At 43.9% G+C, this 57,671-nt stretch carries 38 protein-coding genes (1 of these 38 running past the window's edge); 12 read left to right on the top strand and 26 right to left on the bottom strand.

From position 1 onward, the window contains the following. Window positions 1-24 precede the first annotated feature (24 nt). The 18 genes from AAEY79_RS03885 to AAEY79_RS03800 form a co-directional block, all read right to left on the bottom strand. Complete coding sequence (locus AAEY79_RS03885) at window positions 25-822, bottom strand: metallophosphoesterase (protein ID WP_037026311.1); 798 nt, start codon at window positions 820-822, stop codon at window positions 25-27. A gap of 231 nt (window positions 823-1,053) precedes the next feature. Continuing rightward, window positions 1,054-1,752, bottom strand: a complete 699-nt coding sequence (pyrF, locus tag AAEY79_RS03880; protein ID WP_025653003.1) for an orotidine-5'-phosphate decarboxylase — start codon at window positions 1,750-1,752, stop codon at window positions 1,054-1,056. A 73-nt stretch (window positions 1,753-1,825) separates the two neighbouring features. Continuing rightward, complete coding sequence (locus AAEY79_RS03875) at window positions 1,826-2,230, bottom strand: lipopolysaccharide assembly protein LapA domain-containing protein (protein ID WP_025653004.1); 405 nt, start codon at window positions 2,228-2,230, stop codon at window positions 1,826-1,828. A gap of 98 nt (window positions 2,231-2,328) precedes the next feature. Next, complete coding sequence (locus AAEY79_RS03870) at window positions 2,329-2,634, bottom strand: integration host factor subunit beta (RefSeq protein WP_025653005.1); 306 nt, start codon at window positions 2,632-2,634, stop codon at window positions 2,329-2,331. A 334-nt stretch (window positions 2,635-2,968) separates the two neighbouring features. Further along, complete coding sequence (rpsA, locus tag AAEY79_RS03865; protein WP_025653006.1) at window positions 2,969-4,657, bottom strand: 30S ribosomal protein S1; 1,689 nt, start codon at window positions 4,655-4,657, stop codon at window positions 2,969-2,971. A 289-nt stretch (window positions 4,658-4,946) separates the two neighbouring features. Beyond that, the gene (gene cmk, locus AAEY79_RS03860) at window positions 4,947-5,699 is read right to left on the bottom strand and encodes a (d)CMP kinase (protein WP_025653007.1); all 753 of its coding nucleotides are present in this window, start codon (window positions 5,697-5,699) and stop codon (window positions 4,947-4,949) included. A 226-nt stretch (window positions 5,700-5,925) separates the two neighbouring features. Further along, the gene (tadA, locus tag AAEY79_RS03855) at window positions 5,926-6,516 is read right to left on the bottom strand and encodes a tRNA adenosine(34) deaminase TadA (protein ID WP_227502405.1); all 591 of its coding nucleotides are present in this window, start codon (window positions 6,514-6,516) and stop codon (window positions 5,926-5,928) included. Between the two features lie 15 nt (window positions 6,517-6,531). Then, entirely contained in the window at window positions 6,532-7,269 is a 738-nt protein-coding gene (locus AAEY79_RS03850; protein WP_025653009.1) for a uracil-DNA glycosylase, read from the bottom strand. A gap of 303 nt (window positions 7,270-7,572) precedes the next feature. Beyond that, on the bottom strand, window positions 7,573-10,140 hold the full coding sequence (clpA, locus tag AAEY79_RS03845; RefSeq protein ID WP_025653010.1) for an ATP-dependent Clp protease ATP-binding subunit ClpA: 2,568 nt from the start codon (window positions 10,138-10,140) through the stop codon (window positions 7,573-7,575). Window positions 10,141-10,876: 736 nt separating this feature from the next. Then, on the bottom strand, window positions 10,877-11,272 hold the full coding sequence (locus tag AAEY79_RS03840) for an ATP-dependent Clp protease adaptor ClpS (protein WP_201565698.1): 396 nt from the start codon (window positions 11,270-11,272) through the stop codon (window positions 10,877-10,879). 201 nt (window positions 11,273-11,473) lie between these two features. Continuing rightward, the gene (locus tag AAEY79_RS03835; protein ID WP_025650497.1) at window positions 11,474-12,349 is read right to left on the bottom strand and encodes a hypothetical protein; all 876 of its coding nucleotides are present in this window, start codon (window positions 12,347-12,349) and stop codon (window positions 11,474-11,476) included. Window positions 12,350-12,464: 115 nt separating this feature from the next. After that, complete coding sequence (argC, locus tag AAEY79_RS03830; RefSeq protein WP_025650498.1) at window positions 12,465-13,532, bottom strand: N-acetyl-gamma-glutamyl-phosphate reductase; 1,068 nt, start codon at window positions 13,530-13,532, stop codon at window positions 12,465-12,467. Between the two features lie 182 nt (window positions 13,533-13,714). Then, window positions 13,715-14,851 (bottom strand): uroporphyrinogen decarboxylase, encoded by a 1,137-nt coding sequence (gene hemE / locus AAEY79_RS03825; protein WP_025650499.1) that lies wholly within the window; start codon window positions 14,849-14,851, stop codon window positions 13,715-13,717. A gap of 403 nt (window positions 14,852-15,254) precedes the next feature. Beyond that, window positions 15,255-16,427, bottom strand: a complete 1,173-nt coding sequence (proB, locus tag AAEY79_RS03820; RefSeq protein WP_025650500.1) for a glutamate 5-kinase — start codon at window positions 16,425-16,427, stop codon at window positions 15,255-15,257. A gap of 79 nt (window positions 16,428-16,506) precedes the next feature. Continuing rightward, a complete protein-coding gene (gene cgtA / locus AAEY79_RS03815) occupies window positions 16,507-17,721 on the bottom strand; it encodes an Obg family GTPase CgtA (RefSeq protein WP_201576850.1) in 1,215 nt (404 codons plus the stop codon). A gap of 335 nt (window positions 17,722-18,056) precedes the next feature. Beyond that, the gene (locus AAEY79_RS03810) at window positions 18,057-19,502 is read right to left on the bottom strand and encodes a glyceraldehyde-3-phosphate dehydrogenase (RefSeq protein ID WP_350587941.1); all 1,446 of its coding nucleotides are present in this window, start codon (window positions 19,500-19,502) and stop codon (window positions 18,057-18,059) included. A 355-nt stretch (window positions 19,503-19,857) separates the two neighbouring features. After that, window positions 19,858-21,090: a lipocalin family protein gene (locus AAEY79_RS03805; RefSeq protein WP_352287302.1), complete on the bottom strand. Its 1,233-nt coding sequence runs from the start codon at window positions 21,088-21,090 to the stop codon at window positions 19,858-19,860. Between the two features lie 530 nt (window positions 21,091-21,620). Next, complete coding sequence (locus AAEY79_RS03800; protein WP_352287299.1) at window positions 21,621-22,700, bottom strand: NUDIX domain-containing protein; 1,080 nt, start codon at window positions 22,698-22,700, stop codon at window positions 21,621-21,623. A 273-nt stretch (window positions 22,701-22,973) separates the two neighbouring features. Here AAEY79_RS03800 and hemP point away from each other — a divergent pair, with 273 nt between their 5' ends. Then, window positions 22,974-23,132: a hemin uptake protein HemP gene (gene hemP / locus AAEY79_RS03795; RefSeq protein WP_227672156.1), complete on the top strand. Its 159-nt coding sequence runs from the start codon at window positions 22,974-22,976 to the stop codon at window positions 23,130-23,132. A gap of 149 nt (window positions 23,133-23,281) precedes the next feature. On the opposite strand, the gene AAEY79_RS03790 is transcribed toward hemP, so the two are convergent. Further along, window positions 23,282-28,276, bottom strand: coding sequence for a translocation/assembly module TamB domain-containing protein (locus AAEY79_RS03790; RefSeq protein ID WP_352287313.1), 4,995 nt, complete (start codon window positions 28,274-28,276; stop codon window positions 23,282-23,284). Between the two features lie 61 nt (window positions 28,277-28,337). After that, window positions 28,338-32,024 (bottom strand): autotransporter assembly complex family protein, encoded by a 3,687-nt coding sequence (locus AAEY79_RS03785; protein WP_201631971.1) that lies wholly within the window; start codon window positions 32,022-32,024, stop codon window positions 28,338-28,340. Window positions 32,025-32,486: 462 nt separating this feature from the next. On the opposite strand from AAEY79_RS03785, the gene AAEY79_RS03780 reads away from it, so the two are divergent. The 7 genes from AAEY79_RS03780 (at window position 32,487) to AAEY79_RS16705 (ending at window position 42,642) form a co-directional block, all read left to right on the top strand. After that, window positions 32,487-33,827 (top strand): MFS transporter, encoded by a 1,341-nt coding sequence (locus AAEY79_RS03780; RefSeq protein ID WP_025650508.1) that lies wholly within the window; start codon window positions 32,487-32,489, stop codon window positions 33,825-33,827. Between the two features lie 202 nt (window positions 33,828-34,029). Further along, a complete protein-coding gene (gene coq7 / locus AAEY79_RS03775) occupies window positions 34,030-34,668 on the top strand; it encodes a 2-polyprenyl-3-methyl-6-methoxy-1,4-benzoquinone monooxygenase (RefSeq protein WP_025650509.1) in 639 nt (212 codons plus the stop codon). Between the two features lie 220 nt (window positions 34,669-34,888). After that, window positions 34,889-36,136, top strand: coding sequence for a hypothetical protein (locus tag AAEY79_RS03770; protein ID WP_201578178.1), 1,248 nt, complete (start codon window positions 34,889-34,891; stop codon window positions 36,134-36,136). An 881-nt stretch (window positions 36,137-37,017) separates the two neighbouring features. After that, window positions 37,018-39,495, top strand: a complete 2,478-nt coding sequence (locus tag AAEY79_RS03765; protein WP_101211700.1) for a triacylglycerol lipase — start codon at window positions 37,018-37,020, stop codon at window positions 39,493-39,495. Window positions 39,496-39,915: 420 nt separating this feature from the next. Beyond that, window positions 39,916-41,409, top strand: a complete 1,494-nt coding sequence (locus tag AAEY79_RS03760) for a cytochrome ubiquinol oxidase subunit I (protein WP_025650512.1) — start codon at window positions 39,916-39,918, stop codon at window positions 41,407-41,409. Beyond that, window positions 41,409-42,425, top strand: coding sequence for a cytochrome d ubiquinol oxidase subunit II (gene cydB / locus AAEY79_RS03755; protein WP_025650513.1), 1,017 nt, complete (start codon window positions 41,409-41,411; stop codon window positions 42,423-42,425). Before AAEY79_RS03760 ends, cydB begins: the two co-directional genes overlap by 1 nt. 100 nt (window positions 42,426-42,525) lie before the next feature. Beyond that, a complete protein-coding gene (locus AAEY79_RS16705; RefSeq protein WP_373299586.1) occupies window positions 42,526-42,642 on the top strand; it encodes a DUF2474 domain-containing protein in 117 nt (38 codons plus the stop codon). Between the two features lie 139 nt (window positions 42,643-42,781). On the opposite strand, the gene murU is transcribed toward AAEY79_RS16705, so the two are convergent. Together murU and AAEY79_RS03745 are read right to left on the bottom strand one after the other, a co-directional pair. Continuing rightward, the gene (gene murU / locus AAEY79_RS03750; RefSeq protein ID WP_025650514.1) at window positions 42,782-43,510 is read right to left on the bottom strand and encodes an N-acetylmuramate alpha-1-phosphate uridylyltransferase MurU; all 729 of its coding nucleotides are present in this window, start codon (window positions 43,508-43,510) and stop codon (window positions 42,782-42,784) included. A gap of 74 nt (window positions 43,511-43,584) precedes the next feature. Next, window positions 43,585-44,682 (bottom strand): aminoglycoside phosphotransferase family protein, encoded by a 1,098-nt coding sequence (locus AAEY79_RS03745; RefSeq protein ID WP_227502406.1) that lies wholly within the window; start codon window positions 44,680-44,682, stop codon window positions 43,585-43,587. A 386-nt stretch (window positions 44,683-45,068) separates the two neighbouring features. Here AAEY79_RS03745 and AAEY79_RS03740 point away from each other — a divergent pair, with 386 nt between their 5' ends. Together AAEY79_RS03740 and AAEY79_RS03735 are read left to right on the top strand one after the other, a co-directional pair. Then, the gene (locus AAEY79_RS03740; protein ID WP_352287294.1) at window positions 45,069-48,116 is read left to right on the top strand and encodes an LPS assembly protein LptD; all 3,048 of its coding nucleotides are present in this window, start codon (window positions 45,069-45,071) and stop codon (window positions 48,114-48,116) included. A 163-nt stretch (window positions 48,117-48,279) separates the two neighbouring features. After that, on the top strand, window positions 48,280-49,689 hold the full coding sequence (locus AAEY79_RS03735) for a peptidylprolyl isomerase (RefSeq protein WP_101211698.1): 1,410 nt from the start codon (window positions 48,280-48,282) through the stop codon (window positions 49,687-49,689). A gap of 586 nt (window positions 49,690-50,275) precedes the next feature. Here the strand turns inward: AAEY79_RS03735 and AAEY79_RS03730 are convergent. Continuing rightward, window positions 50,276-51,397, bottom strand: a complete 1,122-nt coding sequence (locus AAEY79_RS03730) for an endonuclease/exonuclease/phosphatase family protein (RefSeq protein WP_198015400.1) — start codon at window positions 51,395-51,397, stop codon at window positions 50,276-50,278. Between the two features lie 426 nt (window positions 51,398-51,823). Between AAEY79_RS03730 and asd the strand changes: the two genes are divergently transcribed. After that, entirely contained in the window at window positions 51,824-52,957 is a 1,134-nt protein-coding gene (gene asd, locus AAEY79_RS03725; RefSeq protein ID WP_025650519.1) for an aspartate-semialdehyde dehydrogenase, read from the top strand. A 79-nt stretch (window positions 52,958-53,036) separates the two neighbouring features. Here the strand turns inward: asd and AAEY79_RS03720 are convergent, their stop codons facing one another. Beyond that, on the bottom strand, window positions 53,037-53,630 hold the full coding sequence (locus AAEY79_RS03720; protein ID WP_025650520.1) for a heme-binding protein: 594 nt from the start codon (window positions 53,628-53,630) through the stop codon (window positions 53,037-53,039). A 440-nt stretch (window positions 53,631-54,070) separates the two neighbouring features. On the opposite strand from AAEY79_RS03720, the gene tgt reads away from it, so the two are divergent. Further along, a complete protein-coding gene (gene tgt / locus AAEY79_RS03715) occupies window positions 54,071-55,222 on the top strand; it encodes a tRNA guanosine(34) transglycosylase Tgt (RefSeq protein ID WP_025650521.1) in 1,152 nt (383 codons plus the stop codon). Window positions 55,223-55,453: 231 nt separating this feature from the next. Here tgt and AAEY79_RS03710 read toward each other — a convergent pair whose 3' ends face one another. Both AAEY79_RS03710 and lpxA read right to left on the bottom strand, forming a co-directional pair. Continuing rightward, a complete protein-coding gene (locus AAEY79_RS03710) occupies window positions 55,454-56,806 on the bottom strand; it encodes a sodium-dependent transporter (protein ID WP_025650522.1) in 1,353 nt (450 codons plus the stop codon). A gap of 317 nt (window positions 56,807-57,123) precedes the next feature. Beyond that, window positions 57,124-57,671: the 3' portion of an acyl-ACP--UDP-N-acetylglucosamine O-acyltransferase gene (gene lpxA, locus AAEY79_RS03705; protein WP_352287291.1), read on the bottom strand. The gene runs 232 nt beyond the window's last position; the window shows 548 of its 780 coding nt (coding positions 233-780); its start codon lies beyond the right edge, outside the window; the stop codon is at window positions 57,124-57,126.

Here is a 57,671-nt window from a genome sequence, read left to right as displayed (position 1 = left end):
TAAGGTTGTTATGAGACACGCTACTCACCCAATATCAATGACCTTATTCCATGCGAATGCTATCTCAGTACTACTGACTTCATTAGGATAAGCACGCGGATTGACGATCACGCGAGTATTACCAATACGATAATCAAATGCCTCATGCGTATGCCCATGCACCCACAGCGTCGGCGCCCAGTCTTCATGCATCCAGCCAGAAAAATCACTAACGAATGCCGCATTACTCGGTAGGCTAGCGTACTTTTCAGACACCGATAAGGCGCTGACACTATGATGACTCATGACAACAGTTGTTTTGCCCAACCCTTTAGAGGTTATTAAGGCTTTTTTTAGCCATTGCCGCTGCTCAGCATGGATTTGCATCGATACCTCAGGAGAGAAAAGATCGTTGCCAGCATAGATTTGCTTATAGTCACGCATAAAACGTCTGGCAGCGGCCATCGTGTCTTCATTGGCCTGATATTGATAATCCGTCCACAATGTACAGCCTAAGATTCGTACCTCGCCGATATCAAAATGTTGGCATTGTAAAACCCGAACGCCTTGCTGCAAGTGGGCATTATAATTGTCCCAAGTGGCAAGCTTCTTATCAAAATGCAACACATCTTCATCAAAGTACTCGTGGTTGCCTGCAATAGTAAGTAGCGGTATTTGTAGACGCGCTGCTTGCTCCTGCAACCATGGCATGCCGTTATCGCTGTTAGCGGTGTCTCCCGCTACTAACAACACATCTGCGTCGGTTTTGGGAATATGTCCCATGGGATGCGATTGACGCGCATAGCTGTCAATATGTAAGTCGCTTAAAATCTGTAATTTCATACTATCCAATATTATTTGATAATACCATTTCTCAAAATTGAGCAGCAAGCAAAACTAGAGGCCGCGTGCTGTCTGTTAATAGACGATGCGAATTTGTAATTGCCTATCATATGTTTAAGGTAGGTATCAGTATAAATTTAACTAGTGTAGCACCTTTTCATCGACCAGCAAAAAGTAAAAAAGACAGCCATTTAGGCCGCCTTTTTTTATTATTCTGTTACCATAAAAAGATCAAATACTTTGAAGTATCGTCTGTAGCTTAGTAGCAGGATCTTTAGCTTGAGTAATCGAGCGCCCTATGACCAGATAATCAGAGCCCTCATTCAATGCTTGTTTCGGGGTACAGATGCGTTTTTGATCATCCGCATTATCATCTAACAAGCGAATACCAGGGGTTACTAGCTTAAAGTCTTGACCGCATAATGCTTTAAGTACTTTTGCCTCCTGTGCTGAACAAACGACACCATCAAGCCCCGCTTGTTTGGTCAACTGTGCTAATCGACTCACTTGCACATCCAGGCCATCAGTAATACCCGTTTGCGTCAATGCTTGATTATCCATAGAGGTCAGTACGGTGACGGCGATTAGCAGGGTATTAAGGTTATTATCCAATAAGCGCTGTTTTGCTAATGACATCGCCTCGAGGCCAGCACTGGCATGGACGTTGACCATCCATACACCAAGCTCAGCGGCAGCCAGTACGGCTTGCGCTGTGGTATTAGGAATATCATGGAATTTTAAGTCTAGAAACACATCAAACTGGCGCTGCTGCAAGTTCTTGACGATATCAGGCCCGCAGCGGGTAAATAACTCTTTGCCTACCTTTAAGCGACATAACGCTGGATCTAATTGATCAGCCAGCGCTAAAGATGCCACCATGGTCATATTATCTAAGGCGACGATGACGGGAGACTTAATTACATTATTCATGGTTTTGCCATATTTATATCAGAGTATTCAAAGCACTATAGGTGCAGCTTAATCATTCATCTCATTCAGCGATTTAATCTCGCCTATGCTTAGCCAAAGTAGAGGCTTCATCTATATTAACCGCTGTGTCTTGTACATGGGTCTCAGTTGTCCCGTAAACTGCAGCTTCTACCGTAGGCGCATTCGCTTGACGATCGATAGCGATATTGGCTTGCGTCAATTGCTCTTGTAGATGTATATTGGCCTTTTGCAAGCGTGAGATTTCCCACTTATTTTGCAGCACACGGAAGATAAGCAACGCTAACAAAATACCAATGATAATACCGAGTATCAAACAAAGTATCAGTAGCAGTCCTAAATTCATCGTCGGTGCTTGTGAGAACAATAAATTGACACCGACCTCAGTATTATTGGCTAATACTAAACCTAGCGAATAAGCAAAGCTTAAGAACAGTAATATCAGCAGTAAGATGCGCATGAGACGTATACCTCGGTTTTGAATAGAGTTCATAGTTTAATGATAGCAGTCTAAAGTGTGTCATTAATAAACACATCTATAGCATAGCTGCTACTGTACTATTTATTGGCTACTTTATCATTGACGGCTTCACGTAGTGCTTTACCAGGCTTAAAATGCGGTATCGCTTTGGCGGGTACCGGTACGCTCTCACCTGTTTTTGGGTTGCGCCCCATACGGGCGCGGCGATGATGGAGACAAAAACTACCAAACCCACGAACCTCTACCCGACCGTCATTGGCTAAAGTATGGGTCATCAAATTTAATATTTCACGTACTGCATCATCTACAACTGTATCAGTTATATTTTCACAATTCGCACTCAAATTACTAATAAATTCGGATTTGTTAATCGCTTGCTGCATTATGACGCTTGCCCTGTTGATTAATGGATAAAATGACTGTCTGTCAAAATCTGTTTTTACGATGGCTTATTTTTTGGCTAACTAATGAGTTAACTCATAAACACTTAAACTTATCGCTGTTACCATAAAGCCGTAATATCGCTTGAATCTTGATTTGACTGGTGTCTTGTTACTCAATGTTGCAAATGATAGCGGATATTGGGATAAATGGAAATAAGAGTTTGCCTGTTTTAGCAAAAACCTCAATCATTCATACTACTTAGGTAAATTTGATCATAAAAAAAAGCGACCGGAGTCGCTTTTTTTTGTTACTACTATATTAATAGCTTGTCGCTTACTGCATTTGTTCTTTAATCAAGTCACCAATGGTTTTTGGCTGTGCATCAGAACCTGGAGCAGCAGTCGTGCTAGTGCTACCAAGATCTTTAATCGCTTGACGCTCTTCAGCTTCGTCTTTCGCTTTGATAGACAAGTTGATGTTGCGTGTTTTACGATCTACACTAATGATTTTCGCTTCAACGTCATCACCAACCGTTAGATGCTTAGTCGCATCTTCAACGCGGTCACGTTGGATCTCAGAGGCACGTAGGTACGCTTCAACTTCGTCAGCAAGCTCGATAGTAGCACCTTTAGCGTCTACTTCTTTTACTTTACCATTAACGATAGCACCGCGGTCATTGTTGACTAGGTATTCGTTGAATGGATCAGAGCTTAACTGCTTCACGCCTAGGCTGATACGATTGGCTTCTGCATCTACAGACAATACCATTGCTTCAACGGTGTCGCCTTTGTTGTAGTTACGGATAGCATCTTCACCAGTTTCGTTCCAAGAGATATCAGATAGATGAACTAAACCATCAATACCACCATCTAGACCGATAAAGATACCGAAGTCAGTGATTGATTTGATCGTACCAGTGATTTTATCACCGCGCTCGTGTTTCTTATCAAACTCATCCCATGGATTGGCTAGAGTCTGTTTGATACCTAGGCTGATACGGCGACGCTCTTCATCGATATCAAGAATCATTACTTCAACTTCATCGCCCACTTGAACTACTTTTGATGGGTGGATGTTTTTGTTGGTATGATCCATCTCTGATACGTGTACTAGACCTTCAATACCTTCAGAAATCTCAGCAAAACAACCATAATCAGTCAAGTTGGTTACACGTGCTTTTACTACACTACCCACTGGGTAAGTGCCGCCAACGTTATCCCAAGGATCAGTACCAAGTTGTTTTAGACCTAGGCTAACGCGATTGCGCTCACGGTCAAACTTCAATACTTTAACTTTTAGGTCTTGACCAACTTCAACGACTTCAGATGGATGCTTGATACGGCGCCACGCCATGTCAGTGATGTGCAATAGACCATCGATACCACCTAGGTCAACGAATGCACCGTAATCAGTAAGGTTCTTAACGATACCTTCGATCTCGATACCTTCTTCAAGCTTGTTCAATAGCTCTTCGCGCTCAGCTGAGTTTTCAGCTTCCATAACTGCACGACGGCTAACCACAACGTTGTTGCGTTTTTGATCAAGTTTGATGACTTTGAATTCTAGCTCTTTGCCTTCAAGATGCGTGGTATCACGGATAGGGCGAACGTCAACCAATGAACCTGGCAAAAACGCGCGTACTGAACCGATATCTACGGTAAAGCCGCCTTTAACTTTGCTAGAAATAATACCTTTAACGATCTCATCGTTGTCAGAGATTTTCTCAAGGAAATTCCAAGTCTCAACGCGTTTGGCTTTTTCACGTGACAGTAAGGTTTGACCCATACCATTATCAACCGCTTCAACCACAACATCGACACTATCGCCAACTTCAACTTCAAGTTCGCCTTCTTCGCTTAAAAACTCTTCACGAGCGACGATACCTTCAGACTTAAGACCAGTATCTACTGTAATCCAATCATTATCGATGGCTACAACAGTACCTGTGATAACCGAGCCACGCTCGATATCCAGACCTGTTTCTTCGATGCTCGCTTCAAATAGTTCAGCAAATGATTCCATTATGTCTACCTTTGTATAGCCGTATCCTGTCCAGCACAGTACGGATCAAATTTATGACTATATAAAACGGAATACTGGTTTTATATCCTATATAGTCATATAAAAAAAACGGTTGTTGTTAATAAGCGTACTATTAATAAACTCAATGTTTACTAAACTCATTAACAACAATTGTCTTATCATAATAAAGCTTCAATGTCGTTCTAGTCATTCCTTACCTGACATACTATAATTTTATACTAAAATCAAAGATATAGGAAACTTTTTAGTGCTTAATATGTTGTTTCTATTAACTATTAAAGCAAATACCCTGATTCTGGCAATGTTTTTTTATCTGTTCATAAACCGCATCAGCATCAAGCGTTGAGCTGTCTAATACTAAAGCGTCTTCTGCGGGCTTTGACGGTGCTGTCGTACGATTTTCATCACGATCATCACGGGCTTTAATCGTCGTTAATATTGCCTCAAAATCTGCCGCTTGACCTGCTTCTGTTAGCTGTGTAACACGGCGCTTGGCACGGGCTGCCGCGCTAGCAGTCAAAAACACTTTAACGTCAGCATTTGGAAATACAACTGTACCCATATCACGACCATCAGCTACCAGTCCTGAGCGGGTTGCCATATCTTGTTGTAGCTTTAGTAAAGCGTGACGAACTGTCGGATAGACAGCCACTTGTGAGGCATAACCACCAATCGTTTCGTTACGCACCTGCTCACCCACTGCCTCACCATTCACGATGATATCGACACGCCCTGACTCATTGTTAGGTACAAAGGCAATCTCTAAACTTTGCGTTAACTGTAATACAGCCGTCTCATCAATCGACTGACTGGCATCGGCAGTAATCAATCCTGCTTCAAATGCCTTTAAACCAACGATACGATATAAAGCGCCTGAATCTAACAGCTGATAATTCAATGCTTGTGCCAGACGCCAAGTTACCGTGCCCTTGCCTGCGCCACTTGGCCCATCAATACAGATAACAGGATAACGCATTGGCTGCGCTTGGCTATTATCATTAGCAGGTGTAGAGACGGTCATAGGATTCACTTATCACTTTATAGTAGGCACTGCGTATATGGCGGCTTTTATACTAAAAACCTCATCAAACAAAAGCGACTTGATGCAACAGTAACTACGCAATATTTACTTAATTATCAACTGCTTGTTAGACTACTAACTTATTAGCAACCAAATAGGGCGATATTATAGCAAAAAAACCACGCTATCACTAGCCACAAGACTGATATCTTGTTGAATGTCTATTTTATTTGTTACTGATGATGGTATGGTCGCTGAGCTTGTTCTTTTTCGCAGCTTGGCGACGCTCACGAAAAAAATGCTTTAACATTTGACTGCTATGCTCGCAGCATAAGCCTTTATGTACTTCGATAATATGATTATAAAAAGATTGTGCAGCTAAGTTCATTTGACTGCCTACCATCCCCGCTCTAGGCTCACTCGCCGCATAGATCAGTCTTTCCACACGCCCATGAATGAGTGCGCCAATACACATCGTACAGGGCTCTAAAGTCACGTATAGCGTTGTCTGTAATGGCAGACGGTAGTTCTCTAAACGCGCGCACGCATCCCTTAGTGCAACAATTTCAGCATGAGCAGTTGCGTCATGGCGCCCAATTGGCTGATTGAACCCTTGGCCAATAATCTGCTGATTGTGAACCAATATAGCGCCTACTGGCACCTCTCCAAGCGCAGCCCCTTGTTTAGCCAGCAGCAGTGCTTCTTGCATCCATTTCACGTCTTCTAGCGACCAAAACGTACTGCTTGCGAATGAAGCGTCTACTTCAATAGTGGCGAGTTGGTTATCTGTTAACGGATGAAGTTGTAAATTTATCATCGAATTATTTGGCATTTATTGTGGTAATTGCCAGTCAATGGGCGTCTGTCCATACTGTACCAAGTAATCATTGGTTTTAGAAAATGGCTTGGAACCAAAAAACCCACCACGATTGGCAGCAAGTGGTGATGGATGCACCGCCGTTAAAATCAGATGTTTTTCTGTATCGATATACTTGCCTTTCTTTTGTGCCTTACTGCCCCACAATATAAACACGGTGTGCTCCGTTTGTTCATTGACCACATCAATCACTGCATCGGTAAACTGCTCCCAGCCTTTGTTTTGATGACTGTTCGGCTCACCTTCTCGCACGGTTAATGAGCTATTTAATAATAAAACCCCTTGCTGCGCCCAATAGGTCAAATCCCCATGTGCAGAATAGCTGGTACCAATGTCATCGGCCATCTCTTTGAGTAAATTATTGAGTGATGGTGGCTTGGGAATCGCTTTGGGCACCGAAAACGATAAGCCCATTGCCTGCCCTGGACGATGATAAGGGTCTTGTCCTAAGATAACGACTTTAACCTTTGATAAAGGGGTTAGGTTAAACGCATTAAACATCAAAGGAGCCGGTGGATAAATGCTCTCATCTGATTGATACGCTTCCTTTAAAAACGCTCGTAGATTGTCCATATTGTCAGAGGTTAATTCCTCTGCTAGGGCCGCTTTCCAATCTGCTGGTAGACGGACATTATCTAAAATTGCCTGCCTTTGCTCTGGGGTTTTCGTCGCTTGCTCGTCGAACAATTCCATGATACATCCTTATTATATTTGTTATGAATAATTACTTCGCAACTACAGTCACAATATCCTAGAAACGCGATGGTATTGCTAATATCAATTTTTTTAATCTCTGTCTGCGCAGGTACAGCAAGCAAGAAAAATGGATATCAGCAGGGCGTGATGGTTCGATATTACTTTTCACTGACTATAGCGTGGTTTAAAGATTGATGGTAACAAAAAATGCTGTGAGGTTTGTTAATAAATTATAGCAATAAAAAAAACGGCTACCACAGAAATATGGTAGCCGTTTTTATAAAGCTAATGTAAAACCGCTTAGCTGGCTAGTGACTCAGAGTCAGGATGCGGCTCATGGGTCTCAACGACCGTCAATATAATACGACTATCGGCTGAGCCCTTATCAGAAGACTTGTTACTATTTTTGTCTAGTTTCACAGTAGCGTCATCTTTCTCATCACCTGCTTCAGGCTCTAGGGTTAGATGGACAACCCCACCGTTAACCAAGTCTCCAAACAAGATCATACTGGCCAATGGCTTTTTGATCTCGTCCTGAATCAAACGCTGCATCGGACGTGCACCCATCAAACGATCATAGCCTTTATTGGCCAAGTAATCACGTACTTCATCATCGATCTCTAGCGTGACTTGCTTATCATCAAGCTGCACTTGTAGCTCAACCAAGAACTTATCGACCACTGAAACCACCACTGAGGTATCTAATGGGTTGAACTGGATGATAGCATCCAAGCGGTTGCGGAACTCTGGGGTAAAGACGCGCTTGAGCGATTCTGTATTATCACGGCTATGATCTTGCTGAGTAAAGCCCATCGAAGAGCGGCTAATACTATCAGCACCGACGTTGGTCGTCATAATAACAATCACCTGCTTAAAGATAGCAACACGACCATTATTATCTGTCAAAGTACCATGATCCATGACTTGCAACAGCAAGTTAAAGACATCAGGATGCGCTTTTTCAATCTCATCAAGCAATAAGACGCAGTGCGGATGCTGATTGATCTTTTCAGTCAATAATCCACCCTGATCAAAACCGACGTAGCCTGGAGGCGCACCTATCAGACGTGAGGCCGTATGGGCTTCCATATACTCTGACATATCGAAGCGCACCAACTCTACGCCTAATAATTTTGCCAACTGACGCGATACTTCTGTTTTACCAACCCCTGTAGGACCGGCGAACATAAACGAACCAATTGGCTTATCTGGTGCTTTTAAACCCGCACGAGACAGTTTAATCGCATCTGCTAACGTCTCGATCGCTTCGTCTTGCCCAAATACTAAATGCTTAAGATCACGATCTAAATGCTCAAGAATACTCTTATCATCACTGGATACCGACTTGGGCGGAATGCGCGCAAGCTTGGCCACGATAGCTTCAATGTCTGCCACATCGATTTTCATCGGTGGTTTTTTCTTGGCTTTCACCGCTTTTGAATCGTCAGATGATTTAGCACGATCATTGGCTTTTGCCGTATTGGCTTCATCCTGCATCTCGTTGTCATCGTCACTGCTCAGGTCGCCATCTAAACCCTCAGTATCGGCATCGATCTGAGCATCAAAGTCCTGCTCTAAATCCGCAATGAAGCTCTCTTCTGCTTCAATGTCGTCGGCATCTGGAATCACACCTAGGCGCTTATACGCACCGGCTTCATCAATGACGTCGATTGCCTTATCAGGTAAAAAGCGCTCGTGAATGTGCTTGGCAGATAACTGTACAGCGGTAACCAACGCTTCATCAGTATATTCAACGTTATGAAACTCTTCATAGCGCGGCTTTAGACCGCGTAAGATATCGATACTGTCATCGACACTTGGCTCTTTAACATCGATCTTTTGGAAACGACGTGACAGCGCATGGTCTTTTTCAAAGACCTGACGATACTCAGTAAAGGTCGTTGAACCAATGCAACGCAGCTCACCGTTAGCAAGTGCTGGCTTGATTAAATTCGACACGTCCATATTGCTACTCATTGAAGAGCCTGCACCAATAATCATGTGAATCTCATCGATAAACAAGATCGCGTTGGGCTTATTCTTTAGGGCATCAAGCAGTGACTTCATACGTTTTTCAAAGTCACCACGATACTTAGTGCCTGCGATGAGCGAGCCGATATCTAAGCTATAAATCACACAGCCATTGAGTGGCTTAGGTGCTTTATCATTGATAATTAACCATGCTAGCCCTTCGGCAATAGAGGTTTTACCAACCCCTGGCTCACCAACCAACAATGGGTTGTTTTTGCGGCGACGGCAAAGTACTTGTGCCGCTCGTTCAATCTCAGAAGCACGGCCAATTAATGGATCCGTTTTGCCTTCTGCGGCACGCTGATTGAGGTTAGTAGCGAACTCAACCAAGGGATCTTTACTGGTCTTTTCAGAAGCACTACGGCGCTCACCAGTCATCGAAGCACGTGGCTCAGATGGCTCGTCTTTGTCCTGACCGTGTGATAGATACTGGGTCAGCTCAAGGCGACTGATGCCTTGTTTTTTAAGCAAATAAACCGCGTAAGTATCGTGCTCAGAAAACATAGATACCAAAATATCTGAGCCTTCGACCAAACGACCGCCACCGATAGACTGCACATGAAAAATGGCGCGTTGTAGAATGCGATCAAAGCTTTGAGTCGGCTGTGGTGATTGCTCCGTTTCTGCGTCTACCGTTGGCGTATGCTTATTGATATAAGCCTCGAGCTCGGTACGCAGCGTAGAAACATTCGCATTACACGCCGTTAATGTATTGGCAGCATGAGTGTTTTCTAACAGTGCCAACAATAAATGTTCAACAGTGAGATACTCATGCGATTTTTGACGCGCAAGTGTCATTGCTAAACGCAAAGAAACTTCAAGATGACGACTTAACATAAGGACTTCCTACGGTTGTACCTATCTTATAAATTGATAGCTTTATGAATGAGTTAGGTAGTAAATCAGGGCGATAGATGGATTGTTCAAGGGCAATGTTAGTATTATTAAGAAACCTGCCTAAATGATGATTGATGCGTATCGCGTATCATTTAGCCGATGTTTCGACCTATCTAGCAATGATTGTGATAATTCATATTCGCTTTTCTTTATCTCAACATGATACTCAATCATAGTCAATCTATTAACGCATACTAAAATGTATCTAAGTACGCTCTATGAGGTGATATTAGAGATAAGAAAGTCAGAAAAAAACCAAAATAACGAATTATATGAATGACAAGTTGGGAATAAAAAAGATTATATAAAAGTGAGGGCGTAAATAATCAGGATATTGAGTAATAGTTGTCTACGCAATAGTCTCAGAAACATAGCGAAATACTAAAAAACTGAGCGTAAAACGTCAATTTACTATACAACGCTATATTTGTTATATAAGGCTATTTAAGATAAAAATCAAGATCAAAACAGAAAGAAGACTGACTACTTAGGAGCGTTCTTAAGATGAGGAGAGATGTTAGAACGAATTTACTGTGAGAGTAATAGTAGAGCTGCCTGATAAAAGGCTTTTAAAAGTGTTACTAATATATAAGCTCAAAAGTGGCAGTATTATATTGCCGATTAAAAAGCATCCAACAAAGTGAAAAGTCACAAGAAAATGAAGCAGTTATGACATCTACTCACCTTGATGCGGTTCTATTTGAGTCAATAGAGGATAGCCTTCGCGATGAGCCAGACTATTTACCTTTTTGGCTTTGGTTTCAGCGATATCTTTAGGATAAATACCCGCAATACCTTTACTACTGTTGTGAATCGTCAACATAACTTCAACAGCAGAATCAACACTGTGGCGAAACTCCGACTGCAAAACGTAAACGACAAACTCCATCGGCGTATAATTATCATTATACATCACGACCGCATACATCGGTGGCTTCGCCACTTCTGGCTCGGCTACGAGCACGTCTGCTTGTGGTGACGTCTCACCCTCTGGCTCATTATCTTGAGCACGGTGTGCAGGTGTATTAGGAAAATGCCAATCGAAAACAGTTGGCCTAGCTTGTAGAGTCATAGGTTTTATCATAATCAAAATATAAGGGTAAGTTTAGAATAAAAAGAGATTATACAGAGAGGCTGTCAGAAATAGCATAAAGTACCATGGTTATAACAAAGTATCGTTGCTATAAGCTAGTGGTTATAAATAGCCATTGTGCTTAACTAACTTTGGTTCATACCACTAAATTTCAAGTACTTATTAGATTTTAAATGCTAATTAAGGCTCAATAGGACTTTCATCTACTTCTGGCAAATCTAAAAGCGATAGCGGCATATTGTCGACCCTATCGCCAAGCTTCCAGTCATAAAGCTGTTCTTTTTGCTGACCACCGGCTCTCAAAGTCAGTTTTGCCTGCAATGGCTTAAAGCCTGATGGCATCATAAAGCGGCCACGAATACGCACAATACCCTTAATCGAATAACTGGCAGGATCTAGCGGCACTTCCACGAAGTCATCATCATCAAGCAATGTCAACGTTGGTGTTAAACGCTTGGCATTACCATCTTCACTGAGCATACCGATGTCAAAACCATACTCAAAAGCATTCTCAGGTAGCGGCTTAATATTAGCACCAATTATCTGTAGTGGCATGCCACCATTATCAGCAATCACCTCAGTATAGAGCTCATTAAGCTGGGCAACTTGTTTGTTTTCAACAGTTAGTGATTTTTGCGTTTCGCGTAACTCTTTCAAGTTTGCCAAACTAATCGCCAGCTCTTGCTTGGCAGTCGCAGCCTCACTGGTGGCTATTTTGTTGCTAATCCGCAAGTCTTTTAGCTCTTTGGTTGCCTCATTGCTATTGATAATTGCTTGCTTGGTCTCGGTTTGCATCGAATGAAAGCCGCGCTGATAGCCAAGCTTATGACCAAATAACAATCCAACAGTAGCGGTCACTAATATGGCCACAACAAAGAGTGCCAGCACCAGTGTCGATGCCCCTTTTTGACCAGCAATGAGATTGTGATGGTTGTCGATAAAGCGGTCACTGCTTTGTAAAGAATGCGGTCTACGCTCCACTTGATATGGAACAGAGTCTTGGCACGATAAACGTGCTGGCTGTGAGCAAAAGCGTAGTACAATCTTAACACGCATTTAGACAGTATCTCTTAACAGTAAGGGCAGGTTATTATAGCGGAATTTATAATCAATACCTAGCACCATCAATATGAATGATTTAACAGTAAAAATACAATGTTGGATAGTAAGATTAAGGGACAATCGGCGCAAAATTCAACCCCTGTGACTCATCAAACCCAAACATCACATTCATATTCTGTACCGCCTGCCCAGCCGCGCCTTTTACTAAATTGTCTTGTACCACAATAACCGTCAATTCAGAACGCTCATTGTCCTGATGTACCGAAATCCGCAGACGGTTGCTGGCTCGCACACTGCGCGTATCAGGATAAATACCTTTTGGCATGACATCAATAAACAACTCTGACGCATAGCATTGTTCAAATGCTTGTTGCCAATCGATGGCAGCGCCTTCTTCGGTCAACTCCATATGGATAGAGCTTAACATGCCACGAATCATTGGCACTAGATGCGGTAAAAAGCGAACACGATGGCTAAACTGACTGTCTAATAACTGCGCCACCCCCTGCTCAATCTCTGGCAGATGACGATGACCTGTAACGCTATAAGCTTTAAAATTGTCCGTTGTTTCCGCATAATTAAGCGCCAGACTCGCCTGACGTCCCGCCCCTGAAACGCCAGACTTCGCATCAATAACAATACGAGCATCGATCAATCGGGTGGCTTGCTGATTTTGCGCGTCAATAATGGGTTTTAAACCCAAAATAGCGGTGGTTGGATAACAGCCAGGATTTCCTACGACCAAAGCGTTTGCAAGTTTATCGCGATTGACTTCAGGTAAGCCATAAACAGCCGTTTTCAGCAGCTCAGGACAGGCATGCGACTGTTTATACCAATGCTCAAACTCCGTCAATGACTGGAGACGAAAATCAGCCGCCAAATCGATGACTCGTACACCTGCTTGAGTCAACGCTTGTGCTTGTTTCATCGCGACACCATGTGGCGTGGCAAAAAACACCACATCACATTTTTGTAAGGTGGCAAGCGTATCATCACCCAAGTCACTAAAGACAATATCCGAGATACCGCGTAAGCTTGGGAATATCTCATCAGCACGTGTACCCGCTTCACTACGTGACGTTAGCAAATCAATAGAAACCTCAGGATGAGCGGATAGTAAGCGAATCAGCTCAATACCTGTATATCCTGTGCCACCGACGATTGCTGCTGAAATCATAAGATATCCCCTTTTACTCAGTAATGTAATTGCTAGCTATCGCTACCACTGGATTTTAAATTTATAAGTCCAATTTATCATAGCATTTAAATATCTCAGTGGCTAAATACCACAATGATTAAATAGCACAGTGATTAAATAGCACAGTGATTAAATAGCACAGTGATTAAATAAAGCAATGGCTAGATTTTGTAATCATGCACGGCATCGATAAACACTTTGGCATTGTCAGGGTTGACCCACTGCGTAATACCATGACCCAAATTCGCCACGTAGCCAGTTTTTTCGCCATTAGCATAAGCGCTATCTAGCATTAACTTTACTTCTGAGCGGATGGTTTCAGGAGAACCGTAAAGGGTTGCTGGATCCAAATTACCTTGAAGCGCTTTGCTACTCTGTAACTTCTTATGCTGTTTGGTCAACTGACGCTGACTCTCAGTCAATGCTTGACGCGCCCGATCAAGCGGCATCGTCCAATCTAGACCTAAGGCATCCGCCTCACTATCCGCTTGGACATCTAGCCATAGTCCGCCGCCCTTGGTAAACAGTACCACTGGTATATCAGGGTGACGCACTTTTAGCTCAGCGACGATGCGCTTATTATAAACATGTGAAAAATCGATAAACTGACGATGACCCAGCGCGCCGCCCCAGCTGTCAAATATCTGCAATACTTGAGCACCAGCAACGACTTGCGCATCTAAATAGTCAATAACAGACGTGGCAAGCTTATCTAATAATTGATGTAAAAAAGCTGGGTTACTATATAAAAAGCCTTTGGTATAACGATAATCTTTTGAGCTGCCGCCTTCAATCATATAGGTCGCTAGTGTCCACGGACTACCAGAAAAACCGAATAAGGGCACTTGCCCATTTAATGCTTTACGAATGCTGGTCACCGCACGCATGACGTAATCCAGAGAATCATTGACATCAAGCACAGGCAGTCTATCTAAATCAGCTTGCGTACGAATAGGGTGTTTAAACTTCGGCCCTTCTCCCGCTTCAAAATACAAACCCAAGCCCATGGCATCAGGAATGGTCAAAATATCACTAAATAGGATAGCTGCGTCCAAATCATAACGACGTAGTGGCTGTAAAGTGACTTCTGTCGCGCGAGCGGTATCGCGGCACAAGCTCATAAAGTCACCTGCTTCAGCACGGGTGGCTTTATATTCTGGTAAATAACGACCAGCTTGGCGCATCATCCACACGGGCGTGGTGTCGATCGTTTCAAAACGAAGGGCACGTAGCAATCTGTCGTTTTTTAAAGGGGCAAACTCATGCTGAAGCGAGTTATTATTGTCTGAAGCACTCATGTACAAATCTCCAAAACAGCACGGTATTCATTGATAAGAATGACAATGAATACCGTGCTGGATAAAATAAGTTGAATATAAAGAATATAGAACGCGTCACACATTAAATAATCAGGTTTTTGTGCAAAGACGCGTTTTAATCAAAATCGCGTTTTAAGCCAAAAACGTCTAGTATCACAAAATAATACTGGTTTTCGAGTTTTTGAGTGCTAATTACTTTTAAATATTAGGGCGTGTTGATAAGCTTTTAGTCGCGGATAAATTTCCAACCTTGATGAGTATAAGTAATGGCATGACCAAAATAGTCTACTGACAAAAGTCATTTGATGCCTTATTTATACTTATAAATAAGGCATCTTTATACCTGTACATAGAGAATCAAGCGCATAGGAAATCGATACTACTACATCGTCAATGCTAGGTTGTCACGATGTACCATGACCACGCGCTCTTCATTATTACCAAGAATTCTATCGAATTGCTCAGTACGCTCACGAGCCACACGGCGCGCGTCACGAGAGGAGAAGTTGACTTGGCCAACGGCGAGACGCTCGCCTGTATCTTGGTGCACAATTTCGACCACATCACCTTCATCAAAATCACCGCGTACTTCTGCTACGCCGACTGGTAGCAAGCTCTTATGATGTTCAACGACGGCTTTTGCGGCACCAGCATCAACAATCAAAGAGCCTGACATACGTAGATGCGCTGCTAGCCATTGTTTACGAGCAATGATTTTATCTTCGTCATTAGTCGTTAGCAACGTACCAACCGCTTCACCAGATACCACACGGGTAATAACGTCATCGATAGCGCCGCTCACAATTACGGTAGGACAACCACCCATGGCGGCAAGGCGACCAGCACGAATCTTGGTTAGCATTCCACCACGTCCGAGTTTGCCACCATCACCTGCAATATCAAACAAGTAATCAGCCATGGCACGCTCTTGACGAATCATTTTGGCATCAGGGTTATCACGCGGATTATCAGTGAACACGCCGTCTTGATCCGTTAAGATAATGTACAAATCAGCATTGACCATCGCTGCTGCCATCGCACCTAACGTATCGTTGTCGCCAAATTTGATCTCATCAATGGTGATGGTGTCGTTTTCATTAATGACCGGTAGCACGTTCCATTCTAATAACTGTGTCAGTGCGCCTGTGGTATTCAGATAACGACTACGGTTGGACAAGTCATCATGGGTTAGTAGTAGCTGAGAGCTTTGAATACCGTGCTGAATCAACGCTGACCACCAGGTTTCAATCAAGCCCATTTGACCAATAGAAGCACAAGCTTGCAGCGCCGCTAATTTTTTGGGACGCTCCTCTAGGTTCATGCGTACCACGCCTTCAGCAACTGCCCCTGACGACACGAGCAGTACTTCCACGCCTTGCTTGTGCAGCTTAGCAATTTGCTTTGCCCATTCGTAAATGGCAGTTCGATCTAGCCCTCGACCGTTATTGGTTAATAACGATGAGCCAATCTTGACAATAACGCGCTGAATATCAAAGTTGCGAGTTTGCTTAATAAACCTTGCTTCTTCGGTCGTGTTTTCTATGTCACCTGCCATATAAACTCCTGTGTCTTATGTCAATTAATTACGGGGATTGATCTAAAAAATTCAAGTATATCAGTTTAAGCACCATCATTTAAGGAACATAAACGACTTCAACGCCATCTTCATCGTCATCATCTAAATCATCATCGTCGTTTAAGTCCAACCCTTCACGTGCCGCTTTTCGAGCCGCACGATAAGCCTCACGTTGGGCTTCAGTATTCAGACGCACTTCTACTTCTAAGCGCTCAAAACGTGTTCTTTGTGCTTCAGCGAAGATGGGATCCTCTATTTCGCGTTCGCGCTCTAGTTCAATCTCATTCATCAAATGATATTTAACAGCATCAGTCCCTTCACCCATTAGGGTTGATGTGCGAAATACATCTCCTGTCCAACCAAGCTCGGCAACAATATGGGTACAGAGCTCATTTAACTCTTCTTCAGGCACCTGATCAATTTTGTTTAATACCAAAATTTGGGGCAAGTTGGATAACTCAGGCGAAAAACGTTCAAGTTCATTCAAGATAACACGAGCATTTTTTACCGGATCGCTGCCATCAATTGGCTTTACATCAACCACATGTAATAGACGGCGCGTACGAGCAACATGCTTTAAAAATCGAATACCAAGTCCTGCACCTTCTGAGGCACCTTCGATCAAACCCGGAATATCCGCCATGACGAACGAGCGATGACGACCAATATCGACCACACCCAGATTTGGAACCAACGTGGTAAACGGGTAATCAGCAACTTTTGGTCTAGCAGCAGAAACCTGACGGATAAAGGTCGATTTACCGGCATTAGGCAAACCAATCAAGCCAACATCAGCCACTACTTTTAGCTCAAACTTAAGAACTTTTAGCTCACCTTCAAAGCCTGAAGTAGCCTTGCGCGGTGCTTGATTGGTCGAGCTTTTGAAGTGAGTATTGCCCAAACCACCATCACCGCCTTTGGCAATTAGCAAGGTCTGACCAATTTCAATCAAATCACCCAATACTTCATCGGTTTCGGTATCGACTATCGTAGTACCAATAGGCACTGGCAAAAATAGATCGTCAGAGCCCTTACCCGAACAGTTTCTACTGTGACCATTCTCAGCTCTCATGGCGTCATAGCGACGCGTATAACGATAGTCAACTAGAGTGTTGGTATTATCTTCTGCAATGGCATAAACATCTCCGCCCTTGCCACCATCGCCACCATCAGGTCCACCACGTGGGACATACTTTTCTCGGCGAAAACTGGCGATTCCGTTACCACCGTCACCTGCTTTTACCGTTACGACGGCTTCATCAATAAATCGCATCTTACGTTCCTTAATTTACCATCCAGTTTATAAACTGGTTACAGCCAACGACTGTATTTTAGGGTATAGCTATGTGTTTGTGTAGTTGTAAAAACTTAGTGCTTGTGAAAGCTTAAATTTTATAAAAAATAGTGCTTGTAAAAAACTGGTTTAAAAATAATTATAACCCTAGTGTGCCAAAATACTTAGCAACAAACATGATACTTAGCAACAAGTATGACAACAACACCCGATAACCAATCGGACTATCGGGTGCTTGAGTATCACATCTAAAAAACATGGCTTCTATACGAAACTTAATGCATTAGCGTATCACTGCTATAGACTTAGAATTTTTACGCTGGAATCTGAGTATAGCTGATGCCGGCCATTTGCGTCGCCAAACGTAATACTTGCGTACTATAGCCCACTTCGTTGTCATACCAGATATAAACGATGGCATGATTGTCTGTGAGAATTGTCGCTTGTGCATCAACGATACCGACGTGCGTATCGCCGACGAAATCAGTCGAGACCGCTTCGGTAGAGTCCGTATAAGCAATCTGTGTTTGCCACTGGCTGCTATTAGAAACTTTACGCATAAACTCATTTAACGCATCAGCACTGGCAGGTGCAGTTTTGAGGTTTAAGTTTAAAATTGCTAAGCTGACATTTGGCGTGGGAACACGAATAGCATTACCGGTTAATTTGCCGCTAAGCTCTGGTAGTGCCTTACCAACTGCTTTTGCCGCACCAGTACTAGTGATAACCATGTTCAACACTGCACTACGGCCACGGCGATCGGCCTTGTGGTAGTTATCGATTAGGTTTTGGTCGTTGGTGAACGAATGAATTGTTTCCACGTGACCATTTTCGATACCATACTCGTCATTCAATACTTTTAGCGTTGGTGTAATCGCGTTGGTCGTACAGCTCGCCGCGCTGACAATCGTATCATCACCGACCGTATCATTATTCACACCATAAACGACGTTTTTAATCTCGCCGCCAGCAGGAGCCGTTAGCAATACTTTTTTAACGCCTTGAGACTGTAGATGCTTACCAAGACCGGCTTCGTCTTTCCAAATGCCCGTGTTATCAATAACCAATGCATCGTTGATACCATAAGCCGTATAATCAATTTCGCTTGGGTCTTTAGCATAAATAACTTGCACAAAGCGACCATTGATAATCAGACCGTTATTTTCATCATCAACCACCACGCCACCAGCGAAGCTACCATGAATCGAATCACGCTCTAGTAATGATGCACGCTTGGCCAAATCACCAGCAGCAGCCGGACGTACGACGATGGCTTTGAGTTGTACGCCTTTCGCGCTTGACGCTTGCGATAACAATAGACGCGTTAAGATACGACCAATACGACCAAAACCGTATAGCACGACATCAGTCGCACCATTGATAGCATTGTTGTCACTGCTAATAGATTGCAGAGCCGCTTGTACATCACTGTCATTAGCAATCAATTGACCGACATCGATACGCGCAGCTTGGATAGCCTTATTGTCTGCTAGCACTTTAACCATCGCTAGCGTATCAGCGATAGCGATGGCTTTTGCATCTTGATCACGCATCGCTACTTTTTGATGTAGTGCCAATATGCGACCGACTGAGGTCGTATCTAGCGTTTCACCGAACAAGGTCACTTGGACATCTTGCTCGTTATAGAGCTTATTCAATAGCCCCATGAGCTCAATCGCTTGTTGCTCTTGGTTGTTATAATTGCTCAAGTGCTCTTGATGTAGGTGGCGTAAGGTATCAGCGTTGCTCACGAGAAACATCCTTATGGTCAGTAATGTATGATCAGTAAAGTATGAAGAAGTATCAAACAGATAGATTGTATTTAGTCTAAGTGACTATTCAAATACGGTGAGGTCAAATACGATGAGGGCAAAACATCCATGCCAATCATTTTTCATTTTCATCAGTGTATTTAGATCGCCTAGATTTTAGCCTAAAACGGCCAATTTTGCCAGTGATAACATATCAGCGCGCACTTATAACCTATTTTGGGGCTATATTGACTTGATTATAAAAATAAAGGCAGCCTATTACGCTGCCTTTGTTAAATTCGAACGCCTTAAACAACGATGCTGTTAAACAACTAAATCGATAAACAACTAGCACACTAAACAATTAGGGTACTAAAGTAACTGTTTGATTGCTTTGTGCGGTCAGTTTAAATTCTTTCAAGTCGTAGCCTTGTTGCTGGGCAATTTGGCGATATTTCGCATAGGTTTCTTGACTGACATTGGGCGAACGTGCTAGTAACCATAAATAGTCTTTGTCTGGCGTACCAACTAGCGCTGTCTGATAATCAGCATCGCGCGCCAATACCCAATAATCGGCACGACCGACTGGTAACCAGCGAATCCATGAAGGCAAGAACGTCACTTTTAACTTGCTACCCGTATCGTCATCAGGTTTTGCCAATCCTTCAGCGATAATCTCTGAACCATCTTCAGCTTTACATTTATTAGTGACTATAATTCCTGAGCCATCTGTTTTTTGGGTATAGTTAGCAGTGACATCACTGACACAGTTGCGCTGGAAATACATTGGCAACCGTCCTATCTCATACCATGTGCCTGCATACTTTTTGAGATCCACACTGTCAACGGTCGTCGGTGTATTCGCAGACTTATGGATGATACTGCTGGGCTTCACGGAAAGTGTTTCCATTGCTGTCTTATCAGGCTTTGCTGTAGCAGCGGCTTTATTAGTAGTCATAGTAGAAGCTGGTAGGGGTGCGGCATATGCCGAAAATGCCGCTAACGGTATAATAATCGCTAAGGCAATCCCAGTATGCTTGATAAGCCCATTCATAAATATGCGCTCCGGTATCTCTTGATATGATTTAGTCGTCAATGATAAATCGTCATTTTTCTGAGGTTTTTCTATTGAAATAGAAGCTTGCTCCTCTGACGTAAACGCATCTAACTCGCTAATCTTTTGTACTGGTTTCTTTTGTATTTTTTTATAGCCGCTGGCTTTCTTATAACCATTAGCCATACTAAAATCTTCTGCAGCGCTACTTTTTGGATCGTGGTCGTTGATACTACCGTTTTCAATCATAGCAAACTCTTTTGCCTGTGTAAGGCCTTTGTCAATACTTTTGTAGCCCAAATAGCTGTCTTGCAAAAACGACTCTTCTGCCAAATGGTTCGAATGTGTGTCGTTATAGTTTTCGCTATCGTTACTAGCGCTATCATTACTAGCATTGTCATAGCTGGCATCATTACTGGCAGTATTGACATATTGCTCGTTATCATTCTGATAATGAGTCTTTGACTGATTAATTTGTTGTGATTGAGAACCGGCTGCCTGTGAATCAGACCATGCTGACTGAGGTAACTTATTGGTTTTCATAGGGGTACCATTAATTGATAGTGATGGTTAAAAATACTTTAATTATCAAATAAATTACCTTTAATTTTCTATGCAAAATCCTTGCTAATATAAAAGACAGTGTCTGTATATAAAAGAAAGTGCCCATAAAATTAAGCGTAACTAAAAATAGTGAAAGCCGCTTAGCCAAATTATTAATTCATAGAAAACTGAAATTTTAATCTATGAAAAAATGGCTTGAACGCTTGTTAATTTGATAGTTTATATTAATAGTAGTTATCCTATTAAAACAGTGTCGCAATGTAGGGAAACGCAACAGTTTGTAAGTAATTCTATATTTATATTAGAGAATAGATAGGCAGTTACTAACTGGATAAATATGAAAGAAATATGTCACTTGCATAAACTTTCTTTCATAAAAACTTCTCTCATATGCGCCACTATTCATACGTACTTCTATTAGACTTATATGGAGGGATGCTAGTTTGACTTGGTCTTGATTAGGGCGCGCCTTAAATCTGAACGAGAGCGATTAAATAGACTAAAAATAGCTAAATGAATTGGCGGATACCCGCCACACTTATACCGCCATACTGGTAAGCTTGCTCACTCATTGCTGGTGACAAACCGCCCAAACCGATGACTGGCATATCAGCTAACTGTGCCAAAGCTGACCAAGACTTCCAACCTAACGGCACAGTATCAGGATGCGTTTGGGTAACCAATACTGGTGATAGAAAAATACCAATAATCGGCGGTAGTTGCTGTTGTAAACGAGTACGGGCAAGCTCGTTGGCAGCATAAATGCTGGCTGCATCATGACAACTAACTATCAATGGTCGATCTGTAGATAACGTTTGTTTACCTACAAAACCATCTTGCCTATTATCAAACCACTCCATTAATGCGGTATGAGTGAGCTGGTGCGCAACAATCTGATAGCCATCTCGCAAAGACTGAGCATGAGTATGGGCATGAGTATCAAAAGGCAAAATCACTTGAATGTCTGGACGCAAAGACATCAATTGCTTTACGCTATTATCTAAATCTGAGTCCTTAACTCGAATGTATAGCCAAGCATGGGATGCGACCTTTTCCATATGATATGTCAGCCACTCTGCTACTGGATTTGGCTGGTCGCTAAAGTGTGTCAAAGGATAGCTAATCGCTATCTGCGCTGGTAGGTGCAACCATTCAAGGATGGTTTTATTAGCATCGGGTAAGTGATACTTTCCTGCTAATAATTCAGATTTATTTACCCATGCTAATGCCTGCCCTTCTAAGCCATGGCTAAGATATCGATGCTGCTCATACTGTGGCGCGGTTAGCTCAATATTATAGACCTGTAAGCTTACTTGCTTATCCCCATAATCATGATGCAATCGCCCAAGTTTGACGATCGTATTATCATGAATATCAATGCCGGTCTCTTCAGCAACTTCTCGTATTAACGCCTGTTTTGCGGTTTCATCCGCATCTATCTTGCCACCTATAAACTCATAGCGATTGCCCTGATGTTGGGTTGCATCTCGAAACCCAAGCAAATACTGTGCCTGATAATGAATCACAGCAACAGCGACGTTTATGATTTTTTGGTGGCTGGTTTTTTTGATTGTTGCGACGTTGAGCATCATATTATCCTTTAAAGCTTGTTTTATTTATGGCGGACACTAACTTGAAATAATAAGCAAAAATAAAACTAAGAGTTTGATAACACTAGTAAAAATTTACTTAAGGTGAACTTTATCACCGCTGATTCATATAAGTTTACATAATGACTGCATTTTATTTTATCAATTACCTTGCAAAACCTTTCAATCTAAATGATAATTATTATCGTTAATAGCTATTACTCTCTTATCTCTACTATTCAACTGTTTTATCAAAAGGAATTTACTATGAGCATGGTTATCTCTCGTTACTTAAACTGCCGCGAAAACCGTCTACCGACTTTGCAATCACAGCATCTGTTTGCCTTGACCAAAGAGGTACGTATTGAGCACGAAGGTGAGGAATATCGCTTACGCTTAACTCGCAATAACCGCTTAATTTTGACCAAATAGTTCATATAGCCTCAGAAATATTACAATGAAAAAAACGCCTTTATCGAAAGGCGTTTTTTATTGGCTAAAATACAGTAAATACTATTTGGGCAATATTAGAGTTAATAAATCAACCATTAGCTGATAACAGTATTATCCAAAATTGCCTTCTAAAATTGCCAACTATAAACCACGTCAACTGCATTTTCTGCCGCTGACGTCGCCTCGACGTAGATGCGACGGGTCAACTGGTAACGGGTAGATAGGCTGTTCTGTGCATTAAAGACACCTACTCCATAGCGAATATATAAATCAGGCGTCACGTAACCGGTAACATTAACATTAGTATCTTCACTACTGCCAGAGGCATCAACAGTCAGACTTTGTAGACCAAAGGCTTGACCAATCTGGTTGGTTAAGTTGCGTGTCCCACTCAGCCCAAAGCTCAGTCCAGCAGCAGCTAAGTTATTCGTCACTTGTGACTTAAAGCCTTGCTCACTGATTTGCGTGGCGCTCTTATTATCGATACGACCCGTTACCAAAGCGTTCATTGCTTGCTGTTGGGTCAGACCAGCATTGTTAAAGACGATGATGTTTGGACTTTCAGTACTGCCTTTGACACGCACACCAACGGTTTTTCCGCTAATGACTTTGACAGCTTCAATACTCAGGTTAGGCTTCATCACATCCCCATTGAAGCGCACCTGCCCATAGTTAAGCTCTAGACTCTGACCGAAAGCATTGATATTGGTACGACGTGATACTTGCACCACCCCTGTGGCACGCATAATGCCCGTGCCGTTTTGAGTGATATTAATCGCACCTGCCAACGGAATAACCGCTCCAAAGCCACGGAAGTTAATGTCATCACCCAAATCAACACCGATATCAGCATTGATCGACCACGGTTTTGAGATAGCTAAGACTTCGTCGATATTACCAATGAGACGACGATCTAGGACGACCGCATCTTCTGTTTGCGTAATGATATCTTCACTAGCCTCTGGCGGACGAATGGTCGCTGATGGCACGCTGATGGCTCCTGTAATGTTGACGTAACGGTCGCCAGGACGCACGATAATATCGATATCAGGATTAATCTCAGCCAATAGCAAGGGTGGCTGGGTCAATACTAAGCGCTCACCAACGACACTCAATTTGGCTTGTAGTTTTTGCTGCCAGTTTACTGTTCCCGTTAGCGTGCCGCTACCCGTACCACTATTAAAGGTGCCGTCGATAGTTGCTTGCGTTCCACGAATCTTGGCATCGACATTAACTTTTCTTAAATTGACTGGCAAGTCAAGCATCGCGATACGACCGTTGGCCAATTTCACATCACCATAGAACTGTGGTTTTTCTAGCGTGCCACCAAGTCCGCCCGCCATAGTGATATTGCCTTCAAGCACACGCATACCGGGGAAGAAAGGTTTAAAAATCGCTAAATTAAGCTCATTGAGCACTAATGCGCCCGAAATGGGTTTGGGGTTTTTATAAGGATCGACGATGACTTCCGCGTAACCGCGCGCGCCGCGACCAGTATTGATATCTGTCCGTAATTTAAGACCTTCAGGTACTGACAAGGCAATCAGTGACACACGCTTGTATGACAAGCTTACAGGAGCGCTGTCACCATCTTGAAGCAAGCCGATTTTGCCATTATCAGAATATAAAGTGGTATTGATAGTCGGTGGACGACCACGTTGCCAGCCGACAATCGCCTTACCATTAATCTGCCCTTGCCAATCAATATCTTTGGGTAAAAACACTGAAAATAGCGAGGCGTCTAGCTTTTGCAATGCTAAATCGACCTGACCACCAGACGGTGAAGCGATTAGGTTTTCACGTAAACACAGCTTGCCGGTTTGATCGGCCGCCTGCCAGCAATGCGCGGCAAGTTGCACCTTAAGCTCGCGGTCACTGCCGTTTTGCTTGTTAGGCAAATTGACAATCAACTGCGCTGGCTGCAACTGGTTCAAGGTGGCATATCTGGACTTAACACGACCTTTACCAATCACCCCAGACCAACTGAGTGTATTACGATTAAAACCACCTTTGAGTCTTGCTGCAATATCGAGCTGCTCGTTAGCGACATTGAGATCGACCACATGTGCCTGCTCAGTACCATTAAAAGACGCATTAACGCTTTTGAAGCTTTGCCCGCCAGCATCTAAGCCTTCAGCACTGATAATAAGCTGACTTGGGCTGTTTGCTAAATTCACGATTTTGCCGCGAATACGACCTTGACGCAAGATAAAGCCCGGCAGCGCAAGTCGCTCACCGACCAAATCAATATAGATAGTGGGTAACGCTTGTCCCGCAGGCTGCGATAAGGTCGCACCGCCAGTCACTTTGCCGGTCAGCTTACTAGAGAGCTGATCGAGACTGGTGATATTAATCTTGGTTTGTAATTGCTTGGCATTGCCATTGGCAGTGATGTAGTTATCGCCCCAGCGTAAGACGAGGTTATTGGCATTTAAACTCTCGATTAAGGCGTTCACTTGCTTATATTGCGCCTGTGCATCTTGCTTTTGTAAACGTTTAAAATAGCTCGCCAAGTCTTTTGGCAATCGCATTTTTGCAGCTAAGCTGCCTTTTGCACTAAGCGGTTGACCTTTTAACGTCCCCGTCAAGTTGATTTGTTTGATATTAATGGTTTGCTGAGTATCGCTCCAGCGACCGTCGGTATCTATAGTACCGGTGATAGCGCTTGGCGTACTTTTGAGGAAGTAACCCAAATTAAAGCGATTCATTACTGCTTTGATATCCCAAGCGATACCTTGACGCACATCGACGGTGCCACTGGCATCGATACTACCTGCAGCGCCGACATGACGGAAGCGTTTGATACGGATGAGCTGGGCATCGCCACTGGCATCGATAGTCAGTTTGCCTGCTGGTAACTGCTCGGCATCTAATACACCGTCAAAATTTACTGCAAATCTATTTAGCTTACCCTTGGCATTCGCTTTGTTTTTTGGTGCTGTTTGCCACTCGCCACTGGTTTTTAAATCACCAGTAATAATGGCCGGATTGTTGGGTAAAAAATAACCCAAGTTGAAGTCATCAAAGCGACCATCCACTGTCCAACCAATATTTTTTCGCAAATCGATGACACCCTTCGCATTCACTGCGCCAGCCTCACCCTTATAATTGAGCTTACGAATACTGATCAGCCTTGGCGTGCCAGCCGCATTGATAGACAGACGACCCTTTGGCACATCCGCCGTATCGACCTGACCATCAAAACGCGCATCGAACATAGAAAGCTCGCCGCCAACGATATCGACTTTGGCATCACCGCCACCAGTGATGCCGATAGCACGGCCGTCTTGCGTGGCATCAAGCTGCGCCTGCAAATCGGTATTGTTTAAATTAATAATATGACGCTGACCTTTAACCCCGCTTTTGCTGATATTCACTAAGCGGCCACTGGCACTAATACTGCCCGTTAGACGCTCAAGCGGTAGATCACTACGATACTTTTTGGGTAATAAACCATTAGTACGGGCATCAATTTGCCACGTTAATGGGCGCTTCTTGGTCGCCAGTTGAATCTGCCCAGTACCTGATAAATCACCGACGATACCATTATATTTGAGACGATTGATGTCAATGACATTGCCAGCTTTGCGGACGCGCACATCATAGTTGCCTTTGGGAGCAGCATTAAGCTCATTGATGACTGCATTGGCATCGACAGAGAGGGTCGAACCGCGCACGATGACATCAGCTTGACCACTAGGACTATCGATATTACCGATATTCGGGACATTACGACGGATCAGATTTTGCCAAGTGGCATCGATATACCAAGGCGCTACCTGTTTAACCTTCGCAGAGGTTTTACCACGTGCAATATTGGCATTAACATGTTCGCCATCACGCTGACGTAGATCCGCGTCAATCTCTAAGTTACCTGCACTGTTTTTTTGTTGATAATGTAGCGACAATCGACCGTTGAGTTTTTGCGGAGCGTAGGCTTTAAAATCAGCATAGTCGTCAGGAATCGCGCGGCGAATGTCAAAATTGCTACCAGTCGCACGCACCTTTGCATCAAAGCTATTTTTCCAGTCTAAAATACCTTGTAATATTAGGTTTCCAGCTGGAACCTGAGCATCCAAACGATCAATGCGCAGTTGACTATTGGCAATCACTGCCCGCCCTTGATAATGCCCTGAAGGAATATCTTTGGCAGTCAGCTCAGTATTAATACGCAAACGTATCTCAGAGATGACCCCTGAGGCAGTGGCTGTGCCGCTTTTTAGGCGAATGGCTTGGCTTTCGGCATAAGGAATCAGAATGTCGTCCCATTGCAGTTTTGCCTGAAACGGTGAATCCTTATCGAGTCCTTGCACTACAAAATCACCGCTGACATCGTTATCATTGTAGCGGCTACGCACCTTACCAACGGTACGTTTTAAGCTGCCGGTAGCGGTAATATTAAGGGGATCAATGTAGGCTTTTTCTAAGGCACTGACCTCAGCAATAGCACTTAAGTCCAACGGATAGTCACCTTGCAAATCAATCTCACCTTGCAAAGCACTAACCTTGACGATATCTGCATACTGTAAATTGCCGCGACCTACCGTGACCATGCTGCCAACCCACGTCAAATCACGAGCGCTGATATCATGAATGACAATAGGATCTTTGGTCACTTGTTTATAGACAATCGTTTTTATTTTGGCTTGATCAAAACGCAGATTCACCGGTAGCTTGAGCGTTTTATAATCAAATGGCTCACCCGTTGGCGGTTTTTTATTGATAATCTCAATACGCTGAATGTCGGCATCGCGCAGATGGACTTCTTTAGCAAATACCGCACGCCAGCCTATTTTAACGTAGGCTTTGTCTACCAAGATCTCAAGGTCTTCGGTTGCCTCGATATCGATATCTGTGACCAACAGACCATCACGCAAATTACCGCGCCCATATTTAAACTTAATACCCGTCTCAGCGCTAATCTTTTCTAATAAGAACTTGGTGCCTGATTCAGTACCAGCCGCATAAAAAAAGATGGCGAACATAATCGCCAGTACGATGAGCATGAGTACCAGTAGCTTGAGCAAAAAAGACAGCGGATACCAACGCCTTACAGCACGGGCATCACGTTGCGCCGGATCTTCATCCGGTGAATTATTAGGCGGGGTATTTTTGGTCAACATCACACTCAACTACGTTAAAAAAATGATTGCCAACAATCGCTAAAAACGATTGACGAGGCTCTTATAAAGGCGATCCGATAAAGAAACTCAACCTGACAGGAACACTTTCTTCTGTGACACCAGCGGCAACATCGACCCGCACCACACCAACAGGTGATGCCCAGCGAATACCAACACCAACGCCGACCTTTGTATCAGTCTCGAAGTTTTTGTCATAGGCATTACCCACGTCGGTAAAAACGGCGGCGCGAAAGCCAGGTTTAAACTCATAGTTATATTCCGCACTACCGACGGCGAGCACTTGCCCACCAGTCAGATAGCCATTGTCGATAGGCGATAAGCTCTCATAATCATAACCACGAATACTTTGATCACCGCCCGCAAAGAAGCGCAGCTTATAAGGCACTTCATAGAAATCATCGGCCCAAATATAGCCTGCATTGAGACTACCAAGTACTTGGTGCTTTTTGTCGTCGCCAAAACTATAAATACCGCTGACACCCGCCCGTACAATCGCTAAATCTGTATCGCTCAACGCCTTTTCAGCGCCTGCTTCTACAGAGTAATACTGACGGATACCACGAGTCGGATTGGTCGCACTATCCACGTCCGTTTTATTGATACCATAGCCCAATAACAGCGCTTGTTGCTTTGGTCTAGAAGACGTAAAGCGTATCGGCAGATCTTCTAAGTCCGCCTCATCAACCCCTGTCTCTAGCTCGTCTAAGCGATAACGTACAGAGTAGCTACGATTCCAGCCACTGTCACGGCGAATATTACGTGCCAATGAAGCTTTTAGCGTTCGGGTAGACAAATCAAAGTTGCCTTTGCCTTGATCGATGACCTCCTCTTCATAGGTGAGGCGCGCATCTAGCTTATCATTAAGCGGATGCTTCCACGGCCGGCTGCCATAGACCGAGACATTCTTAGTAATTCTAGAAACCTCCGTTTCTGCGCCAGCTTGATAGCCTTGACGATTGAGCAGGTTGTAATCTATCTTAGCTGTGGCGCGTACGCCGGTATCGGTACCATAACCAATACCTACTTGGGCGTCGCGTGGCTTACTGGAAGAGACAAAGACATATAGTGGGACTTTTTTACTCTCTTGCACTTGTTGCGGCGTTTTACGTCCTGCCAGCGTCGGTGGTACAAAGTTTTCATCCGCAAGAATACTCTTTTCATCTGGGAAGATTTTTTGTGCCACGTTGCTGATAGAGTCACTGATTTTACCTAAAATCGTGTCGGTCTCTTGGTCTTTTTCGTCTAATACCCGATCATCTGGCAAGCGGCTTAAGCGATTGGCTTTTTGTTTGATGGCTTGGAGTTTATCCAGTGTTTGCTCATCTGCTTCAAATTCGATGGCAGCGATATCTGCGGGATTAACTTTCTCCCCACTATTGCCACTATTAGCATCGCCATCGCTACTATTTGCTGCATCACTGTTTTGCGCAGTGTCATTTTGAACAGTACCATTTTGAACAGTACCATTTTGAACAGTGCCATTCGTATTACTGCTACTTTCTGCCCCATTATTTGCTGCGGCTACATCATCAATAATTTCTGAAGCATTGACCTCACTGTCAACATCGTCGTTGCCAGTATTACCAGCCGCATTGCCAGGCGCATTATCGAACGCTAAGGTACTGTTTTCACTGCTGTCATTGGGTGGCAAAATAGACTCGACATTGACAGTATTAAAATAACGTGTCGCTGATAAGTCGTTACTAAACTTAGTAACATCAGGGCGATAGAACGGCTCGCCGGGTTTGAAGTCAAACAACTGCTGCAACAATGACAATTCGACAGGTAGCTTATCAGGGTCGCGGGTCAACGTATTGGTCGCTGCATCATAAGTAAAGAACACCACTTCGTCGTACTCGTAGCGGTCACCAGTATTATAAACCAGCGATACATCGGCGGTATTGTCTGGCAAAATGATATCGACTGATTTGTTCAGCCAATACTGGTCAAAATAACCATAAGTGTTGCTGAGTGACTCTAGCGCCGCTTTACTGTTTTTGTAAACGCGATGATTGAATACATCGCCTTCTTGCGGTGGTAGCTCTTTTTCCAACGCTTGGTATTCTTCTTGCTCGCGACCTTCACCGCGAATTTCGATAATACGACTGTCGACAATGACCGGCTCACCTAGATCTTCAATGACAACCTCAATGACGTCACTATAAGGCTGACGTAAGCGCATGGTCACATCATAATAACCAACAGCTTGTGCGGCATCTTGTGCAGTTTGGCGCAGACGCGGTAAGGCTGCGGTAAAGTCAACGACAGATTGGACAGTGGTGTCATCAAGCGCAGCTTTGATGTTTTTAATCGGTTGCGTGTCTTCGTCTGCTTCGATGAGTTTTTGCGGCGTATTAGTCGCATCGTCAGCGGCAACTTGCTGCAAGTAAACCGTCGTCTCGACGTGCGGTAACGCTTGAGCACCGTCATTAAAAAATCGATTGTAGAGTCGCTTAACGATATTGGTTTTGTTACGAGCCATGGTTTTTGGCTTTTTGGCTTGCTCGATACTTTGATTGACGGCTTGGGTTTCGGACTGATAATCAGGCAAATAATCTTCTGGATTGATAATATCTGACTGCGTGCCCTCTCCTCCTGTCACATTGCCTGCACTTACTGACCTCTCATCATCGATCATACTATCATCGTCGTTATCAGCGCTTCCACTACTGACAGCATCGCTGACATTAATTGGCCGTGCCATGATTTCAGCAGTCTCAGCCTGTTCAGCCGCTGTCTCGCTTTTGCCCAGCGTATCGAGATTGCTCGGTGCTGGCAAATTGGTCGCATCAAGACTCACGTCTAAGCCAATAGGCGGGGTGGTATCATTTAAAGTCGCGATAGGCGCATCAAAGTCGCGGTCGTTATTACTGATGCCATTCATGTTACTGACATTGGTGTTGTTAACGTCGTTACCATTATTAATGCTGTCAATGTCTTGCGCATTCTGTCTATCCAGCGCTGCCAGCTCGCGATCAATCTCATCAGGCGTCATCATCTGATAGCCCTGCTGTTGCACTGTCGCCGCTTGCTGCTCCAAATCTTTATTTGCCACATTCGCCTGTGCGTCACTCAACTCGCCTACATCATAAAGGTCGTTATCCAAATCACTGGCATCATCGACATTATCATCATCTTGCTGAGCGTTGGCATTGCCATTTACTCTTTGAGATGGCGAATTTTGCAGGTCTTTTTCTTTAGTACCAGACTGCTTAATACCTAGGTTTTGTTCGCTATAGTCATCCAATACTGACTTATCGATGATGCCTTGTTCCACTGCTTTCTTTAGGCGCAAGGCATCTAAGGCGATATCAAGCTGTGTATCCTCAGTAGAGGAGAACTGAGGGTCTGTGCGAGGGGGTTTAGGGGTTGGCGGTTGCGGTGGCGTTACAGTATTGAAAAATGGTTGGTTGGCTGTATTTTGCGTATCACGGTTCTGACTATTAAGGTTCTGACTATCAATAATTTGACTGTTCGTATTGGCATTGGTCGTGGTGTCAGCCAATGCCGCAGGTGCGATACCAAAACCTACCAAGCTGCTCGCCAAGGCACTAAAAAGCGCTGAGCGCGTAAAATGAATACGCGGCGCAGTCTGCTGCAAATCATCCATCACGGCACATTTAACAGTATTGGTAGCAGCGCTGGCACGATTACCAGCATGAGTGTTTGAGGCTTTGTGCTGCGTAACCGACAAGTGGCGCGCTAGAGTTGAAGGCTGATGTTCCATGTATACTTATTTCCTATCACCTCACGCGGCACAAGGGAATGACGATAGCAGTCGCCAGGTTTTACCGGTGAATAAACGTAGAGCAGTTAACTGAGATTTTCTATGGCGACCGTACTTTTTTAGTGCTGGTTTTAGCGCTGAGCCTATCTCATCTGAACTTACTGACATAAGATAGGTAACTTTGAATGATACCGAGGCTTTAATCTCGCTCAAATTTTCAAAAAGTAACTTTTCAAAAGACAACCATGTAAAAGTTACAAATCATAACTTAGTCAATTATGAAATCATAGCTTCGGGCGCATGTATTTTTGCCAAAGCCTTGCTATTATACGGCTTAATATTGATAAAACCTATGCTATATTTCGATAAGTTTTTGATACTGTTGATAATTAATGGCACCCGAAAGCTGTGCTCAGCCCTTACCTCTCATCTATCAGCCGCGATCCATCTGTAGGAATTTTCATGGCCAATCAGTTTCAGTTATTTAAGCGCCGCCGTTTTAGCGCCATGTTTTTTACCCAGTTTTTGGGGGCGTTTAATGACAATATTTTTAAACAAGCACTCATATTAGTACTGACTTATACCGCTGCCAGTCAGTTGGGTATGGAAGTCAGTATCTTAAATAACTTAGCGGCAATGCTATTTATATTGCCCTACTTCCTATTTTCGGCACTGGCGGGACAAATTGCCGATAAGTTTGAAAAATCAAAGCTCACGCGCTTTATTAAGGTGCTTGAGCTGGTGATTATGGCGATTGCCGCCGTCGGCTTTGTTTTTGAATGGTACGGCTTGTTGTTTGTGGCATTGTTTTTGATGGGCACGCATTCGACCTTTTTTGGACCGATTAAATACGCTTACTTACCGCAAGCGATGAAGGAAGATGAGCTCGTCGGTGCCAACGGTCTGTTTCAGATGGGCACGTCGCTAGCCATCCTCCTTGGTATGATTATCGCTGGTGTCTTGACCCAGCTATCACAGTCGTTGTATTGGATTAGCGCCACTGTATTGGCGGTCGCTGTTTTAGGTTATCTGGCGGCTCGTTACATCCCTACCATGCCAGCCATGCAGCCGACGCTCAAAATTAATTGGAATATTTTTACCACCAGTTGGTCGACGGTACGCTATTTGTACTCGCTGCCGTTTTTATTCTTTGTCATTCTTGGCAACAGCTGGTTTTGGTTTTATGGTGCGACGTTTTTGACACAAACACCAGAATTCAGCAAGGTCATTTTGCATGGCGATGAGTCGGTGGTTATTTTCCTATTAACGCTATTTTCTGTTGGCGTGTCGATTGGGTCTTTGTTATGTAAAACCTTGACCAAAAACCAAGTCAGTTTACGCTTACTGCCCTTTGGTATTGCTGGTTTAAGTATTTTTGCTATTGATTTGTATTTTTCCTTGTCAGGTCTCAACATTGACGTTAATACTGAAACATTATTAGGCATTAGTGATTTGTTTGGTATGAGCGGCAGTTGGCGCGTATTTGCCGACTTGTTCTTTTTAGGCTTTAGTGGCGGTTTATATATCGTGCCTTTATATGCGTCTATGCAGGCTTATGCACCCAAAAGTCATCGCGCGCGTATCGTCGGTGCCAACAATATTTTTAATGCCATATTTATGGTCAGCTCAGCGATTTTTGCGATTGTGGTGCTCAACACCTTAGGATTGACGCTACCGCAATTATTTTTGGTTACGGGTGTGCTAAACATTGCTTTTGGCGCGTTTTTATATATTAAGCTTAATAAACACGTGCAGCATGCGGTCATACATACTAATGATGACGAGCTTAGCCGACAAGACTAAATGCCTAGAAGATCTAGCGATTATGAGTAGCGTTGGTGTTCACTAAATCATGCAGCCGATAATAGTGGTGCCGATAATTTATATTGTTTGCTATAGTAATGTGCATGAACAGAATATTGCTGCTTTAAAAAGCAAATATCAGCAATATCTTAATAAGAAGTTTTTTGATAACAATTAAAGCCATCAGGAGTGAATCATGGCCCTGCGTCCTTTATCCAAAATTGACCAGCTATTACTTGGGGTTGACAAGGCACTGCGAGCGGTTGTTCCGCATTCTAATCCCAGTACTCGCCCATTGCCCGTCAGTAATGACGAGATTCCTGAGCTGACCATTACCGAAGCGCGTCACGTGGCAGGATTGATGCGCATCAATCATACTGGTGAAGTATGTGCGCAAGGCCTGTATCATGGTCAAGCCTTTACCGCTAAAGACACTGGCGTCAAACAAGCCATGCAGCATTCAGCCGAAGAAGAAGTCGATCATCTGGTGTGGTGCGAAACACGGTTAAAGGAATTGGGCAGTCATGCTAGCCTATTCACCCCATTGTGGTATGGCATGTCTTTCGGTCTTGGCGCGGTCGCAGGGGCTATCTCTAACGAGTTTAGTTTGGGATTTGTCGCTGAAACCGAAGCACAAGTCAGCGAGCATCTGCAAGATCACATTGGACAATTACCCGTGCATGATCAACGCTCAAGAGAAATACTGGCACAAATGGATATTGAAGAATGTCACCATCGCGAGCTGGCGCTAGCAAGTGGCGGCGCAGCTCTTTCACCACCGGTGCGTCAGACCATGCGCTGGATGGCCAATCGGATGAAAGCCACGGCTTATCATCTATAAATGAATAGCGAGTAGCGCCTCTCATCGGGTTTATTGAATCAGGTAATTTAACAATCCTACTACTGATAGCATTGAGCTTAATTTGCTAGGGTATTAAAAATTTGTTCGATTTTGCTTCAATAATATAAAAAATTTCTAAGCATACAAAATAGCGTCGATAATACAAAACAACTATCAATCGATTGTAAATAACGACTTAATAAACAAGGTAACGACTTTTATGAAAGCCATCAACCAATCCAGCTTGTCTAGCAATGCTACCAAAGCGCCTACATTTGCGACCCTAACCGCATTAGCCGCTGCCTGTGCACTGATGTTGTCTGCCCCTGTCAACGCTGCCGAAGCGGATAGCAGCGCTAACGCTAGCACCACTGCTACGAACCCTGCTGTCCCTAGTGCCATGGATTCAAGCAGACGTGTCATTCGTCTCGCTAAACCAAACGCTACTGCTACTGCCAATACGGCTCAAACCGACGCAGCGGCAAATATGGCAACAACAAATAGCGTTCCGCCAAACAGCATTCAGCAAAGCAGCTCGCAACAAAACAACATGCCATCTAATACTACACAGGCACAAGAGCCAGCACAATCAACTGCACAAGCCAATACTGTGCGAGAGCGAGCACAAGCACAAGCACAAGCACAAGCACAAGCAGCAGTTAATGCTGCGAGCGCGCAAGTGCAAGTGCAAGCGACAACTAAAATACCTGACACCGCAGAGCTAACAGGTACTACTAGGGTATATGAGCGTGGTCCAATGACTGCTACTGGCATTGATCTTCGTGGTGGTCAGTTGCCCAATATCCCAACACCGCAAGTACAACTTTCAAGCGTTAGCTTTGTACCGACGGTCTTAGTTCCACAGCAGCAAGGCTTGGGTACTGATAAGCTCGACGTTAGCTTGCTAGATGACTTTATCGAAGATGTCTCTCCTAACGCCCGTCACTATCCACCGAACTTCCCTAACCGCTCACAACGTCACTATACTCGTGAAAAAATCAAAGTATTGACTGAATGGATTGAGCCTTATGCCCAATCGCCAAACGCCTCTTATGACGTGCTGATTCGAGCGGCTAAGCTCAATGGTATGGGTCGTAACTTAGATTTAGGTTCAGACTATACGGTACGTGGCGGCAAATATGTCGACCGTGCTATCAAAATCAAACCTGACAGTGGTGAAGCCAACTTCTTATACGGCATGATGCTGTCAGAAGGTGGCGGCTTTAAAGAAGGTCAAAAATATCTAGACCGAGCCGTCTCATTGGGCTATACCGAAGCAGAACAAAGCTTGGCGCAGTCAGATTTATTGAGCGATCGCCGCGACAACGCTCTAGAACGTTTGCGTCGTCTTGAGCAACAAGTGCCTAATAATACCGTTATTCGTCAACAAATTAAGCTCGTTGAAGATGGTAAGTTTTATATTTGGGATATCCCAGCACCTGACATCGATGTAAAACCAGGGGCATAAACTCAGTTGTAAACATTATTCATTAGTAATAGTGACTTATAGTGTTATTATTGACTTATTAAAAAATGATTTGAGAGTAAAGCATATAGTGCCTTCTTTTTATATTGGTTTAGTATCAATAGGAAAAGAAGGCTTTTTTTGCAGATGATTTCTCGTTCAGCCAGTCTTATTTAATTAACTTCGCCAAAGTCGTTGCCAATGATTGTCGCTCCCTATCAATCACTGCCATTCACTATCAATATCCCCTTAGCCCCAAATCTGTTCGATAATCTAGGGCGTGTCCTCATTTTAGGTTAAAAGTTTGATACCCCATTACGCTTATTTTATCTTGTCCATTAGCGACGGCATTTGACTGTGAAGTTTCAAATATAATAGGGCGTGTTGAACATTCGATCATGGCACTGACAGAGACTGTTTTTTAGGCGATTCAAAGATAAAAATAGTAAGTTTAGTCATTCTAAGCGCCTCTTTTTATCAAAGAATCAGCAAAAAATAGTCCTGTCCTTTTAGGCTGATGCTAAAATTGCCCCATACTGTGTTGCAAGTCTAGCTAAGATATCAACATAATCTTCGACTTGCGCCGTGTCTGGAACAATTTTAGCGATCAGCAGTGTTCATTTATGAATGTTCAACACGCCCTAGTGAAATCCAAAAAGTTACGCTACACTCATCCTGTTATACTGACTACTTATAGTCAATATATTCTAAAAGCACGACGGTATTGCTGATATCAATTTTTTATAGGCTCTGTCTGGTGGCCTCTGTCTGCGTAGGCACAGCAAGCAAGAAAAATGGATATCAACAGTGCATAATGGTTCGATATTATGTTTCACTCACTATATCTATCTTATAGGCTTGACTATTATTTACTGGAATCCCCTATGACTTTCGCTCGCTCTGTCAGCAATCCGGCCACACACGCTATTAAAAAAACAAAGCCTGTCATTCTATTAGGGCTAATAACAGCCGTGGCGCTACTACCTGCCTGTAGTACAGTTTCTGTGACACAACAAGCCTCAGCAAAGACCATTTCTGCACAGCGTGGCAATATCGTCACAGACGATGAGCTCAGTAGCGACACAGCATCGGCTTTATTGTCAGCAGGACTTAATGAGCAGGCCTGTTTTCAGCAGTTTGACTTGTGCTTGACGCAGCTTACTGACAGTATGCTTAATGAACATTATCGTCCAGCGCTGTCCGTTTTTGCCGAGTTACATTACGCCAAAGCTCGCCAGCTTGCCGAGTCTAAAGAGTGTCAGAATACGCTCGCCCGTCCGCCGCTTGATCCTTATTATGCCAATGCACCTCTGAGCGATGATGAGGCTAAAGAGCAGCAGAAAAATACAGATGCCTGCTTGATTAGTTATCAAGGTCGACTATTCGATGCCATTAAGTTCAGCTATACCTATCTGTTTTATGACAGTTTAGCGCATGATTTTGAAGGGGCAGATAAAGCAAAAAGCCAAGCTCAGGCCAAAAACCGCATTCCAACTGACATCGATATCCAAACCCAAGACATTTATAACTCAGCCAGCAATGACGTCATTACCCAGCTATATCAGTCGGTAGATGGCGCAAATAAACTCATGGGCAATACCAAAGTAGAGTATCTACCGATGAGCACCACTGTGCCCGATACTGGCAGCCAAGGTGCTATTGCAAACCATGCACCTTTAAAGGGTAAGCCTACTGACCAAGTCAAGGTCATGAAGGTACAAGTAGACCGCTATGATCTCAATATTTTTCTGCCTAACGAAAGTAACTACCTTCAAAATGCGCAAAAGCAAACCTCAGCGCTCGCCGATTTGGTGTCCACTTATGATCTACGTCTCTCGGGTCTTAACTCAATCAGTAAGCGCCCAGGACTGGGGATTAGCTTAGTCGCGTCACTGAATGATCGCTATACCACCACTGTGCGTCAGCTCTTGGTTTCATCGCTGTCGGGACGACTGAATAAAGACACGGTCGATGGCAAAAAGGATGATAGTGCGCCCAGCTCACGCATTTACCCCACGGGTCATTTATTGATGACGGGCCTAATTAAGCCCGCTGGCGATAGCATACTGGATACGCTCAGCAGTCATCAGCTCGATATCCACTTATACAACCCTCATCGTAGCGAGAGCGCCACTATCTTGGGTGATAACTATCCACTGGCGGCGAACTTCTCTGCCGGTTATGGACTATGGCTGGCAGAAAACCAGCTCGATGGCGTTGGTTACTTAAATCTAATCACCCGCCAGAAAGAAGCCAGCTTACCCAAACTGTTTATGCTAGAGCCTTACGATCCTGATAAACGGGTCATCATTATGGTGCATGGCTTGGCGTCTAGCCCCGCCACGTGGGTAAATTTGACCAACGATATTTTTAATGATGATAAGTTGCGCGATAATTATCAAGTGTGGCAGGTTTTTTATCCGACCAATTTACCTATTTTAGAGAACCGCTATCAAATTCAGGAGCTGATCAAGAGCACTTATCAGCAGACCGATCCTCAAGGAGGCAACCGTGCTAGCAAAAACAGCGTCATTATCAGTCACAGTATGGGCGGTATCATCTCTCGCATGATGCTGTCTGATGATAATCTTGCCAATAACTTAGACGCTTTAGAGGATAAAGACTTGCTCGAAAACAGCAGTAAACGCCAAGTCGATGAGATGCTAAAACAAGCCTTTGCTAATGATGAGCTGCGCAACCGTTTTGAGCTACATAGGCTGCCACAGGTCGACACTGCTATCTTTTTATCCTCGCCCTTTCAAGGTACCGACTACGCTGATCGCTGGTTTACTCGAGCACTACGCCGCATCGTTTATTTACCGGTTGGCTTGGTAAAGACCCTCACTGATAACTTGGCTACTCTCGCCATTCAAGGGGATTTGGCACAAAATCCTTTAGGTGCACTGTACCTACAGAACGGTGCCAGTCAGTTAAGCGATAAATCGTCTTTTATTCAGCTGACCAAAGATATCAAGATCAATGACGACATTACTTATCATTCGATCATCGCTAACAATGATGCCGACATCACTAGAGGCTTGGCGCAAATGCAGCCCGGCGGTGCAAGAATTGACTTATCTCAAGAGATATTAGAAGACAACAGCGAGAGTGCGCGCACAAATGATGGCCCCAAACCTGCATCTGAGTCAACCAATAAGCCCCTCGTCGCTGCGGTGACTGTCGATGAAGATATTAGCCAAGCACTGACCGAGCGCTTATCAGATGGTATCGTTCCTTACACCAGCGCCCATCTCGAAGGCGCCACCTCAGAAACCATCATCACAGGTGGTCATAGTATTCAAGAAAATCCGCAGACCGTGTTGACCCTGCGACGGATTTTGCATCAACAATTGCAGCAATGAGGCTCGTCTAATTGACAAGATACTGACTAGGGCGTGTCCTCATTTTAAAAATGGTATTGATAATAAATACTAAACACCCTCTATGCTTTTGGGCTATGTTCATTTATCGACAGGGTATTTCTTCAAGTAAGTTTTGGTGACTGGTAGGTGTGCGACCAGTCCCATAGGTAACTTGCGTGTGTACTTAGGGTGGCGCATACTACATTCATTGTAAATGACAGTAATATATTAATTTATAGGGATATAAATTACTTCATTCAGCTAGACAGTATTAGCTCAGCCGCATTTGATAAATTGATAGTGGTTGCTAACTAATACTGAGCCATTGCCCGTAACACTTATCATCCTGATTTACGGACAGCTACTTAAGCGTGTCATGGAAGCCTGCGCTATTCAGCTAACAGATAAAGGTAACCGTTTATGTTCGCTACATTTATGATTGACCAGCTTGATGCGCTGATGCTCGCGCGAATTCAATTTGCTTTTGTTATCTCATGGCATATTGTCTTTCCAGCTTTTTCCATCGGTCTTGCCAGCTTTCTAACGGTCTTAGAGTTCCGCTGGCTCAAAACTGGTGAGCCTATTTATGCCGAAGTTTATAAGCACTGGGTCAAGATATTTGCCGTAGTGTTTGGGATGGGTGTAGTATCGGGCGTGGTAATGTCTTACCAATTCGGTACTAACTGGGCCGTATTTTCTGATAAAGCCGGTAACGTCATAGGCCCACTACTTGCCTACGAAGTATTGACCGCCTTTTTCTTAGAAGCGTCGTTCTTAGGCATTATGCTGTTTGGTTGGGGTCGCGTCAGTAAACGCATGCACCTTGCTTCAACAGCGATTGTCGCTATTGGTACGCTAATATCTGGTTTTTGGATTTTGGCTGCCAACAGCTTTATGCAGACGCCGCAGGGCTTTATGGTCGGTGCTGATGGTTTGCTCTATCCAACCAATTGGCTTGAAATTATCTTTAACCCCTCATTCCCTTACCGTTACGCGCATATGATGACTGCGGCATTTTTGACCACAGCTTTCGTTATCGGTGGTATCGGTGCGTATTATCTGCAATCCAAAAAGCATGTTGAACATCGCAAACATGGTCGTGTCATGCTCGGCATGGCGATGGTCATGGCCATCTTTGTTGCGCCAGCACAAATATTTATTGGCGATATGCATGGTCTAAATACTCTAGAACATCAACCTGCTAAAGTCGCAGCGATGGAAGGTCTGTGGGAAAATGAGCGCGGTGCACCGCTTGTCTTATTCGGTATTCCAGATCAAAAAGCAGAAAAAAACCATTATGAAATTAAAATCCCTTATGTCTCGGGCTTAATTTTAACGCATTCATTAGACGGCGAAGTTAAAGGCCTTAAAAACTGGGCGCCAGAAGATCGGCCCTACGTTCCTATCGTCTTTTGGTCATTCCGCGTTATGGTGGCTATCGGTACATTAATGCTGCTTGTTGGTCTATTTAGCCTTTATAAATACTTTAAAAAACAACAATTCGATCCTGAAAGCAAATGGTTCCACCGTGCGTGGATGATGATGACGCCGCTTGGTTTTATCGCGATACTCGCCGGTTGGTTTGTGACCGAAACTGGTCGTCAGCCATGGACAGTATATGGGGTGATTCGTACTGCTGAGAGCATGTCACCGGTTGCAGCACAGCAAGTCGCAACGACACTTATAGGATTTATTGTGCTGTACGTCTTTGTATTTGGTGCAGGCAGTTTTTATATCTTACGCCTGATTGCTAAAGGTCCACAACCTTATGAAGATCCAGCAGATGACAACTTCTATGAGCATTCTATCACTGAAGGTCAAGGTCGCACGTTAAGTGGTGATAGTAACGTCAGTGAGAAAGTAGAAGATTTGGATAAACCTGCCGATGACGTCGATGATGGAGGGTTACGCTAATGTTTAACTACGGTGATGTATTAGATTTACCTTTAATTTGGGGCGGATTAATTGCCCTATCCGTCTTCATCTATGTCCTGTTGGATGGTTTTGACTTAGGCTGTGGTATTTTGTTCCCCTTTGCCGGCTCAGACAAAAACCGTAGCCGTATGATGAACTCTATTGCTCCCTTTTGGGATGGTAATGAGACTTGGTTGGTATTGGGTGGTGGTGGTTTGTTCGCTGCTTTCCCAGTGGCTTATGGCATCATCATGACCGGTTTATACCTGCCTGTGACTGCCATGCTATTTGGTCTTATTATGCGCGGAGTGGCGTTTGAGTTCCGTTTCAAAGCCTCTTCACGTCGTCATGTATGGGATACGTTCTTTTTCGTCGGCTCAGTAGTGGCGACATTCTCGCAGGGTATTATGCTTGGGGCGTTGGTGCAAGGCTTAGAGGCGAGCAATCGTCTGTATACTGGTGGTCCATTTGACTGGTTCACCCCCTTCTCTATCGTCTGCGGCTTTGCCCTGATAGTCGGTTATGCCTTGCTTGGCTCTACGTGGTTAATCATTAAAACCGAACACAAGCTGCAAGTATGGGCACGTAAAGTGTCTGGTTGGATATTATCGGCATTGGTATTGGCGATGATTGTCGTTACCGTGTTTATGTATTTTTCAGATATCGAAGCCCTCGAGGGTTGGTTTAGTTTGCCGGGTGCGTTATATCTAGCGCCAATGCCAGTTATCGTGCTGCTGCTATTCTTTTTCATGCGTAAGGATTTACGGACTGAGCGTGAATATCGCCCCTTCTTAATGACCGTTGCGCTGTTCTTGATGGGTTATATTGGCGTCTGTACAGCGTTGTTCCCTTATATAGTACCGTACCAAATGACTATCTATGAAGCGGCCGCTGCTGATACATCGCTGTCCTTTATGCTCATTGGTGCGGGTATTATGTTGCCGATTATCTTGAGTTATACCGCTTTTGCCTATTACACATTTAAGGGTAAAACGGATCACGAGCATATGTATTAACGGCTATATGTTAAGGAGAATCAGCCTTCGCTACTATTACTATTCTTGGTAGCGAACGCTTAAGATCATTAGCGCCTTAATACGTCACTGGGAGACGATTATGAAAAAACTCAGCAAAAAACAATCACAATGGGCATGGTTCATTGGTCTATATATAGCAGGATTTGCCGTTATTTTTACCATTGCCCAATTAATAAAGTTGGCAATGGGCGTGTAAAACCTGCCCTATTTCGCTAAACAAAAGCGCCGCATTGATTGTAAATCAATGCGGCGCTTTTTATGATCTTCGTTAAAGTAAGATTGATTGAAGTAAGATCTATTAAAGAATTATTAATTAATATTAATATCCCCTAAAGTTATGCACCGCGGTGGTTAGCCACGCCATGACTGTCAATAAATTCGTTGACCTGCGTTAAGCGCTCAGGTGTACCCACGTCTATCCAATTATCACGAATAACTTCCGCCGTAATCTGGAACTTAAGCATCGCTTGCTTAAGCAGAGGCGCTAGCGCAGCGGGTTGCCCGCTTACCAGCCCATCGACCAATCGTGGCGACATTACACTAATACCAGCAAAGGTATATTTGTCTGCATCACCAATTGGCTGCTCACTAGCCAGACCATTATTGAGCGCAAAATCACCACCGTTATTATGCTCTGGATTGTCAATCAACAATAGATGCGCCCGTTGATCAGCACCCAGCTCATAATCCTGCAACTGAGCAAAATTATACGTCGTCCAGACATCGGAGTTGACTAAGATAAATGGCTCGTCTTGTAACTTACCTGTTTGTAACGCTTGAAAAATTCCACCAGCGGTCTCTAAAGGTTCGTCATCTTCTCGTGACCAGTGCAACTTGACCCCGTAATCGCTACCATCACCCAAGGTATCCATAAGCTTGTCAGCAAGCCACGAGGCATTAATCGTAATATCAGTAATCCCCGCTGCTTGCAGTGCCTTAATATGCCAGACAATCAGCGGCTGACCGCCTACCTCGACTAATGGTTTGGGCGTCTCAAGTGTCAACGGACGCAAGCGCGTTCCCTTGCCAGCAGCTAAAATCATTGCTTGCGTAATGGTAGACATGCACGCTCCTTATTCAATTTATAATGATAGTGATAGTGATAGTGATAGTGATAGACGCAGCTTATTAGCCCTTTTTATAACGAGTCAAACTTATCTTTATAAGCCGGTAATACCGTGTCTTTTAGCCATTGATTAAATGGCAGTAGCGCTTGCTTCATCGATTCATTACCATGCTCAGCAAGCCAATTTAGCTCAAGTACTAGATCTCGCATGACTTTGGGAATATCAGCCAAATAACGGTCTTTACCATCGCGCTTAGACAAACGGATAAAAATCCCTAATACTTTGAGATGCCGCTGCACGCCCATCACATTCATATCATTTTCAAGCTGCTCAACACTATCGGCGGTGGTGAGCGCTGCTTGCTGCTGCAATTGCCAAAAGTCACGAATCCAGTCAGATATTTGATGCTCTGACCACTCAACATAAGCATCACGCAACAATGACACCAAATCATAAGTGTAAGAGCCGATCACCGCATCTTGAAAATCTATCACGCCCAAACGCGTGGGGTCGGCTTGGTCTTGCATAAGATTGCGGCTGTGATAATCACGATGCACAATCACTGCAGGCTGCTGTAAAATCTCTTGTATCAATACCGTTTTTACGTTATTCCATAAGTCCTGATTCAGCTCTACATCAATATAGGGGATAAACCAATCGCTAAATAAATCCATCTCGCGGTTCAGTAATGCTGTGTCATAATCGGGCAATTGGTGCTGCACTCTGGCAGTCTCTACTGGCACAGTCTGTAGGGAAACCAAGGTCTGCATGGCCAATTGATAATAATCGTTGATCTGTTCAGGCGTCGCCTCGACGAGTAAATGGGCAAACTCAATCGTACCAAAGTCTTGTAACACCAAAAAGCCTTTTGCCACGTCTTGCGCAACCAGCGTTGGCACATTGATGGCGGGTGTCATTAGCTTCGCAACATTAATAAACTGCTGCAAGGCGTCTTGCTCATCAGCAGAATCCATGACAATATAACGCGCAGTGTCAGCATCGTTATCAACCAATTGGATACGGTGATATTGGCGGGCACTTGCGTCACCAGGCAAACTGTCGAGCACAAACTCTCGGTCGATGAACACTTGTTGCAACCAATTCTCTAGCTGCTGTTGGCGGTTATTCCTATCGTTCAGAGTGGCATTCAGAGGGGTATTTAAAGGCATGGTATCAGTCATAGAGGGCATCGCAGGTTAAATATAAGTCATAAATCATTAAAGTAGTGATAAGTCAGGCAAAACCTTGCTAAAATAGTGGCAGCTTGATTGACAGTATCTGTTGTAATATAGGTATTGACACATAGTTTTATCAACGCGCTAAGCAATAATCTAAAAAACGGCTTGGCGATGTTATAAATTTTGGTAAATAGTGTAGCTGATTTGGTTTTTTTTGACTATGATTAGTCGTCATTATATGTAAAACACCCAAATTTTTGAGATTATATGATTAGTTCCTGATTTTTTAATCATTAATGAGCCGCTAAATATAGCTAAAATACGGCTACTAAACTAAATATCGTCATTCAATAGGCTCTGCAATCATAGGTGTGCCCTTGTTATATTCTCCGCTTTACCAAAGCATCCGTTTGGTTTTATTTGGTGCCTTAGGCTTATCAAGTTTGACCGTCAGCGCAGCACTTACCAATGCTGACGCACAGACGACCGCATCTTTGCCCGCTGATACTACCAGCAGTTATGTCTCTGACCTAACCGGCGATATCAATACCGACGCCAATACCAATGTCAACGCTAATGTCAACGCCATCAATCAAGACATTAGTTACCAGCGTGCCGCTGCGCAGAGTAGTGTTTATGAAGCAGGCGAAGAGACTGTAAATGCTGCCTCTGAGAGCAGTAATCTTGACTTAGATACTGGCAGCACCCTCGATAATGGCAATTTAGACATCACTGAAATCGCTAACAATAGTGATGACGATGCACAAGCTCAGGCACAAACGCAGAAAAAACCCTTAGCGGCTGTCAGCGACAATGATGCAATCGATACCAGTGACGAGAGTATTCAAGACAGTTTACGGCGTTTGGCAGAATTTTATGAGCTCACCCCTGATACTGACTTATCAACGCAAAACGCTAGTGACAAACCCGTAGAGTCTGAAGATGACACTATCCAGAACACCCTAACACCTGCCACGCAAACCATCCCAAAAGTAGGCAAAAACTTGCGCCTACTGCCGAATGCTGTCGATAGTGCCCAACGCTGTGAAGGTCAATGGGTCTACCCACAGCAAAACGCTAATTATCAGCGCGCCGTCAATGAAGCGGCAATGGATAGTGGCCAGACGGCAACCAATCTAAATGGTGTGGCTAATAATCAGGCGCCTTTATTTGCAGAGTCTGATTATGGATATTATGACAATGTCGACTATGCCGAGCTCTCTGGTAATGTGATTATCGATCAGGGTACTCAGCATATTGAAGCCGATAAAATCGTGCTGGACTTAAGCAGTGGTGTTACCGCAGCGCAAGGCAAAGTAATGTTCACCGATCAAGCGACTGGCGAGCAAGTAACACGTGCCAATACTCAAAACAATACTCAAAACACTGCTACAGGAAATATCACCGATCAGGCGGCAAAAGGCGGTCTTATTGGTGTCGCAGACAGTCTGGCTTATAATACCGAAACGGGACAGTCCACAGCCAATGATGTGGCATTTGCTAGCGTAGAACTCCAAGCACATGGCTATGCCAAACGCCTCAACCGACCTAACGACAGCCAGTATGAGCTTGATCGAGTCATGTTCAGTACCTGCCCACCAACTGACCGTAAATGGCAATTTGATGCCAAAAGCATTGATTTAGATACTGAGACAGGTCGCGGTAAAGCTTACAATACTACTTTCCGTATTGCAGATGTTCCGGTGTTTTATCTGCCTTATTTTAACTTCCCCATAGACAGTCGGCGCAGTACGGGGTTTTTATTACCGAATGCGAGTGTCAGTAGTAAAAGCGGACTTGAGGTTGATATCCCATACTATCTCAATTTGTCACCTAATTATGATGCGACGATCAATACACATATCTACAGCGATCGCAACCCGATGCTCGCAGGTGAGTTTCGCTATTTGACTGAAAATTATGGCGAAGGAATTTTTAACGGCTCGTATTTGCCGAACGACAAAGAGTATAACGACGAAGATCGCGCCAGTTTTTTTTATGATCATTACTGGTCATCAAATAGTATTCCACGCTTAAGTGGCGATGCTAAATACAGCTATGTGTCGGATGAAGATTATATTAACGACTTTGACACCCTAGGCTTATCAGACAATACTTTAAACTTACCGCGCCGTGCTCGACTTAATTATTATAATGACTATGTGAACGGTGAATTAAAAGTCGAAACCTTCCAAACGCTCAATGCTTTTACCGACAATGGTCAGCCATTACAAGACAAAGACAAGCCATATTCACGTTTACCACAGCTCAAACTTGATTACCGATTGCCTTGGGCAGAGCGTTTTGATATTACGGGTGTCCATGATTCTGCTTATTTCAAAAAATCTATCGATGATGGTTCTGAAAATGAAAAAAGCGGTGCGCGAATCTATAATAAAATTAGCGCCGCTTATCCGATGGAAAAGTCATGGGGTTATATCAAGCCCAAAGTCAGCCTACAACACCTGTATACCTCTTATGATGAGGACAGCTTGGCAGACAACCAACTTAGTGAAGAAGATGGTAGCCAATCGGTATTTGTGCCGCAAGCCAGTATTGACGCAGGTCTAAACTTCTATCAAGCAGGCTCACCTTTTGGGGCTTTTGACGATACGCTGGGTGGCTATCGCCTATTAAGTCCGCGCTTGAAATACACCTACTCACCGTTTAAAAACCAAAACGACATCCCTAACTTTAACACTCGTATTGCTTCCATTAACTACGAGCAGTTGTTTTCGGACAGTTGGTTTTTAGGGCATGATCGCTTGCAAGATTTGCATTCTATTACCCCTGGGGTTAATTATCGTTACATCGACGCAACGGGTGTGACACGTTTTGATGGTAGCATTGCTGAGCAGTTTTATATCGATGATGGGCGCGTCACCCTTGAAAACCAGCAACCCGTTTTTAGATCTTCCTCTTCTGGAATGGTCTGGGATACCAGTACGCAACCTTATAATAATGTTTGGGTGGATGTTAGCGGCGCGCTCACTGACAGTTATGACTTGAACTATATTACGACTGAATTGCGTTATCAGCCATCAGATAACAGCTTGTTTAATATCGGATTTGTGAAGCGCCAGCGCGATGAAAATACCAATCAGTTGCCGCTATCAGCTTTTACTGCCTCAGCTGTTTTCCCAATCAACAATAGCTGGCGAGTATTGGCTCAAGGTCAATATGATTATAATCGTAATAAAATGCTCGATTCGTTGGTCGGCATCGATTATGAGGATTGCTGTTTCGGTTTTGCAGTTTATGGTCGTCGTTACTATAATGACTTGAACGTCAGAGACAAACCAACACAAGCGATTATGGCAGAGATTAGATTGAACGGTCTTGGTAGCAATAACAGCCGTTTGACACGATTGCTCGCTGATAAAGTTTTGGGCTTTGAACCTGTCCAAACTGCATGGAAAGACTAAAAAAGCGTAAATAATGCTATATTAAAGCATTGTTTTCGTTACTACTTACACAACCTTGTTCGTAATCCTATTATGGACAACCTTATACAGTATTTGCTTATTAAAAGTATTGGATAGCGTTGACCGACTACCATCCGATGCGATGACATTGATGAGGAGCATCATGAGATTTTTTTCTTTACGTCAGACCAGCCGAGCTGTACTGCTTTCTATGAGTATGAGTGCAGGCTTTTTACTTAGTTTCAGTGCTCAAGCTGCTACCGTTAATGCTGCAAAAGCACCAACGCCTAAAGCAAACGCTGCTGCTGAGCAAAGTAACGTCAATCGCTTGACCCCAGCCAACAGTACCGATGGTATCATTGCTTTAGTCAATGAAAACGCTATCTTAAAAAGCGACTTGATGGACGCAATCACCCAGACCCAAGCACGCGCCCAAGCGGCTGGTGAGCCGATTGCCAATTCAGCACAGCTACAGTCTGAAGTATTAAATGCTCTCATCTTGCGTGAACTACAACTGTCATTGGTTAAACGCGTCGGTCTAAATCCTGATGAAGCTGAGATTAATCAGCGTCTTGGTCAAATCGCTCAAGCTGAAGGGCTTGGTAGTATCGCCGCTTTGCAGCAACGCCTAGATGCCGCGCAGCCCGGAAGCTATGCGACCCTGCGTGCTAAGCTGATTGAAGATGCTGCGATTCAGTCTCTACAACAACGTCAAATCAGCAATCGTGTACGTATTAGCGAGCAGGATATCGATGCATTTTTGGCCTCTCCAGAAGCCAAGCGCCTAAACCAAAGCGAATACCAGACCGTCCATGTACGCGTGCCTTATATGGATGACTACAGCCGACTGTCAGAAGCTCAGCGTGAAGAAGCACTCAAAGTAGCACAAGCACTACGTGCGCGCTTGCTAGAGCCCAATGTCGACGTGGCTGCAGCCGTTACTGCCAGCCAAGGTAGCTACCCTATTCCAATACAAGGTGGCGATATGGGCTTTCATAAAGCCGCCGCTCTCCCGACCGAGCTATCGAGCGAGATTACCAAGCTTGATGTCGGCGCAGTAAGTGCCCCATTAGTGACGCCAGAAGGCATTGATATCATTAAGCTCGCTGATAAAAAAGACAGTGATAAAATGCTTGTGCCGCAGTGGCATACGCGTCATATCTTAATCAAAGTAGATGAGCTACAAACGGATGCGCTTGCTGAGCAAAAGATTAATGATCTGTATGAGCAACTGCGCAGCGGTGCTGACTTTGCTGGTCTGGCATCGACCTATTCAGACGACCCAGGTTCTGCAGGACGTGGTGGCGATCTAAATTGGGTAAGTGCAGACGATATGGTTGGACCGTTTGAAGCAGTGATGAAAAATACAGCAGTCGGTGATTATTCTGCGCCTTTTAAAACCCAGTTTGGCTGGCATATCCTAAAAGTAGAAGGTCAGCGCCAAGAAGATGTTAGTGAACAATATCGCCGTAGCATGGCACGTCAAGCGTTATATCAACGTCTAGCACCGCAAGCCAAAGAAGACTGGCTACAAGAGCTACGCGCCGGTGCTTACATCCAAGTACTTGGTTAATATCTTAGCAATGCGCTAATAAGTGGCATCTTAGTAAAAATAGTTGAATAAAAAGGGATATATGCCAATGCATGTACCCCTTTTTTGTATTAATAACTCATAGGTGTTTTTTCTTCTTACCTAGGAAAGCCTGTTTTTGTTCTTAGTAAATTACTTAGAAAGTTGGATATAGTGAGTGAAAAGTAATATTGATACATTATGCACTGCTGATATCATTTGATATGCTAGAAACTGCTACTTTATTTATCAGCTCATAATAATACACAAAGAAAAGCCCCGAACCTAGGGCGATTGGTTCGGGGCTTTTCTTTGTGTATTATTATTATTTCTTCCATTCTGACTTATCCTAAGTCGTAAACAGTAACTTATAAGACAGCGGGCTGACCTGTGCTTAGATTGTCACTGCCTCAACACTGCATCCTTGCCTATCCTTGTGTTGATGATTGTATTGTAGGGCAATTGGTTAAAGACCACTAGAGGCTAAAGACCTTATTTGACGTAAGCATTTGCTTACGTTTTGAGGAAGCCTATTGGCGTAGCCCTTAAGACTATAAAGGTTTAGCGAAAATACTAGGACATTCTCTAACTACGACTGCTCTGCTGCATGCTCTTTTGAGACTTTACAGCCTTCTTTTTTGCCAGCTTCGATTTTATTTTCTGTTTCTTTAACATCTTCTGCATTAGCAGTAGGAGCATTTTGCTCTTGATTGCTGGCTTCTTCTGGCTCATATTGTAAGGTCGTCATGACCGGAAAATGATCGGAGCCAATAGAGGGCATACGTCTGATATCAACCACGGTAAAGCAAGCACTATGGAAGATATGATCAAGCGCCCAACGTAAAAACGGATAATTGACATGGAAGGTATTGATAAAGTGACGACCAATACGAGGATCTAGTAGACCTGAGATACGTTGGAAGCGGCGCGTTGTCTTTGACCAAGCCACATCATTAAGATCGCCAGCAAGTATCGCCGTTTGCTCATTTTCTTTGATATGTTTGCCAACCATAAGCAGCTCTGCATCACGAGTCGTTGACTTATCCGCTTCCGTCGGGCTTGGCGGCATAGGATGCAAACAATATAACCAAATCACTCGTCCGCTTTGTAAGCGCAGCTGCGTGTGGATAGAGGGAATATCATCAATCATTAAATATTTGACTTTAGGATTTATCAGCTCAAGCTTAGAATACAGATGCATGCCGTACAGGTTATCCAGCGGTACTTTTACGGTATACGGATAGTCTGGCTCAATTTGCTGCAGGGCTTTTTCCCACTTTTTATCACTTTCTAGGGTAATTAAAATATCCGGCTGTCTTTGCTTGACTAAATCGACCAGTTTTTGCGTTTCGTCATTAGGGGTTAAGACATTTGATACCATAATTTTGAGTTGATGATCTTCGCCATCTGGCTTGTCCTTGGCACTTTGTACTTCTTTTTTCCACAATTTGGTATAAGGCAATACCATTCTCAGCTGAAAGGCCAAAGTCAGGCTTAAGACGACAAATAACAGCCACTGCCCTAGCTGCCATTGTGACCAAAATGCGAGCATGCCAACCCAAGCAACGACGCCCAGCACCATTATTTGAATACGAGGGAACTCAACGCCGCGCACCCACCAATTATCAAGAGGCAACAAACCCCAAATCGTCACAAACGCGATGAAACCAGCTAAGCACTGCGCGCCATAATATAAGAGGGAAAGATCCATAATGTGTAGTAACCGTTTATTAAGTGGATGACAAAACCAATAGTTCTTATACTCATCGCTCGTCAATGACTAACGCCTGTATGATTATCTAAGTCAATCGTAGGTGCTTACTTTAGCATTTCATAACACTATCGCCTACTATTGAGCCTTAATTATGCGCAGCTGAGCATAAAACGTTACAATTTCAACTGATGCAAAACAGTGAGCTTGTTATATTTTCCATCATTCTTGCTTGCCCTGTATGCAACATGAGCACAACCGATATGATAGCGGCCTCATAATAATAACGTAAAGTTATAGTGGGCATAGTTATTAGTGTATGAAAAACAGTCAAAATCTGCGAAAACGCCTTGCTTTTTAGGGCTATTCACGGCATTGTTATCGGCTGGCGATGCAATAAATAATGGTAAAATAGGATTAGATTTCATGAGTGATTTAACAGTAGGTTTGGTAGGCTGGCGCGGTATGGTTGGCTCAGTGTTGATACAACGTATGCAGGAAGAAAAAGATTTTGACGGTATCACGCCGGTATTTTTTTCAACCAGTAACGCGGGTGGTGATGCGCCAAGTTTCGATGGTATTCAGACCAGCCAACTAAAAGACGCTCATGATATTGATGCACTCGCTGCTTGTGATGTGATTATCACCTGCCAAGGTGGCGACTACACTTCAAAAGTCCATCAACCATTGCGTGCCAGCAGTTGGAGCGGCTATTGGATTGATGCGGCAAGCACTCTGCGTATGGAAGATGACAGCATCATCGTTCTTGATCCGGTCAATCGCAGCGTTATTGATAGCGCCCTAGCCAACGGTCAAAAAGACTTTATCGGCGGCAACTGTACAGTATCACTTATGCTGATGGCCATCGGCGAGTTGTTTAATAGAGGCTGGGTAGAATGGGTCAGCGCGATGACTTATCAAGCAGCGAGTGGCTCTGGCGCCAACAACATGCGCGAGCTCATCAACGGCATGGGTGTACTACACGATGCGGTCAAAGATGAGTTGGCTGATCCTGCTAGCGCTATCCTTGAGATTGATAAAAAAATCGCCCAAACTCAACGCTCAGATGACTTTCCTAAGCAATACTTTGGTGTGCCATTGGCTGGTAGTCTAATCCCCTATATCGACGCACAGCTAGAAAACAAACAGTCAAAAGAAGAGTGGAAAGGCGGCGTCGAAACCAATAAAATCCTTGGTAACTCTGAAGCAGATAAAATTGCTATCGACGGTATGTGTGTCCGTGTGGGCGCCATGCGCTGTCATGCGCAAGGCTTAACCATTAAGCTTAAGAAAGATATCCCATTAGAGGAAATCGAGGCGACACTAAAAAACAGTGGCAATGAGTGGTTAGACTTGGTTGAAGACGATAAAGAAGCCGCTATGAACCGCTTAACGCCAGTGGCAGTGACAGGTACTTTGACAGTAGCTTTGGGTCGCTTGCGTAAGCTGAATATGGGGCCAGAATACCTAGGTGCGTTTACCGTCGGTGACCAACTGTTATGGGGTGCGGCCGAACCATTACGCCGTATGCTAAATATCATTCGTGAGCAAAAAAGCTAAAATTTATTTCCTGAAATTTAAGCTCAAAAAAAGACAGCGCTTGCTGTCTTTTTTTGGCGTCATTTTTGATGATAAAGGATCATTTTGGCTGATAAGCAATCATCACTTCATTGCGACGCATAAAAGGTAACGTCCATGGCGGATTATAGCGGGCAAGTTCCGGCACGCCAGTAACTTTTAAATTTTGGGATTGCATCCACGTCTGCAGCTCATCGGTTTTTTCTGCTACTTTTTTGCTGCCTGCCAATCCGGAGAATTTAATAACGCCATAAGTCTGTGCCGGTACTTTTTTAATCTCAATATTTGGATTATTGGGTTTGGGCAACGTTTGCAGCGTATATTGGCTTGGCATCGTAAATTGTACGCGCCATTTGCCATCGGCTTGTTGCATACTCACTGGTGCCGTCATAGCAATTTTCTGCGAATCACCATCACTCTTTTTGTTATTAGGCTGCATCGTAACAGGCGCTGTCATGCTAATCTTACGACTGCCACCAGTTGGGGCAGTATTATTGCCAAAAATATAATCTGCTAAAATCTTAAATCCTGCACGACTGGCAGCATCTTGATCACCCATTACCCAAGTCTGTGCCACCAACTGGGCATCATAATGACGCAATTCAAAACTCTTCGTTTTTGTCAAAACGGTATAGGTAGGCTCTTCGGTCGCCATAGCTGCTCCTGATATTAGTAATAGGCTACTGAACAATGAGCTACTAAATAGCGAGCGATTAGGTAAAAAATAAGTTGCTTCGATCATGTTCTTTATCCGCCATTCATCAGCAATGTTTAGTGGTTTTAATATTTATTCTTTACTTTAACAAGCACTGAACGACACTGTCTGTGTCTTTTGGTTGTTGTCGTAACACACGTACCAATGGATATAGAGTCAAAATATCCTAAAAAAATCTACGCTATTGCTGATATTAATTTTTTGTCGCCTCTGTCTGCGCAGGCACAGCAAGCAAAAAAAATAGATATCAGCAGTGCGTGATGTCTCGATATTACTTTTCACTGACTATATATTAATGACCCGCAAACATCGATGTCCAAAAAAATCGCTAACAATGCTATAATTAGCGCCATTTTCATAGTGTAAATAGCGGTTATCATATGCAATTTGTCTTACATAAAACAGCCAGCGGCACAACGCGTGCCCGCCGTGGTACGGTTCACCTCAATCATGGCGATGTGCAAACGCCAGCGTTTATGCCTGTCGGTACTTATGGTACGGTCAAAGGTATGCTACCACGTGATATCGAAGCCATTGGCGCTGATATCGTGCTAGGCAATACCTTCCACTTATGGTTACGCCCGGGCACTGAAGTCATCGATAAGTTCGGCGGCTTGCATAAATTTATGCATTGGGATAAGCCTATCTTGACCGATTCAGGCGGCTTCCAAGTATTCAGTTTGGGTGCGATGCGTAAAATCACCGAAGAAGGGGTCGACTTCAAATCCCCTATCGATGGCGCTAAAGTATTTCTCTCACCAGAAAAGTCGATGCAGATTCAATATAGCTTGAACTCAGACATCGTCATGCAATTCGATGAATGCACGCCCTACCCAGCCACCCATGATGAAGCCAAAAAATCGTTAGAGCTCTCACTACGTTGGGGACAGCGCTGCGTTGATGAACATAATAGGCTAGGCAGCACCAATGCCCTATTTGGCATCATCCAAGGCAGTATGTATGCCGATTTGCGTCAGCAATCACTCGAAGGCTTGCTCGATATCGGCTTTGATGGTTATGCCATCGGTGGTCTGTCTGTTGGTGAGCCAAAGGACGAGATGATGGATGTCTTAGATTATATCCCAGACGCCATGCCAGCAGACAAGCCGCGCTACCTAATGGGCGTGGGCAAGCCTGAAGATATCGTCGAAGCAGTCCGTCGCGGCGTAGATATGTTTGACTGCGTCATGCCGACTCGTAACGCGCGTAACGGTCATTACTTCGTGACAGGCGACTTAGACAATGCAGGTGTCGTCCGTATCCGTAACAGCCAATATCGCAATGATGAAGGCACATTAGACCCAGAGTGCGACTGCTATACTTGTCAAAACTTTAGCCGTGCTTATTTATACCATCTTAATAAATGTAAAGAGATGCTAGGCGCGCAGTTGGCGACTATTCATAACTTGCGTTATTACCAACGTCTGATGCAAGGTATTAGAGATGCTATCGAACAAGACGCCTTCGATGAGTTCGTCATCGGATTCTATAGCAAGCGTGGACAAACGGTTCCTGAGCTAAACTTACGCTAATCGTATTTTTGGAACAGTTATATAGTCAAAATATCCTAAAAACGCGATGGTATTGCTAGGGTCTGCATAAGCACAGCAAGCAAGAAAAACGGATATCAGCAATTCGTGATGGTTCGATACTACTTTTCACTGACTATACATACAAAAAGGGCTTAAGAATTATCTTAAGCCCTTTTTGTTGCTTATCATCTTTAAAGCTAGTAATTTAAATACTTTGAATTCGTATAAATCCTAGCCCATTAACGTAGTAATAAAGACCACGATAACGGCGATTGGCGCGACGAACTTAGCAACGATTTGCCAAAGCTGCCACATTCCATTAGATAGACCCAGCTCCTGTTGAATCGTACGCTGATCCATTTTCCAGCCAACGAAAATAATACCCGCAAGACCTGTCAGCGGTAATAGGAATTTACTGGTAAGCTTATCTAAAGCATCAAAGATACCATTACCCATAATGGTAAATTCAGACCATAGATTAAACGATAACAATGCCGCAACACCCAGTAGCCAAATCACCGTACTAGCAACGACTGTGGCCATCATACGATTCATCGATGTCCGCTCTTCCAAGAACTCAACCGTCGGTTCAAGTAAAGAGACAGATGAAGTAATAGCAGCGAAGGTAATCAATAAGAAGAATAAGGTTCCAAGAATTGTGCCTGCGCCCATACTACCAAAAGCAATTGGTAAACTGACAAAAATAAGGCCAGGACCTGAAGCCGGATCGAGACCATGACTAAAGATAATTGGGAAGATAGCCAGACCTGCAGCTAGTGCAATGACTGTATCCAAAATAACCACGGTTCGTGCTGTTTTGAGCAAGTTTACTTCGCGGCCCAAATAAGAGCCATAAGCCACCATAATACCCATACCAATGGACAGGGTGAAGAAAGCATGGCCCAAGGCTGCGAGCATAACGTCAGCGGTGAGCTTGCTAAGATCTGGTGTGAACAAGTAAGCCACTGCCTCACCAAAGCCACCATTGATCACGTTATAACCAACCATGATGAACAAAATCAAGCCCAACAATGGCATCAAAATCTTAGCAGTTCCTTCAATACCTTTGGTGACACCAATTCCAACGATTAAAGCAGTCAGCGCCATAAATACGGTATGCCAAACAGTCAGCGTACCAGCTGAGGCGAGCATCGCATCAAAGGTTGCAGCAACAGAATCGCTGTCTTGACCAGCGAAGCTACCGCTTGCGACTTTAGTAATATAATTCAGCGCCCAGCCACCAATCACACTATAAAAAGATAGGATCAAAAAGCCGCCTAAAATACCAGTGGCACCAACAATACCCCAACTGCGTGACTTGCCTTCGCTTGCGGCGACATCAGCGAAAGTATTAATAGGGTTTTTTTGCCCACGGCGACCGACCAACCATTCTGCGACTAATATTGGAAAACCAACCAGCGCGATACAGAATAAATACGCAATAACGAAAGCTGAACCACCGCTTTCACCAACCATATATGGGAACTTCCATATGTTTCCTAAACCAACTGCCGAGCCTACTGCCGCCAGTACGAAGCCAAAACTTGAGCTCCACTGCGCATGTTCTTGTTTATTGATAGCCATTTTGCCGTCCTCATGCTTCAATTAATGCTGCTTATAATCATCCGTGATTATTATAATTAGCTGCTGATATAACAGGCTACTTAATTAACGCCTCAATGTGACGCGCCTAGCAACATTATGAAAGAATTGTTTACAATATCGTAAACGCTCAGTTTCTGCTAAGCGACCAAAAAAGTCAAGTAGTCATAAATATAAAAAGCCATAACAATTGGTTATGGCTTTTTGACAGTTTGACGCTAATTAACAACAGTTTGGTATATCGACTGTTCGAGATTGAAACACCACAAATTGCTGTTTCTACAATAGCTCGTGTTTGGTTAGCGAACGACGCCGCGACGGCTTTTTTGTAAGGAATCAATGAGCAATTGAATCTTTGGCTCTTTTGGCAATAGCTCTTGCTTTAAGACTTCAAGCGCTTGAGCGGTCGTTAACCCGGATCTAAAAATCGTGCGATACGCTTGGCGCAAGGTATCAATCGTGTGCTTAGACCAGTCTTTTCGGCGCATTCCTTCGACATTGAGACCATGTGCCTTTGCTGGATTGCCTGATACCATGGTAAAAGCGGCCACATCCTTCAAAATCAAACTGGCACCACCGACCAAGCTATAGTCATCAACGGTACAAAACTGATGAATACCTGAGTTACCACCAATTATCGTATGATCGCCAATGGTTACATGACCAGCTACGCCGACGTTATTGGCCAATACATTGTGATCGCCAATCACACAGTCGTGAGCCACATGCGTATTTACCATCAGCAAGTTGTGACTACCAATTTTGGTAAGCTCACCATCCTGCGCAGTACCACGATGCAAACTACAAGCCTCACGAATGGTATTATGATCGCCAATTTCAAGCCAAG

It is taken from the genome of Psychrobacter sp. GW64-MNA-CIBAN-0177, assembly GCF_040309585.1.
Classification (GTDB): Bacteria; Pseudomonadota; Gammaproteobacteria; order Pseudomonadales; family Moraxellaceae; genus Psychrobacter; species Psychrobacter okhotskensis.
This window is presented reverse-complemented; position numbering and strand designations above follow the sequence as displayed.

What these genes read in the sequence shown, in the direction of transcription:
- AAEY79_RS03790 (WP_352287313.1), bottom strand. Translation starts at nt 28,276, where the DNA reads ATGTTGACCAAAAATACCCCGCCTAATAATTCACCGGATGAAGATCCG.
- AAEY79_RS03765 (WP_101211700.1), top strand. Translation starts at nt 37,018, where the DNA reads ATGACTTTCGCTCGCTCTGTCAGCAATCCGGCCACACACGCTATTAAA.
- AAEY79_RS03835 (WP_025650497.1), bottom strand. Translation starts at nt 12,349, where the DNA reads ATGCGTGTTAAGATTGTACTACGCTTTTGCTCACAGCCAGCACGTTTA.
- AAEY79_RS03885 (WP_037026311.1), bottom strand. Translation starts at nt 822, where the DNA reads ATGAAATTACAGATTTTAAGCGACTTACATATTGACAGCTATGCGCGT.
- pyrF (WP_025653003.1), bottom strand. Translation starts at nt 1,752, where the DNA reads ATGAATAATGTAATTAAGTCTCCCGTCATCGTCGCCTTAGATAATATG.
- AAEY79_RS03745 (WP_227502406.1), bottom strand. Translation starts at nt 44,682, where the DNA reads ATGCCTTTAAATACCCCTCTGAATGCCACTCTGAACGATAGGAATAAC.
- AAEY79_RS03875 (WP_025653004.1), bottom strand. Translation starts at nt 2,230, where the DNA reads ATGCGCATCTTACTGCTGATATTACTGTTCTTAAGCTTTGCTTATTCG.
- murU (WP_025650514.1), bottom strand. Translation starts at nt 43,510, where the DNA reads ATGTCTACCATTACGCAAGCAATGATTTTAGCTGCTGGCAAGGGAACG.
- AAEY79_RS03800 (WP_352287299.1), bottom strand. Translation starts at nt 22,700, where the DNA reads ATGCTCAACGTCGCAACAATCAAAAAAACCAGCCACCAAAAAATCATA.
- argC (WP_025650498.1), bottom strand. Translation starts at nt 13,532, where the DNA reads ATGATTTCAGCAGCAATCGTCGGTGGCACAGGATATACAGGTATTGAG.
- AAEY79_RS03840 (WP_201565698.1), bottom strand. Translation starts at nt 11,272, where the DNA reads ATGACTCTACAAGCTAGGCCAACTGTTTTCGATTGGCATTTTCCTAAT.
- AAEY79_RS03760 (WP_025650512.1), top strand. Translation starts at nt 39,916, where the DNA reads ATGTTCGCTACATTTATGATTGACCAGCTTGATGCGCTGATGCTCGCG.
- AAEY79_RS03735 (WP_101211698.1), top strand. Translation starts at nt 48,280, where the DNA reads ATGAGATTTTTTTCTTTACGTCAGACCAGCCGAGCTGTACTGCTTTCT.
- AAEY79_RS03805 (WP_352287302.1), bottom strand. Translation starts at nt 21,090, where the DNA reads ATGAAAACCAATAAGTTACCTCAGTCAGCATGGTCTGATTCACAGGCA.
- tadA (WP_227502405.1), bottom strand. Translation starts at nt 6,516, where the DNA reads ATGATAAATTTACAACTTCATCCGTTAACAGATAACCAACTCGCCACT.
- AAEY79_RS16705 (WP_373299586.1), top strand. Translation starts at nt 42,526, where the DNA reads ATGAAAAAACTCAGCAAAAAACAATCACAATGGGCATGGTTCATTGGT.
- proB (WP_025650500.1), bottom strand. Translation starts at nt 16,427, where the DNA reads ATGGCAGGTGACATAGAAAACACGACCGAAGAAGCAAGGTTTATTAAG.
- hemE (WP_025650499.1), bottom strand. Translation starts at nt 14,851, where the DNA reads ATGAGTGCTTCAGACAATAATAACTCGCTTCAGCATGAGTTTGCCCCT.
- AAEY79_RS03720 (WP_025650520.1), bottom strand. Translation starts at nt 53,630, where the DNA reads ATGGCGACCGAAGAGCCTACCTATACCGTTTTGACAAAAACGAAGAGT.
- AAEY79_RS03780 (WP_025650508.1), top strand. Translation starts at nt 32,487, where the DNA reads ATGGCCAATCAGTTTCAGTTATTTAAGCGCCGCCGTTTTAGCGCCATG.
- cgtA (WP_201576850.1), bottom strand. Translation starts at nt 17,721, where the DNA reads ATGCGATTTATTGATGAAGCCGTCGTAACGGTAAAAGCAGGTGACGGT.
- AAEY79_RS03810 (WP_350587941.1), bottom strand. Translation starts at nt 19,502, where the DNA reads ATGTTTCTCGTGAGCAACGCTGATACCTTACGCCACCTACATCAAGAG.
- cydB (WP_025650513.1), top strand. Translation starts at nt 41,409, where the DNA reads ATGTTTAACTACGGTGATGTATTAGATTTACCTTTAATTTGGGGCGGA.
- cmk (WP_025653007.1), bottom strand. Translation starts at nt 5,699, where the DNA reads ATGACCGTCTCTACACCTGCTAATGATAATAGCCAAGCGCAGCCAATG.
- AAEY79_RS03770 (WP_201578178.1), top strand. Translation starts at nt 34,889, where the DNA reads ATGAAAGCCATCAACCAATCCAGCTTGTCTAGCAATGCTACCAAAGCG.
- AAEY79_RS03730 (WP_198015400.1), bottom strand. Translation starts at nt 51,397, where the DNA reads ATGGATCTTTCCCTCTTATATTATGGCGCGCAGTGCTTAGCTGGTTTC.
- clpA (WP_025653010.1), bottom strand. Translation starts at nt 10,140, where the DNA reads ATGTTAAGTCGTCATCTTGAAGTTTCTTTGCGTTTAGCAATGACACTT.
- rpsA (WP_025653006.1), bottom strand. Translation starts at nt 4,657, where the DNA reads ATGGAATCATTTGCTGAACTATTTGAAGCGAGCATCGAAGAAACAGGT.
- AAEY79_RS03870 (WP_025653005.1), bottom strand. Translation starts at nt 2,634, where the DNA reads ATGCAGCAAGCGATTAACAAATCCGAATTTATTAGTAATTTGAGTGCG.
- asd (WP_025650519.1), top strand. Translation starts at nt 51,824, where the DNA reads ATGAGTGATTTAACAGTAGGTTTGGTAGGCTGGCGCGGTATGGTTGGC.
- AAEY79_RS03710 (WP_025650522.1), bottom strand. Translation starts at nt 56,806, where the DNA reads ATGGCTATCAATAAACAAGAACATGCGCAGTGGAGCTCAAGTTTTGGC.
- AAEY79_RS03785 (WP_201631971.1), bottom strand. Translation starts at nt 32,024, where the DNA reads ATGGAACATCAGCCTTCAACTCTAGCGCGCCACTTGTCGGTTACGCAG.
- tgt (WP_025650521.1), top strand. Translation starts at nt 54,071, where the DNA reads ATGCAATTTGTCTTACATAAAACAGCCAGCGGCACAACGCGTGCCCGC.
- hemP (WP_227672156.1), top strand. Translation starts at nt 22,974, where the DNA reads ATGGTTATCTCTCGTTACTTAAACTGCCGCGAAAACCGTCTACCGACT.
- AAEY79_RS03850 (WP_025653009.1), bottom strand. Translation starts at nt 7,269, where the DNA reads ATGGAATTGTTCGACGAGCAAGCGACGAAAACCCCAGAGCAAAGGCAG.